We start from the raw sequence: 57,430 nt of genomic DNA on the forward strand, positions 1-57,430 counted from the left end.
GGAAATCGAAAAAAATCCGCTGCTGGACAGAATAGAGGCAGCAAATGATGATTTTTCCGGCGCTGACGCGGCGCGGGATGATGACCGCTCTGCCGCAAGTGATGATGGAACGGATGATGGGGCCTTCGACGAAGCGCAGGCGGATTGGTTCAAGACCGACGCGCCGGACGCAGCTGAAAATCTCTCCACCACCTTCGACAGCTCGCTGGAGAATATCTTTCCCGATGATCCGGGGCGCTATGACGAGATCAATCCAGACCTCGCCGCCCAGTGGAAATCGTCGACCCTCGACGCCTATAGTGGCGGCAGCGGTGGCGGATATGATCTCGATCAGGTGACGGCGAGCCGGGTCTCGCTGGCTGACTTTGTGGGTGAACAGATTGCCCTGACTTTTCCGAAAACCTCCGACCGTTTCATCGCGATGGCTCTGGCCGATGCGCTGGACGAAAGCGGCTATCTGCGGGGCGATATTATCGGTCTGGCGCAAAATCTCGGCGTCGAGACCTCGGAGGTCGAACGGGTGCTGGCGATCCTGCAAAGCTTTGATCCGCCTGGAATTTTTGCACGCGATCTGCGCGAGTGCCTTGCGATTCAGCTGCGCCTGAAAGACCGTTTCGATCCGGCCATGGCAGCGCTGGTGGACAATCTCGACCTCCTGGCGCGACGGGATTTTGCGACGCTGAAAAAGCTCTGTGGGGTCGATCAGGCCGACATTCTCGACATGCTGTCTGAAATCCGTACGCTGGACCCGAAGCCCGGCGCTTTGTTCGAGGTCGCGGTGGCCGACGCCATCGTGCCGGATGCGGTGGTGACGCCTTCGCGTGACGGCGGCTGGGCGATTGAACTCAATCCGGCGGCCATGCCGAGGCTCATCGTCAACAATGAATATTATGCGGAAGTCAATGCTTCCGTGAAGGCTGAGGAAAAGACGTTTCTGGCCGATTGCATGCAGACGGCAAGCTGGCTGGTGCGCAGCCTCGATCAGCGCGCGCGAACCATATTGAAGGTGACGCAGGAAATTGTGCGCCAGCAGGACGGGTTTCTGCGCCACGGCGTGACCCATCTCAAGCCCTTGAACCTGCGCATGGTCGCCGATGCGGTGGGTATGCATGAATCCACCATCAGCCGCGTGACCGCCAACAAGTTCATGGAAACGCCGCGCGGCGTGTTCGAATTGCGCTATTTCTTCACGGCTTCCATCGCCTCTTCGGAGGGCGGTGACGCCCATTCTTCTGAAAGCGTGCGGCATCGTATTCGCCAGATGATCGACGCCGAAAAGCCCGATGATGTGCTGTCTGACGATGCAATTGTTGATGCCTTGAAGAAGGACGGTGTGGATATTGCGCGCAGAACGGTCGCAAAATATCGGGAATCGATGAATATTGCTTCATCGGTTCAGCGCAGGCGTGAAAAGAAAGCCAAGCTTTCTGTTTCTTAGAACGCATCCCGGAACGCGAAGCAGTTTTCGGAAAAGATGTGTGTCAAAACAACTGTTTAAACCACCGGTTCCCCGGTGGCCTGGAATAGACGATTGTACCTCCAGAGCGTTTTCGACCAGTTCAAGCCCCAGGAGAATGCTCTGAAATTTTGAACTTGAAGCACCGCACGATCAGAAAAAATCGATGATGATCGTGAGAACCGGCAGCGTTTCGAGTTGGCCTACTGGTAGGAGGACCAATTGACAAGCGCCATTTCAATCAATAGAAGCCCCGCTCGCGCTGCGACGCTGGCCCGAAAATGCCGGAATTCTTCGGTTTTGCGGGCTTATGCGTATGTGGCACGAAATATGCATCGGCTTTTTCTGAAAGAGAATGCGGATGTCCGATTGCTTAAAGGAAAGGCAGTTTAGCAGAAAGGGCAACGATCACGCGTTTGGGGCGTTGCATAAGACAAGGGATGTTCGGGGTGCCGTTTGACCGGTTTTAAACCGGAAAAGCGTGGATTTCGAAGGTGTTTCAAGGCTCTGACCGGCGATCCGGATCAAGGCTGAAAAACCCGTAGGATGAAAGCCATCTTTGATGACGGTTCGCTTTGCGCTTCGCTTGCCTTGTGATTAGACTAAGCCCTGTGGTGTAACGCAAATGAGGTGTGCCAATGACTCTGCGTGTATCTGGAAAGCATATGGACGTCGGTGAAGCTTTCACAACCCGGATCGTGGATCGGGTGAATGAAACGGTCGGCAAATATTTCGATCATGGCTTTTCCGGGCAGGTAACGGTCACGAAGTCCGGTTCACGATTCAGTGCGGATTGTACATTGCACCTCGACAGTGGTGCGACGCTACAAAGCACTGGCGATGCGCAGGATCCGCAGCTGGCTTTTGATGCGGCAGCGGACAAGATCGAAACCCGCCTTAGGCGCTACAAGCGCCGTCTGAAGTCGCGTACGGCTACCCAGCCAAATGCGATCTATGACGACGTGGCATATCGTGTTATGGCACCGCTGCCGGAGGAAGAGGAGGAGCTTCCGGCCGATTATGCGCCAACCATTGTGGCGGAAACGTCCGTCGCCCTGCGCACCATGTCGGTGGCTTCGGCGGTGGTCGAGCTTGATCTGATTGAAAATCCCGTTCTGGTTTTCCGGAACGCGGGCAATGATGAAGTAAACATCGTCTATCGTCGAGCGGACGGCAATATCGGCTGGGTTGACCCATCGACGGTTACCCGCCAGGCCGCGCCTCGCGTCTGACGGCAAACCCGAAGCGCACGTTACGCGTTATCGCCAGTGAAGGGCGAGCCCATTTATGGGTGGTTGCGTGCGCTTCCCAAAACCGGGCCGCAAACGGTCTGATTGAAGAAGGAACGGAGAGAATGGATCTTAGTGATCTGATTCAGCCGGGGGCGATTATCCCCGCGCTGAAAGCCAGCTCCAAAAAGCAGCTTTTGCAGATTTTGTCTGAAAAGGCTGCGGAACTGACCGGTCTCCCTGAGCGTGAAGTTTTCGAAACAATTCTCCAGCGTGAACGCCTCGGTTCAACCGGGGTGGGCAGCGGTGTGGCCATTCCACACGGCAAGCTGGCGAATATCGGCAAGATTGCCGGCATCTTCGCGCGCCTTGAAACGCCGGTTGATTTCGAGGCGCTGGACGATCAGCCTGTCGATCTCGTTTTCCTGCTGTTGGCTCCGGAAAATGCCGGGGCCGATCATCTGAAAGCCTTGTCGCGCATTGCGCGTATGCTCCGCGACCCGGATATGGTCGCCAAGCTGCGAGGCACCCATGATGCACAGGCGCTCTATTCATTTTTGACAGCCCAGCCGGCGTCCAACGCCGCCTGAGCCACTAAGCATAATCCGACCCGCATGAGATGACGGTCGGATTATGCTCCTAATAAGAGATTTTAGAGCGCCGGTCCGATGCAATCGGATTAAACGGCGCTCCACTATGCCGGATTTGTTTGTACCCGCGCTTTGAGAGTTGTTTTAAAAAAGCCGCCGCTCGGTCAGAGCGGTGGCCTTTCTGTTTCTGGCGGGGCAAAAAATACGTTTCAGTATTGATTGCTATGATGATCGCTTTGGGTGTCGTCTCCGCTGGAGAAACGGAAACACCTGTCTGGATCGCGTTTGCTGAATCCAAAGCCGTGCATGGCGCGGATTCCGGAATTTGGAGAGTAAAGCAACGTATAATGTTAGTTGTGCAATTGTTATTTTCGTTTATCTTCTTCAAGAAAGAGAACTAACAAAATATAGTATTTTCGAATCGGCGTATTTTTATATAGAATCAATCTCGTCAGAATATAAATTAGGAAGAATAAATTGAAGAAAGTCATTCTTGCATGGATTTCTTTGGCGTCTTTCACCAATGTTGCGCCGGCCGTCGACAATGAATTTTGTAAAGAACGGGCAAGAAGTGATTGTACAAATAAGCCAGAGCTCGTAAAAACTACTTTTGATGCGTGTTTTCAAAATAAATATAAGTGGTGCATGGCAGAAAAATTTCAGCCAGGCCATGTAAAGTAAATAAGAGTGCGGTGGTGGAGGATTTTGTCGCGACGATCTTCTATCGCTTACATCGAGAATTGAAGCATAATCCGACCGGAGTGAAACGAGGATCGATAAGATTAGAGCCTGAATCAAAAAGCGGCATGTCTGTGCGAAAATGGTGATTTTCGAGTACCGGAGCGGAGCGTACTATTGGTACGAGAGCACCGGAATGGAGAAAACTGCCATTTGCAGCCACACAGGGCGACTTTTGGAACAGGCTCTTATGTTTGAAATATAAAAGCTTAGAGCGCCGACCTGATTCATTCAGATCGAAACGCGCCCTAGCATTACAGTTGCGTTTTTGATTTTAGATGAGCCCGTCTTGTTATGGCTTGGTGGCCCCTGCGCCAGCAAGACCATGCGATGACGTATGCCGGGTTTATACGTCGTTGGGCAAGTTTGTTTGCGATGCGTCGAATTTCTTGAACAGACCACCAGATCAAATCGTGATAGTCGGCATCCGCCGTCTTTTTGGGGTGTCGCGTCATTGGCCCGGTATCGGATCACCGCCATCATGGCGAAGGCGAGCATGACCAGGGAGACGTGGCGATGCCAGCCATGCCATGACCGGGTTTCGTTGTGATCAAGGCCAAGCTGGTTCTTGGTAAGCGCGATTTTCGATGCGCCTGGACGGCCTCTTCAGGCGTAATCGCGCACGGGTTCTAGCGGTACGCAGCTTTATTGGGCATTTGCCTTGGAGAAGTTGAACGGCAGCAGGTCGCCAATGTCGGCCGTTTCTTCGCGCTGAGGTAGCTCAGTAAGCACGTGGCGTAGCCAGGTGAGCGGGTCGACACCACAGGCGCGGCAAGTCAGCATCAGACTGTAGATCACAGCACTGGCCTTGGCCCCGTCAGCGGTATCGCTGAACAGCCACGATTTTCTTCCAGTGGCAAAAACTCTGATCTCGCGTTCCAGAATGTTGTTATCGATCGGCATCCTGCCGTCGCTGGTGTAACGCGTCAGGTAACTTCATTGGTTCAGGGTGTAGGACACCGCATCGCCGAGCTTGGTATCCGGCACGATCTTTGGCGCGATATTGTCGAGCCACGCCTTTAGGGCGTTCAGGATAGGCAGACTGTGCTGCTGGGGGAAACGGCGAATGCAATCGGCGTTTGTCTCCCTCGGATCTGGGGTCTTGTCTCTCGCCTGCCTTTCGATCCGGTAGAGCTGTTCGAAGAACCGGAGAGCTTGCTCCGGCGGGCCGCCACCATTCTTTCTCGCCTTGAGAGCATCAACGAAGCGCCGCCTGGAGTGAGCCATGCATCCGACATGGGTTGCGCCATTCAATGTGCGCCAGGCGGTGTAGCCATCAGTGACGAGTATCCCACGGTAGTCACCAAGGAAGGTCTGCGGGTAAATCTGACCGCGGCCGGGCTGGTAGTCGAGAAGCACGATCGGCTCGTCACTGTTCTCGCTGCTGCGGTACGCCCATATGTACGACGTGCTGGTGGCTTCCTTGTCCTTTTCCTTCAGCACCTGAACCGTCGTCTCATCGCCATGGATGAGAGACTGCGATTGCAGCCGCAGCTTCAAAGCATCGTAGATGCGATGTAAATGCTTCTCGCTCGAGCCGATGACCCAATGCGCAAGAGCGCCACGGCTAATCGGAACGCCGGCACGCTCGAATGTCTGAGCCACGCGGTAGAGCGGCGTGCCATCTACGTATTTGTGGACGAGAGCAAAGGCGAGCGTCGACGCGGTGGCGATGCTGCCCGGCAGGGGTTGCGTGGGCATGGGCGCGATTACGACGGGCGTGTTTATCCCCTTTTGGTCACAGTGCCGGCAGGCGTATTTGAACCGTACGTTCTGCAGGACCTTTGCCTTGATCTCGATATGGAGCTGCTCGCTAACGGCTTCTCCCATGCGATGCATTTGGCTTTTGCAGCACGGGCAAGCCTTCTGATCGTCAGCAAGGTCGTATTCGACACGCTCGCGCGGCAGGTCTGCTGGTAGGGGCCTGCGCCCCCGTTTTTGCCCGTAGCGCCCCCGGCCGCAGGCAAGCCAGTATCCGGAAGCTCGACGTCATCGTCTTCCTCGCTACCACCTTCGACCGCAGCCTCTTCGGCCTCGTTGAAGAGACGATCAATGTGCTTTTCACTGCGGGGGGCAAAGCGGTGCAGCTTTGCCAGTGCCAGTTCTTCTTCAAGCTTGATGACCCGCTGCGAGAGCGCTTCCTTCTCGGCTTTGAGTGCGGCGATTTCGGCAGCATTGGCTGCCAATTGCGCCATCAGTTCTGCAATGCTCGGTTCGCCGGTGCGCGTCATCAGATTCTTGAATCTGAACCGCCCCTGCGCGTCAATCGCAATTTGTCATCCTCAGCCAGCAATCTGATACTGCCGCACGGGATGGCGGACCATCGCATCTATATCGATGCCATCGAGGATCCAGTGGAGTTGCTCTGTCGTCAGCGTCACCACCGCAGTTTCCCGGCGGGGCCACCTGAACCGATCTTCTGGTAGCTTCTTCAGGACCATAACAAACCCGGACCGATCAAAGAACAAGAGCTTCACCCGGTCACGCCTGCGATTGCAGAAGGCAAACACCGATGGAGCAAACGGGTCCAGCTCCATCACCTCTTGCACAAGGACCGCGAGGCTGTTGATGCCCGCGCGGAAGTCGATGGTTCCCGATGGAGGTAGACCTTCAGATCAGCGCCCAGTCTGAACATGGCTCAACGCTCCTATGATTGCCGCCAGACCATCGACATCGCTGCATTCCAGCGTCAGGCTGATACCGTTCGGCAGCACCACGCTCAGCTTGGATGCATGACATCGCTTGCCGACCGGCTCCACATTCGTCGGTGGACCGCTGGCAGATGACGACTGCATATCCGTAGCTATCTGAACCGGCACGAACGTAGATACCGCAGGTAAAGCACTATCTTCTTTGGCTCTCTTTACCCACTTGCGAACGAGATTGGCGTTGACGCCGTGCTCCAGAGTTAGACGCGAAACCGAAACGCCGGGCTCTAAACACGCTGCGACAAGCCGATCTCGGGAGGCAGGGTCATATCGACGGCGGCCGTCGCGGCCAACAAGCCGCACCTGCAGTTTAGGAGTATCGTCCATGATTTGGTGTCCACCTGTTTTGGTGGACACTTCATGCATCAGAGCACTGTGCTTCAGAAGGTGCACAGAAATTCGCGCTTACGGTTCTTGGCGGTCTCGAAGCTGTCTTCGATTGCCCAGCGATGGCCTTCAACGGAAACGAGCGTCTGGATGTCCGTCCCGGCCGGACAGCATGTGGTGAAGAAGGCAAGCTCACCGTCGCTGATATTGCGCCGGATCAGCAGGCCACGGGTCCAAAGCCCGGAAGCTGTCTCATTATATTCGTCAGCATCAAGATCGGCGAGTTCACAATAGGCCCAGTCATGAAGTCGTGGGCCTTTCGTGCCTTCGCCAGCGGACAGACGCTGCCATGCATCTGAAGCCAAATCACAAGCGATCTTCTGCGCGGTGCCAGCAACCTGAGGCTTGCCAGCCCAGGATCCGAAGTGATGATCGGATTTTACACCAAGAACATAGCCTTTACAGGCACGGCGCAGACAACCTTCAATTTCCCCGACGCCATACACCGCATCGCCAGCCACCCATGAAAATGGCACATCCGCTGCCAGTGCACGCTGTATCATATCGATAGCCAGCCCTGGTTTGGTAGTGAAGGCTACATTCTCAGGAACATGGGTTGCTGCAAGCCTTGACGGATCGCCGGTCCAGCTCTTCGGCAAGTACAGGGCCCGATCGATAAAGGCATGACCGCGAACGGACACATAGGCGGCGAATACACCGATCTGGCAGTTCGTTATCTTGCCAGCCGAACCTGTATACTGACGGGCAACACCACATGATGTCTTGCCCTGCTTGAGGAAGCCTGTTTCGTCGATGACCAGGACCGCATCATCCGTGGCGAGGTTTTCTACGACATACTCTCGTACGATGTTGCGCAGCTCATCTGCATCCCAGCGCCCGCGTCCCAGAATGGCTTGTGCCGCCACGGACCGGGATCACCGGCCGCCTTAGCACGCATCCAACCAGTCTTCCGCCGCTCGTCACCCAGCAAACCGTCCAGGAAAAGGTTCGCAGAGGCTGCAACGCGCTCCTGCGTAAACAGTCCGCGCATACGAGCCTTCACGTCGCGCAACGATGATGCCCAAAGCTCAAGCGTCGTCTCGATTGATGCACCTGACATCCATGACCTCCGATTCATGGAGACCCATAGATTCAGACATTGAATAAAATAGGCAACTGTAATGCTAATGCATTTTGCGTGTAGATGACCATAAAAATAAGAGCCTGTTCCAAAAGTCGTCCTGTGTGGCTGCAAAGGGCAATTTTCTGCGTTCCGGTGCTCACGTACTTTGAGTACGCTCCGCTCCGGTCCTCGAAAATCACCATTTTCGCACAGACATGCCGCTTTTTGATTCAGGCTCTAAGAAAAGTATTTTTACGCTGATTGTTCTTATTGCTGCTTCCGGTTCTGCTTTAGCGGATATCAAGGCCTATGAAGAATGTGTCAGGAATGAGCAGGCGGCGGCTACCGAGGCTTATCAGCAAGAAGTTCAGAATGGGCATGGCTCTTGGGTTTACACGACATATGTAAAGCGCTTTAAAAACGCTCCGTTGTTTTGCTCAAAGCAATAAATATTAGCGGGCAGATTCTCTGCAATAACCGCACAATAATGACGATAGCGACTCTGCATGGGGGAGCCGCTCAAAACATGCTTTAAAAAAGGCTCGCTCATTATTAGGCTTTCATAATCTAAATATTTATATAGAGATATTTATGTGACTGAAATATGAAAGGAAAAATATAAATGAATAAGTATGCCTATGTATTGGTTTCTTTGATTGCTTCTTTTGGTGCTATAGTTTCGCCTGCTTCTGCGGCGGACAATCGGTTGATGTGCTGGAATAAGGCTAAGGAAACTTGTAAGAACCATCCGGAAGGTTCTGGTGCTTATAGGATATGTTTCAATCGGGAATACAATAACTGCTTGAAAAATAACCAAGATTAATTCCATTGTTATGACATGATCTATAATAATATAGGTATTGTATCAAAATGCGAACGGTTTTATATCAAATTACACTCAGCGTAAAATTTATTTTTATTTGAATTGTGCGTCATTCAGTGTAAATATTGTGATTTATAAAAATAAATCACTTATTTTTATGTAGAATCCGTTTCTGATATAGTTGCACTATTAATCTTGAGATCAATATTTCGTATCTGTTTGGAGTGATGATTTTTAGGGAAATATAGGTGAATATATGAAGAAATATGCTTTATTACGAGTGCCTCTTTTTGCTGCTTCCGGTTCTGCTTTCGTGGATACCAAGTCCTTTTAAGGATGTGTCAGGAATGAGCATGCGGCGGCCACCGAGGCTTATCAGCGAGAAGTTCAAAACGGGCATGGATCTTGGGTTTACACGGCACATGTAACGCGTTTTTAAAACGCTCCGGCGTTTTGCTCAAAGCAGTGAAGATTAGCGGGTAGCCTCTCGCTCTAACCGCGCAATGAGGACGATAGCGGCTTCCTTACAAGGCGGGCCGCTATCGCTACATATTCGACAGGGCTGCCATTTTAGTTGAGCAGCACCGTGCGTAATTCGTGTTCATGGGCGCCTTGCAGCGCGGTGGCGCGGACATCGGAGAGCACGATAGGCTCGCCGCTTGCGCCAAAGAGGGCCCAGAGCTCAAGGCCCGGCTCGATTGGTGGGAGGGCAGGGAAGCTGCGAGCAAGGTCGTCGGAGCGAATCTTGCGCACGTAGGCAATTTCACCTTCGCCCAGATGAGCGAATTCATTTTCGGTGAGAACCTGTTGTCTGTTCATGGTCTTAGCCTCCATTTGAGCGGCACACCATTCACGGCTATGCCGCACCAGAGCTTCACGATAGTTATCATAGCCTTAATGACTGAACGAAACCTGAACGTTTTTCAGTCTTTCACAGCTATGTTGATTTTCTTGATCAGCCGTTCCGGTTCCGGTCGGTCGAGATCGACAGCGAGAAGACCGTTTTTCAACTCGCAACCCAGCACCCGCATACCATCGGCCAGCACGAACACACGCTGAAACTGACGCGCCGCGATGCCGCGGTGCAGATATTCGCGTTCGGTGTCGTCGGTCTGTCGACCGCGGATGACAAGCTGGTTGTCTTCCGTCATGACGTCGAGATCGTCGCTGGCAAAACCTGCCACGGCAAGCGTGATGCGCAAGCGCTCAGAGCCTGTTTCGCCGCGCAGGCGTTCGATATTATAGGGTGGGTAGCCATCGCCGGATTTTGCAATCCGTTCGAGTGTCTTTTCCATCGTGTCGAATCCGAGCAAGAGAGGGCTCGAAAACGGAGTCATTCTTGTCATTGCATCAGTCCTTGATGAGAAGCGACCGTTATGAAGAGAACCCGTTCGGCGTATCTCTTCGCTAACTGATATGGCTTGTGAAAAGCCCGACTTCAAGGGCCAATGCCGGAATCCCCCTTCGTTCTATCGTAAAACGACGATGGGGAGGGCGATACCCGCCACTGTTGCGGGGCGGGCAGTGTCAAACTTAGCATATCGAGAAATGTGTTCTACCGTCTTGCTTCGGCAAGCGCTGCGCGAAAAGCGGTGGCGAAATCCTCACGGTCGTCGGGGTTCAGAAAGCTGCCGATGGCGACATGCTTGTCGCGGCTTTCAACGCTCATATCCGTGATGCCGATGTCCGGCTTTCGCGCCACGCGAAAGCGTGTCCAGAACGGATTGAACTGATGTGCGGTCAGTTTGCCGGATGGTGCGTATTGGCGGATGTGCAGGGCTGCACGCGAAACGGAAATCTCTTCGCGGGCCTGCGCCGCGCGATAATTCCAGCGAAATGCCAGATAGATCAACAGCACGTCGAGGCCGAAAAAGCCGAAGATCGGCCAAGCGCCGATGGACCAAAACAGAATGCCGACAGAAATCCAGCAGGCGATGAGGGCTGCCATCAGAACGGTAAAGCCCGTGCGCCCCAGCGAGCGATAGGGTCTCAGCAAGGCTTCAAAAATAGGGGTCTCGAACCTGTCCGGTTCCGCGCCATCTGGATGGTGCATGGGTGTCTGAGCCTTTGAACGCCGCCTGCGTCAAGCTGCGGGTTGTCTTCCAGGAACAGACCTCAGTATAGAGACAGAATGCAAAAGGCCAAAATCAAATCGCCCGTGACTGTTTCCGCCGCCCCGCCAGCACGGCGTCCGCGCCGCGTGGCTGGTACGCTCTATACGGCTGATGAGATTCACGAAATCTTTCGCCGCTTCTCCGTGCAGCGCCCGGAACCGAAGGGCGAACTGGAGCATGTGAACGCCTTCACCCTGCTGGTCGCGGTGGTGCTGTCGGCGCAGGCGACGGATGCGGGCGTCAACAAGGCCACGCGCGGCCTGTTTGCGGTTGCCGATACGCCGCAGAAAATGCTGGCGCTGGGCGAGGAAAAGGTCGGCAGTCACATTCGCACCATCGGCCTTTGGCGCAACAAGGCGAAGAATGTCATCCTGCTTTCGGAAGCACTGATCCGCGACTATGGCGGCGAGGTGCCAGGCGACCGTGACGAGCTGGTCAAACTGCCGGGCGTCGGGCGCAAGACCGCCAATGTTGTGCTCAACATGTCGTTCGGCCAGCCGACCATGGCGGTGGACACGCATATATTGCGTATCGGCAACCGGATCGGTCTGGCGCCCGGCAAGACGCCGGAAGCGGTCGAGGCGATATTGGTGCGGGTGATACCGGCGGAATATATGTTGCACGCCCATCACTGGCTGATCTTGCACGGGCGCTATACCTGCAAGGCGCGCAGGCCCGAATGCGAACACTGCGTCATCGCCGATATCTGCAAGTCGCCGGAAAAGACCTGCGACGTGCCCGCCGCACTGGTTCCGCTTCCGCCTCAGGCTTAAGTTCTGACAGGCTTTGCGGCCTCGCGCTGCGATATGGCCTTGTGCAGATGCACCATCATGGTTGCCGCAAAAAGCGGGGTCAGAAGATTGACCAGCGGAATGGCCATGAAACCGGCGATCAGCAAGCCTGCCAGAAAGACCGTCACGCCATAATGCGAGCGTAGCGCCCTGGCTTCCGCTTCGGTGCGATGGCGCATGGCGGCGAATTCGAAAAATTCGCGTCCGAGCAGATAGGCGTTGATGACGAAAAAGGCGATCAGGTTGATCCCCGGTACGAAAAGCAGAGCTAGCGCCAGCAGGTTGCCAAGGATCACCACGCCGAGGAATTTCAGCGACGTCACAATTGAACGTCCAAGCGGCAGGGCATTGCCCGCAGGATCGTTCGGATAATCCGTGCGCTCGACCACTTCCGCCACATCGTCGAGGAACAGACCGGCCACAAGAGCGGTCACCGGCGCGATCATCAGCGCCAGCACAAGCGCAAGCCCCAGTCCCGCCGCGACAGCGGCGACGATTCCGAGCCAGCCTGCCCATGCGGGCATGCCCGGCAGCAATTGCTCCATCCACGGCCAGGCATAGGTAAAAAAGATTTGACGAATGCTGACCCAGAGACCGGCCAGCAGCAAAAGCGTCAGACCCAGCGTTTTCCAGAAAACCGAGCGAAACTCCGGCGTCAGCAGGCGGGAGAGGGCTTTCAAGGCAGCGTCTATGATCATTCTTTTTCCGTTTTGCGCCTGTTTTGGCTGTGGACGAACTGAAAATAGGAACGAGCCGTGGGCTGTGCAAGCCGGACTACCCACATCCCGGGATTGGCGCGGGGTAGCCAAAAGGGCGGCAAAAGGCTAAACCCGCACGCGCATATTTGCATAAGCGTATCAATTCCACGATACGCAGCTGGCGCCAAAGCCTCCTCCTGCCATATCGAGGGCGGGCTGGAGAACTGAAAAAAGGGGAGCTTCTCGCGCTCATGGCCACATTCGACGTTCTTTGCATCGGCAATGCCATTGTCGATATTCTGTCGCGTACGGACGACTCATTTCTCGAAACCAACGGTATCGTCAAAGGCGCAATGAACCTGATCGATGCCGATCGTGCAGAATTGCTCTATAGCCGCATTGCAGGTCCGGCGACTGAAATGTCGGGCGGCAGCGCGGGCAACACGGCGGCAGGCGTCGCCAGCCTGGGCGGACGCTCCGCCTATTTCGGCAAGGTAGCGACTGACCATCTCGGACGTGTCTTCGCGCATGATATCCGCGCGCAGGGCGTGGCCTTCGATACGCGTCCGCTGGAAAAGGGGTCGCCGACCGCCCGCTCGATGATTTTCGTGACGCCGGATGGCGAACGCTCGATGAACACGTTTCTCGGCGCTTGCGTCGAGCTTGGACCGGAAGACGTCGAGACCTCCAAGGTCGCCGATGCCAAAGTCACCTATTTTGAAGGCTATTTGTGGGACCCGCCGCGCGCCAAGGAAGCCATCGTGATGGCGTCAAAGATCGCGCATGAGGCGGGCCATGAAATGGCCATGACGCTCTCCGATCCGTTCTGCGTGGACCGCTATCGCGAAGAGTTTCTCGACCTGATGCGCCAGCGCACGGTCGATATCGTCTTCGCCAATGAAGACGAAGCCAAATCGCTCTATCAGACCAAGTCGCTCGAAACGGCGATTGCCTCAATGCGGATGGATTGCAAGCTGTCGATCATCACGCGCTCGGAAAAGGGCGCTGTCATTGTGACGCCTGATCAGACGCTCGAAGTTCCAGCCATCGAGATCGACGAACTGGTCGATACGACCGGTGCGGGCGATCTTTATGCGGCGGGTTTCCTCTATGGCTATACCAAGGACCGCTCGCTGGAAGATTGCGCACGGCTTGGCTCGCTTGCCGCCGGTCTCATCATCCAGCAGATGGGCCCGCGTCCGCTGCTCAGCCTTGAGGCTGCTGCAAGTCAGGCTGGCCTGATTTGATCTGATCCGGTTATTCGGACCGAATGATCCGGTCGCGCTGGAGTTCTTCTTCGGTGCGACCGGGACGGCTTTTATATACCGGCAGGTTCCAGCCGAAATAAAGCGCCCCGCCGCGCACGGTAAAACTGGTCAGCGCCGCGACCACTGCCGAGAAGAACGGATCGACACCAAGGCGCGCCAGCCCGACATAGAGGCAGGCTCCCGCCAGTGCCGCCGTGATATAGATTTCCCGCCGCATGATCACCGATGGCTCTCCGGCCACCATATCGCGCAGGATACCGCCCAGCGTGGCGGTGAAAATGCCCGTGACGATGGCAACCGGCGCGCTGACGTCAAGCGCAAGCCCCTTGGCGGCACCCATCACCGTGTAGGCCGACATGCCGATGGCATCGAGCCAGAGCAGCACGCGATAGCGTGATTCCACCCTATGGGCGGTGAAATAGACCGCGAAGGCGGCCAGTGTGCCCGCCAGCAGATAGATCGGTTCCTGAACCCAGAAAACCGGCGTGCTCAGCATCAGATCGCGCAGCGTTCCGCCGCCGATGCCGGTGATATTGGCAAGAAAGATAAAGCCCACAATATCGAGCTGCCGCCGCGAGGCGGCAAGCGCGCCTGTTGCCGCGAAGACGAAGACACCCGCAAAGTTCAGAAACTGCACGACGGTCACGCGGGCTCCCCCCAGCAAGATACATGAAGCGATTTTCTATTGCTCTGCGCGCCTTGGCAATATGTGTGTATGAGCGCAGGTCAGCAGATACAAAAAAGCGGCGGATAAACCGCCGCTCTGATCGTCTATCTCAGTAGATAGGCTTTATCAGCTGTTGGCTTCCGCGCCGCCATTTTCGGCAGCAGCCTTGGGGCCACCCTTGGATACGCCGACCATGGCCGGGCGCAGCACGCGGTCGCCAATGGCGTAACCAGCCTGCACAACCTGCACGACGGTATTGTTCGGCAGATCCGGGTTCGGTACCTCGAACATGGCCTGGTGGAAATTCGGGTCGAATTTCTGGCCTTCCGGCTCAAGCTTGGTGACGCCGTGGCGTTCCAGCGCCTGCAGCATGGCGCGTTCGGTCATTTCCACGCCTTCGGCCAGCGACTTCAGGCTGGCATCGGCTTCCAGCATTTCGGCTGGAATGGTGTCGATGGCGCGGCGCAGATTGTCGGAAACCGACAGCATGTCGCGGGCGAAATTGGTCACCGCATAGGTGCGGGCATCCTGCACGTCGCGCTGGGTGCGCTTGCGCAGATTTTCCATTTCGGCAGCAACGCGCAGAACCTGGTCCTTGAGTTCCTTGTTATCGGCTTCGAGCGCGAGAATACGGTTTGCGGTTTCATCGACCGCATTGTCCGCTTCGTCTTCCGCAACTTCGGCGCTGGCTTCCGCCTTGCGCGCTTTCAGGAAATCGGCGGCAGCCCGGTTCAGCGCCTCACGATCCCGTGGATTGTTGATGTCGCGCTGCTCAAGATCGGGGTTCTCGGTTTTGTTCTTTTCGTCAGACATAATGCTTCTTCCGTCTTGAATATCTTCTGGTGCGGATATCGAGTTTCAGGCCATTAAAATCAAGGCTTAATTTCTGCTGACCCGGTAAGATTGACACCTCACCGCAACAGCCGCGACACGATCTGTGCCGTATAGTCCACCATCGGCACGATACGCGCATAATTGAGGCGGGTCGGGCCGATGACGCCAAGAGCCCCGACCACGCGCTGTTCGCTGTCGCGATAGGGCGCAACCACCAGCGACGAGCCGGACAGTGAAAACAGCTTGTTTTCCGAGCCGATGAAAATGCGCACGCCCGAACCGGTTTCGGCCAGATCGAGAAGCTGGACCATGCCGTCCTTGGTTTCCAGATCGTCGAAGAGATGGCGCAGGCGCTCGATATCTTCCTGCGCGTGAATATTTTCGAGAAGATTGGCGCGCCCCCGCACGATCAGCCGTGACGGCTGGTCGGAACCGGTGCCGCCCCAGACGGCGAGGCCCTGTTCGACAAGTTCCTGCGAAAGCTGGTCGAGTTCCTGACGGGTTTCCTCCATCAGCACTTTCAACTCGGCCTTGGCTTCGGAAAGCGTATGGCCGTGAATATGCGCGTTGAGGAAATTGGACGCTTCGACCAGCTGCGAAGCGCTGATGCCGACCGGCAGATTGATGACGCGGTTTTCCACATCGCCATTCTGCATCACCAGCACGGCCAGCGCGCGGGTCGGCTCAAGCCGCACAAACTCGATATGTTTCAGCGCGCCTTCGGTCTTGGTGGCGAGCACGAGACCAGCCCCCCGCGACAGGCCCGACAGGACCTGACTTGCCTCGGTCAGCACGTTTTCAACCGAATTGCTGTTTCCGGCGGCGCGCACCTGCGCCTCGATGGACGAGCGCTCGCCGGGCGCCAGATCGCCGACTTCCATAAAGGCATCGACGAAAAAGCGCAGGCCGATCTGCGTCGGCAGACGGCCCGCCGACACATGCGGCGCATAGATCAGGCCCAGATGCTCCAGATCGCTCATCACATTGCGAATGGTGGCGGGCGAGAGCGAATGTGGCAGAAGACGGGACAGATTGCGCGAACCAACCGGGTCGCCGTCGTTGAGATAGCTCTCGACGACCAGCCGGAAAATTTCGCGCGACCGCTGGTCGAGCGAATTCAAAAGCTGATGTTCAGGCGATTTCATCATGATAGAGCGGCGAACCTGTTGATTGCTTGCCTTGAATATAAGGTTGCTGCGCCAAGCGTCAAAGGCTTTAGCCTCACACTGGCAATCCTCTCAACATATCTTTGGCCCCGGAACGATGTGAAATGCCTTTCTATTTGTGCCCGGGGGGCCTAAAAAGCCGCACGGAAAACTTTGAATCCCAAAAAACTCGATCAAGGAATTTACTATATGCGTCCATCCAAGCGTGCTGCCGACGAAATGCGCGCCGTCTCTTTCGAGCGCGGCATCTCCAAACATGCGGAAGGCTCCTGCCTGGTCAAATTCGGCGACACCCATGTTCTGTGCACGGCAAGCCTTGAGGAAAAGGTGCCGGGCTGGATGCGCAATACCGGCAAGGGCTGGGTTACGGCGGAATACGGCATGCTGCCGCGTTCGACCGGCGACCGCATGCGCCGTGAAGCAGCCACCGGTAAGCAGGGCGGACGTACGCAGGAAATCCAGCGTCTGATCGGACGCTCCTTGCGCGCTGTTGTCGATATGCAAGCGCTGGGCGAAGTGCAGATCACGGTGGACTGCGATGTCATTCAGGCCGATGGCGGCACGCGCACGGCAGCCATTACCGGCGGCTGGGTGGCCCTGCATGAATGCCTGCGCTGGATGGAAGCGCGCCAGATGGTACGGGTCGAGAAGGTGCTGAAGGACCACGTTGCGGCTATTTCCTGCGGCATCTATGAAGGCGCTCCTGTTCTCGATCTCGATTATGCGGAAGATTCCGTCGCCCAGACCGACAGCAATTTCGTCATGACCGGCGCAGGCGGCATTGTTGAAATTCAGGGCACCGCCGAGGGTGCGCCTTTCTCGGAAGAAGAGTTCCTGAACCTGATGAAGCTGGCGCGCAGCGGTGTGGATCGTCTTGTGTCGTTGCAGAAAATGGCGGTCGCTTAAGAGCCTCACTCAAAAAAGCGTATTTGCAGCCGCACAAGACGACTTTTGGAACAGGCTCTGCTAGGACAGTGTCTGCTCCATCTGAATAAGGAGACCTGATCCATGCGCGCTGCACGTATTCTTGAAACGGCTCTCTATGTTCGCGACGTCGCCGAGGCGGTAGAATTCTATCGCGACACGATGGGGCTGGAGCCGGTGGGCCAGCTTAGCGAGCGCAACGCTTTCTTCCGCTGCGGCGAGGGCATTTTGCTGCTTTTCAAGGCGGAAGAAACCTTGAAGCCGCCTTTGCCCGGCCATCTGCCTGTGCCACCACATGGCACGACGGGGCCGGGTCATGTATGTTTTGCCGCAAGTCGTGCCGAGATCGACGACTGGCGGGAACATCTGCAACAACATGGCGTCGCCATTGAGGCCGGTTTCGATTGGCCCAATGGCGCACATTCGATTTACTTCCGCGATCCATCCGGCAATTCGCTGGAGATCGCCGAACCCAAACTATGGAACTGAAAATGAGAACGCTGGAAAAGGGCAAGCTGATTGTCGCCTCGCACAATGCGGGCAAGCTGAAGGAATTCGACGGGCTGATCGGCCCGTTCGGCTTCGATGTCAGCTCGGTCGCGGCACTTGGCCTGCCGGAGCCGGACGAGACCGGCACCACGTTTGAGGAAAACGCCTATATCAAGGCGCTTGCTGCGGCTGAAGCCACCGGCTTGCCCGCTCTTTCCGATGATTCCGGCCTGATGGTCGATGCGCTGGACGGCGAGCCGGGCGTCTATACCGCCAACTGGGCCGAGACCGAAGACGGCACGCGTGATTTCAACATGGCGATGCGCAAGGTCGAAGATCTGTTGCAGGAAAAGGGTGCGACGAGCCCGGACAAGCGCGGCGCACGTTTCGTCTCCGTCATCTGCCTTGCATGGCCGGATGGCGAAGCGGAATATTTCCGCGGCGAAGTGGAAGGGGTGCTGATCTGGCCGCCACGCGGCACGACCGGCTTCGGCTATGACCCGGTGTTCTTGCCGGATGGCCATGAGAAAACCTTTGGTGAAATGTCCGCCGACGAGAAGCACGGCTGGAAGCCCGGCGACGCCGAGGCCCTGTCGCACCGCGCCCGCGCCTTCAAGCTTTTTGCCGAAAAGGCGCTCAATGTGGAACAGGCTTCCGTGAAATGAACAGGCTCTTTCCCCCTTTGCAGGCGAAAAATGCTGCCAGCGCGATCCCCATCGCGCGTGCGAATGGGGAAACCGCGTTCGGCGTTTATGTGCACTGGCCGTTCTGTCTGGCCAAATGCCCGTATTGTGACTTCAACAGCCATGTCCGTCATAAGCCGGTGGATCAGGCGCGGTTTTCTGAAGCGTTTCGCCGCGAGATGGAAACGCTGCGCGAGCGCACCGGCCCACGCACGGTCACCAGCATTTTTCTGGGCGGCGGCACACCCTCGCTGATGCAGCCCGAAACAGTGGGTGCGCTTCTGGATAATATTGCGTCGCATTGGTCTGTCGTGCCCGACATCGAAGTGACGCTGGAGGCCAATCCGACCAGTGTGGAAGCCGACCGTTTTCGCGGCTATCGCGCCGCAGGCGTCAATCGCGTGTCGCTCGGCATTCAGGCGCTGAACGATGCCGATCTGCGCCGTCTGGGGCGTATGCATTCGGTCGATGAGGCAAAGGCGGCCATTCGCTTAGCGCGTGAGATTTTCCCGCGCCTGTCCTTCGATCTGATCTATGCGCGTCCGAACCAGAGCATCGAGGCATGGCGCGAAGAGCTGAAGGAGGCCATCGGACTGGCTGCCGATCACCTCTCGCTCTATCAGCTGACCATTGAGGAAGGCACGCAGTTCTATAATCTCTGGAAGGCTGGGAAGCTGACCACGCCGGAGCCGGACCACGCCGCAGCGCTCTATGAAGAAACGCAGCGGGTGACGGCAGAGCATGGTCTCCCGGCCTATGAAATTTCCAATCACGCAGTGCCGGGGCGCGAGTCGCAGCACAATCTGGTCTATTGGCGCTATGGGCAATATGTCGGCATCGGCCCCGGTGCACATGGGCGTTTCGTGGAAAACGACGTGCGCACGGTTACGATTACCGAAAAGCATCCGGAAACCTGGCTCGATCACGTTGAACGGCGCGGCCACGGTATTGTCGAGGAGGAATATCTCGATGGCGGGCAGGAGGGTGACGAGTTCCTGATGATGGGGCTTCGTTTGCGCGAAGGCATTGATCTGGATCGCTACAAGCGGCTGTCGGGCCAGAGCGTTGACCAGAAGCGTCTGGCGAAACTGATTGCCGAGGGCATGATCGAGCCGATGGGCAGTAGCATCATTCGCGCAACACCGGACGGTGCGCTGGTGCTGGATGCGCTGGTGGCCGATCTGGCCGCATGAGGGGTAAGCAATGACTGAGGATATGGGCGACGCACGGCGCGATTATGTGGTGGGTGGCACAGCCATGCGCGCCCGTCCGCTGGAACCCGCGCTTTATATCGTCTCGACGCCGATCGGCAATCTTGGCGATATGACGCTGCGCGGCATCGAAACGCTCGCCGCAGCCGATGTTTTGGCCTGCGAGGATACGCGTGTGACCCGTGTTCTCCTCGACCGCTACGGCATTTCCCGCCGCCCGATCAGCTATCACGAGCACAATGCCGCCGAAGCCGGAGAAAAGCTGATTGCCGCGCTGTCAGCGGGCAAAAGCGTTGCGCTGGTGTCGGATGCGGGCACGCCGCTCGTTTCCGATCCGGGCTTTCGTCTGGTCGGCGAAGCACGCGAGGCGGGTATTCGTGTCGTTCCCATTCCGGGTGCTTCCGCCGTTCTGGCCGCACTCGCCGCTTCGGGCCTGCCGACCGACGCCTTCATGTTCTGCGGCTTCCTGCCATCCAAGCATGGGCAAAAGCAGACGAAGCTGGAAAGCCTCAAGGGCATCGACGCAACGCTGGTCTTCTACGAATCGCCAAACCGGACAGCGGCGACGCTGGCCGAAATGGCCGAAGTGTTCGGGTCGGATCGTCTGGGCGCGCTCTGCCGCGAACTGACCAAGGCCTATGAAACCATTCGCACTGCTCCGTTGGGCGAACTGGCGAAGGAATTCGACGGTGAGGATCGCATTCGCGGCGAAGTGGTTCTGCTGGTCGGCCCGCCGACAGGCAACACAATTCCGCAAAGCAAGGAAGACATCGACAAGCTGCTTCTGTCGCTTGCCGCCGAACTGCCGCCATCCAAGGCTGCAGGCGAGGCGGCGCGCATGACAGGCGGGCAGAAATCGGTTCTCTATCAGCGTCTTATGCAACTGAAATCGGATCAGCGATGACAGACCTCCGCGAGAAAAAGCGCGTTGCTTTCTTTCGCGGACATAGCGCCGAACGCTTTGCGGCGATGGTGCTTCTTTTGAAAGGTTTTCGCATTGTCGCGCGGCGCTATCGGACACGGCTCGGCGAAATCGATCTGATCGCCCGGCGGGGCAATCTGGTGCTGATCGTCGAGGTCAAGGCGCGCAGCAGTCTCGAAGCAGCGCAATTGGCCGTCACGCCGCAGGCGATGCGCCGTATCGAAGCTGCAGCTGATCTCTGGCTGCAACGCCAGCCCGACCTTGACCGTCTGTCTCTTCGTTTCGACCTGATTGCCGTGCTGCCGCGCCGCTGGCCAAAACACGTTCCGGCCTTCTTCTCGAGTGGCGCTTATCGATAAGCCTATGTAAATCCTATAAAAATTGTGGGATATATTTCCGGCCTTACGGGAAATTAAAATCCCGCAAACGGCTGTTTTGAGAAAAAGTGATGCTCGCCATCATTTTCGCGCGCAAGCCCGTTTCTTATAAATCTCCCGCTCTCCATGGATAATGGCGCCAACTTTCACAAGACGCATTTCCGCACGCGAAAACGGTATCCGCGTTCGCTGGAAATGCTCTCAAGGATGGCATCGTGTCTCTACCGCAAAAGCGTTTACTGGCTGATTTTCCTGCCTTCTTCCGGGTGTCGGAAGAGGTGGTTGTCGTCGTTGGCGGCGGCGAGGAAGCTTTGAACAAGGCGCGCCTTGTGGCGCAGACATCCGCACGCCTTCGCATCGTTGCCGAGGAAACGGAACATCATCTGGCCGAGTTCATCGCAAGCCATGGTGTGGAGCATGTGGCGGCACCTTTTGCGCCGGAACATGTCGCGGGCGCAAAGCTTGTTTTCGTGGCGACTGGCGATGAAGCGCAGGATCGCGCCATTGCCGCTGTGGTCAAGGCCGAGAAGGTTCCGGTCAATGTCGTTGACCGTCCTGCCCTTTGCGATTTCCTGACGCCTGCCATCGTCAACCGCGCGCCGCTGACGATTGCCATCGGCTCGGAAGGAAGCGCTCCGGTTCTGGCGCAGATGGTTCGTGCACGTATCGATGCCGCCTTTTCGCCGCGCCTTGGCGAGCTTGCGCATTTCGCCGAAAGCTGGCGTCCGCTGGTCGAGCGCGCATTGCCCAAGGGGCTGGCGCGCCGCAGTTTCTGGCGCGGTTTCTTTTCGGGCCGTGTTGCCAGCGCCATTGAAAATGGCGACCGCGCGGAAGCTTATAAGGCTGCGAGCGACCTGATCGAGCAGCGCGACAATGCCGCCGGTTATGTCTGGCTGGTTGGTGCCGGACCGGGTGCTGAAGACCTGCTGACCTTGCGCGCCCACCGCGCTTTGATGGAAGCCGATGTCATTGTGCATGATGCGCTGGTGCCGGAAGGCGTGATTGCCATGGGCCGCCGCGATGCCGAACGCCTTGCCGTCGGCAAGCGCAAGGGCTGCCATTCCAAAAGCCAGGAAGAGATCAATCGCCTGTTGGTTTCGCTGGGGCGACAAGGCAAGCGCGTTGTGCGGCTGAAATCCGGCGATCCGCTGGTGTTCGGACGCGCAGGCGAGGAAATGGCGGCGCTGCGTGCCGCTGGTATCGGTTTCGAAATCGTGCCCGGTATCACCTCGGCCTTTGCCGCCGCTGCCGATATGGAATTGCCGCTGACGCTGCGCGGTGTCGCCTCGTCGCTGGTGTTCACCACTGGTCACGATATGACGGGCGATGTGCTGCCGGGCTGGGCCAAGCTTGCCGTCTCCGGCGCAACGATTGCCGTCTATATGGGCTCGACGGTCGCGGCATCGGTTGCCGCACGCCTGATTGGTGCGGGCCTGCATGAAGATACCGCCGTGGCGGTGGTGGAAAATGCGAGCCGGCAGGACAAGCGCCTGTTCCACGGCACGCTGAAGGATTTGCCGGATCTGGAAAGCCGCAAGGAGCTTTCCGGCCCGGTCATGGTGATCATTGGCGATGCGGTCGCCGGTGCCGCAATCGACAAAGCCGAAGCGCTGGCCCTCAAGCCGGTTTCCGTCGCAGCCTAAACCCGCAGGATGCGCGGTCAACAAAAGTTTGGAGTTTGGAAATGGTCGTAAAAGTTCTCACTGCAAACCGGCTGATCGACGGGCAGGCTGTGTGGCTCGGTGCCGACGGTTCGTGGCAGGAGACCATCGAAGGCGCGCTGGTTGCGCGCCACGCCGAAGCCGTGACGGCGCTGGAAGACGCGGGCAAGGTTGCAGCGAAAGCCAATCTGGTTGTCGATGTGAATGTGATCGATGTCGAGGAGCGCGAGGAGGGGCTTTACCCGATCCGCCTGCGCGAGCGCATCCGCCTTTCCGGCCCGACCATCGTAACCTTTGGTGATCTGCCCCTCGACAAGCCTGCTTTGAAGCGCGCCTCGTAATATCTGTTGACGCATTTCCGGACCCAAAACCGGTTCGCACTTTTGCTGGAAATGCTCTGATCTGGATTTAGACTATGTATCGTTATGATGAATTCGACCGCGATTTCGTTGCGGCCCGCGTTGCCCAGTTCAAGGATCAGGTCGAGCGCCGCCTGACCGGAGAGCTGACGGAAGAACAGTTCCGTCCGCTGCGCCTGATGAATGGCCTTTACCTGCAATTGCACGCCTATATGCTGCGCGTGGCCGTTCCCTATGGCACGCTGTCGAGCCGCCAGTTGCGAAAGCTCGGCCACATTGCGCGCGTCTATGATCGCGGCTTTGGCCATTTCACCACGCGCCAGAACATCCAGTATAACTGGCCTGCGCTGAAGGACGTGCCGCGCATTCTGGAAGAGCTGGCGGAAGTCGAGATGCACGCCATCCAGACCTCCGGCAATTGCATTCGCAACGTGACTGCCGATCACTTCGCAGGCGCTGCCGCCGACGAAGTGGCCGATCCGCGCCCCTTCGCCGAAATCCTGCGCCAATGGTCGTCGCTGCATCCGGAATTTTCCTATCTGCCGCGCAAGTTCAAGATCGCCATTGTCGGCTCGGACCATGACCGCGCCGCCATTCAGGTACATGACATCGGCTTGCAGCTGAAGAAGAACGAGGCGGGCGATCTGGGCCTTTCTGTCTATATCGGCGGCGGTCAGGGCCGCACGCCGATGGTGGCGAAGAAGATTCGTGACTTCCTGCCCATCGAGGACATGCTGACCTATGTGACGGCCATCGTGCGCGTCTATAATCTGCATGGCCGTCGCGACAACAAATATAAGGCGCGCATCAAGATCCTCGTCCATGAAACGGGCGTTGAAGAACTGACCCGCGAGATCGATGCTGAATGGGAAGAAATCCGCAATGGCGAGCTGAAGCTGCCGCAGCGCGATATCGACTCGATTGAAAGCTATTTCCGCATGCCGAAGTTGCCGCAACGGCCGGAAGGCTGGGAAGTGCTGGCTGTTACCCAGAAGGCCGATGCGGAATTTGCAAGCTGGGTGGCGCGCAATGTCACGCCGCACAAGAACCCGGATTATGCGGTCGTCACCATTTCGCTGAAGCCCATCGGCGGTATTCCCGGCGATGCGAGCGCCGAGCAGATGGAACTGGTGGCGGATATTGCCGAAACCTATTCGTTCGATGAAATCCGCGTCAGCCACGAGCAGAATCTGGTCCTGCCGCATGTGGCTAAGGCCGATCTTGCAGCCGTCTATGATCTGCTGCAATCGGATGGGCTGGTGACGCCGAATGCCGGTCTCATCACCGATATCATCGCCTGCCCCGGTCTCGACTATTGCGCCCTTGCCAATGCGCGCTCCATTCCGGTGGCGCAGCGCATTTCGGAGCGCTTCGGCGACCAGCAGCGTCAGCTCGAAATCGGCGATCTCAAGATCAAGATTTCCGGCTGCATCAATGCCTGCGGCCATCACCATGTCGGTCATATCGGCATTCTGGGCGTAGAGAAAAAGGGTGAGGAACTCTATCAGATCACGCTTGGCGGTTCGGCGGACGAGCATTCGACCATAGGAGAAATCACCGGTCGCGGCTTTTCGTCGGAAGAAGTGGTGGATGCCATCGAAACGGTGGTCGATACCTATCTCGCCTTGCGTGAAAGCCCGGAGGAAAACTTTCTGGCCGCCTATCGCCGCGTTGGCATGGAACCGTTCAAACGCGCGCTTTATGGAGAAATAAGCCGTGCAGCTTGATGCTGAAGAAAGTGCTGCCGCCGAAGCCCGCCTTCTGGAGGCAAGCCACGGCGCGTCTACCCCGCAGGAAGTGATCGCGCTCGTCACGCGCGAACTCTATGACGGGCAGATCGCGGTTGTGTCTTCCTTCGGGGCGGAATCGGCTGTGCTTTTGCATATGATCTCGGAAATCGATCCGGCGATACCGGTACTATTTCTCGATACGGGCAAGCATTTCCGGGCCACGCTCGATTATCGTCACGATCTGGTGGACCGGCTGGGGCTGACCGATGTGCGGGATATCCTGCCGCTTGAGGACAGTCTTAAAAGCGATGATCCGTTCGGCGCGCTGTCGATGACCGATAAGGACCGCTGCTGCTTCATCCGCAAAGTTGAGCCGATGGCGCGCGCCGTCGCGCCCTATCGCGCCTGGATGACGGGCCGCAAGCAGTTTCAGGCATCGACACGCGAAAGCTTGCCGGTGTTTGAATCGGTCGGCCCGCGCATTCGTATCAATCCGCTGGCGCGTTTGCAGGCAGCAGACCTCAAGGCCTACGCTGAAAAGCACGATCTGCCGCCGCATCCTCTGACTGCGCAGGGCTATCGTTCCATCGGCTGCATGCCTTGCACGCGGCCCGTGAACGACGGCGAAGACCAGCGTGCCGGACGCTGGGCGGGATCAGAAAAGACAGAATGCGGCATCCATCTGACTGGCCTTGCCGACAGCCTTAAAACATTGGGAGCCACCGAGCGGAAATGAGCGATATCAACGAAACCAAACTCTGGTCCTCCGATGGCTTTCGCGAAGACGATTATGTCTTTGCCGACGATCTTGAAGCTGCGGGCGATGCCCCGGCGATCATCATTCCGCTCGCCGTCTGGCTCGGCCTAGATGAAGAGCGCCGCCGCGCCTCCAACCGCCGCATCGGCGTTTCGGTTGCGCCGGGCGAAGCGATTGAACCGCTGTTGAATGATCTGGGCAGCCTGCCGCTGATCGCCTTGCAGTTCCCGGCTTTCAACGATGGTCGCTCCTATTCCAAGGCCGAGATTCTGCGCCGCGAAGGTTTTGCGGGTGAGTTGCGCGCCGTCGGCGATGTGCTGATCGATCAGGCGGCGCTGATGCTGCGCACCGGCTTCGACAGTCTTCAGGTGACCAACAAGGTCGCCCAGAGCCGTCTTGGCGAAAACCGTCTGGTCGATACACCCGGTTACTATCAGCCGGGGCGCGGTTCCATTCCGGCGGAAGGTGGGTTCGCCTGGCGGCGGGTAAAGGCTAGTTAGACACATCGCTCAAACTTGCCATTTTTTTGGCTGTCTTGATGCGCTAGATACGCCTTGTCATTTACAGGGAGTCGATGCGTGATCCGGCACATTGTTTTCTTCAGCGTCAAGCAAGGTCAGGATATCGAGACAGTCAGAAAAGGGCTGGAGCAGCTTGCCACCATCCCGCATTCCGAAGTCTTCGAAGTTCTGCCGAATTCCAGGGTCGATCCGATGTGCGACCGCATCGATCTCGTCGTCTATGCCGAGTTCAAGGATGAAGAAGCGCTTTTCGCTTTCAAGAAACATCCGACCTATGACGCCACGACGCAACTCGTGCGCCCGATGCGCGAATTGCGTTTTTCCGCTGATGTTGTCACTGATAAAGAGTAGTTACCACTCCGCCTGTGGTCGTTCCTGAAGTGGCAGGCCGCCGAATAGATCTGGCTCGCTGGAGATTTTGGCGCGCTCGATATTGAGAAGCTTGAGCTTCGTCGCCGTACCGCCCGCCGCTGAAAACCCGCCGACCTTGCCGTTGGAACCGAGCACCCGGTGACAGGGCACGATGATCGGAAACGGGTTTTTGCCAAGTGCATAACCGACCGCTTGCGACAGGCTCACGTCACCAAGTCGTCTGGCAATCGCGCCATAGGTGGTGGTTTCGCCCGCCTTCAGTTCGAGAATAATCTCGTAAACCTGCCGGTTGAGGTCGGGGAGCGATTCGAACGCTAGCGGCGTTTGCGAGAAATCCGGCGATCCGCCGTCGAGAAGCGCGCGCACTTTTTCGATGGCTTGCGTTACAAAGGCTGGCACATCGGCCTGAGCATCGGAAAACTGTTCGCCCACCCGCTCACCAAGGCGGTAACGGGTTTCTTTCTCGTCCGTATCGCCGATTTCGACACCAATGACTTTTGCACCGCGCCAGGCAATGCCGCACGGGCCAATCGGCGTCTCAAAGATGGTGATTCCGGACGGTTCCATACGTATCAATATAGCACGGATTTCGCGACGAACGGCGACTGGAAACGATAAGTTGCAACATTTGCAGCGTATGGCGCTGCGAAATGGTTGAAGAACGTTCCGAATAATGATTGTGTGAGCGGGAAGGTCAGGATCGTGGCATGAGAGATTCCATGCCCTTAAATGGCCAAACGGGTCGATATAAGTTTCCGTCGCAGTTTTCGCGAGATCGGAACCGAGGAATTTAAATGGACGATTATGAGCGTTATGCCACGGGGTTAATGATCGTTTTCGGCGCGCTGATCATCGGCGGGCTGATGGCGGCAAACCTTTATCATGGCGACAAGCCGGGTTTTCTCTTCGCGCTTGGTGCTGCGGTCGTCGGCTGGTTTTCAGCTTTCGCCGTTCTTTTCGACAAGCCGCGCGTTTATGGCGTGATGATTGCCGTTGCAATCGGCCTTGTCGCGGCTTCTATCGGTGCCTACGTCACCTGAGAGCCATCAATATTTCGAAGCAGTTGAGAGAAAAGCCCCGCAATGCGGGGCTTTTTCGTTGGTCGCGGCCTTATAGATAAGGCGAATAGCACTGGCGGCGCGGACCGTAATTGGGTTGGAACGTATTGTCATAGGCGCGGTATGACCGATAGCGGCTGTAGCACCAGCGGGTATGCGGGTTGCGGCTGCGGTAAGTCGGTGCCGGACGGTAGGCAGGACCCGGACCCCAGTAACGCCGGTCATGTCTGTAATAGGGCCGGTAACGCGGACGGTCGTAGCGCCAATAGCGCCGGTCGTCGCGATAATCGTAATATTGCACCGTTTGCGCAGTAGGTGCCGATGCCTGAGCCGGTGCCGGGGTAGGGGCCGCCATCAGCGAGGGCTGCGCCGCATTGGCTGTTCCGGCAGCGGCGGACAGGCCCATGCCCAGCGACAGACACGCGGCAAAAACGGAATAACCAAACCTTTTCATAGGTCTCTCCTAATCAAAGCAATCGTTTATGTGCGTATTTTTGCTCGCCCATTGTGGCGGAGCGGTGGCTTTCACCAGTCACGATTTCTTCTGTGCTGCAACAGACCAGGGAGGGAACACAGAGCTGCCTGCAGCCCAAAGCGAGCAGTTTATAGCGGGTACATATAATGCTTCGAGAGCTGAACAATAATTGACATAAAGATATGTTTATGTCATTAAGCGACCTCCTGCGATTGTGCATATCAGAATACAGGCGGTACTCTTATGGCGTCTTCCCTCGACGATCTTTTCGGTGCAACGGCGGCTCAGCCGGATGGTTCGGAGGTGCTGGCCGCGCTGACCAAAGCGGCGCGCGAGCGTATTCTGATCCTCGACGGGGCGATGGGAACGCAGATTCAAGGGCTTGGCTTCCATGAAGAGCATTTCCGCGGTGAGCGTTTCGGCGCCTGTGATTGTCAGCTTCAGGGCAATAATGACCTTCTGACGCTGACGCAGCCAAAGGCCATTGAGGAAATCCACTACGCCTACGCCATTGCGGGCGCGGATATTCTCGAAACCAATACATTCTCCTCCACGACGATTGCCCAGGCCGATTACGGCATGGAAGAGCAGGTCTATGAGCTGAACCGCGACGGTGCGCGCCTTGCGCGTCGCGCTGCCCTGCGCGCCGAGCAGAAGGACGGTCGCCGCCGTTTCGTCGCAGGCGCTCTTGGACCGACAAACCGCACTGCATCGCTGTCGCCGGATGTCAATAATCCCGGCTTCCGCGCCGTCACCTTCGACGATCTGCGTGTTGCCTATGCCGAGCAGATCCGGGGGCTGATCGACGGCGGTTCCGACATCGTCCTGATTGAAACCATCTTCGACACGCTGAATGCGAAGGCCGCCGTCTTCGCTTCGGAGCAAGTGTTCGAAGAGAAGGGCATTTTCCTGCCGGTGATGATTTCCGGCACGATCACCGATCTTTCCGGCCGCACCCTGTCCGGCCAGACGCCAACGGCATTCTGGCATTCGCTGCGTCACGCCAAGCCGTTCACCATCGGCCTCAACTGCGCACTCGGCGCCAATGCCATGCGCGCGCATCTGGACGAATTGTCGACCATCGCCGATACGTTCATCTGCGCCTATCCGAATGCCGGTCTGCCGAACGAGTTTGGCCAGTATGACGAAACGCCGGAGGCGATGGCTGCCCAGATCGAGGGCTTTGCCCGCGACGGCATGGTTAATGTGGTTGGCGGTTGCTGCGGCTCGACGCCGGATCATATCCGCGCTATTGCCGAGGCTGTTGCAAAGCACCCGCCGCGCAAACCTGCCAAGGTTGCGCCACTGATGCGCCTTTCCGGCCTCGAGCCTTTCACGCTGACCGAGGACATTCCCTTCGTCAATGTCGGGGAACGCACCAACGTGACCGGCTCCGCCCGGTTCCGTAAACTCATCAAGGCTGGTGACTTCGCCGCCGCCCTTGATGTGGCGCGCGATCAGGTCGCCAATGGCGCGCAGATCATCGACATCAATATGGATGAGGGCCTGATCGATTCCGAAAAGGCGATGGTCGAATTTCTCAATCTGATCGCCGCCGAGCCGGATATCGCCCGCGTGCCGATCATGATCGACAGCTCCAAATGGGAAGTGATTGAGGCTGGCCTGAAATGCGTTCAGGGCAAGCCGGTGGTCAACTCGATTTCGATGAAGGAAGGTGAGGAAGCCTTCATTCATCATGCGAAGCTCGTCCGTGCTTATGGTGCGGCGGTCGTGGTCATGGCGTTCGACGAAACCGGACAGGCCGATACCGAAGCGCGCAAGATCGAAATCTGTAGTCGGGCCTACAAGATTCTGACCGAGCAGGTTGGTTTTCCGCCGGAAGACATCATCTTCGATCCGAACATCTTCGCGGTGGCGACCGGCATCGACGAGCACAATAATTACGGCGTCGATTTCATCGAAGCGACCCGGAAAATCATGGCGACCCTGCCGCATGTCCATGTGTCGGGCGGCGTGTCGAACCTGTCCTTCTCGTTCCGCGGCAATGAGCCGGTGCGTGAGGCGATGCATGCCGTGTTCCTCTATCACGCCATTCAGGCGGGCATGGATATGGGCATCGTCAATGCGGGTCAGCTGGCGGTCTACGATGCCATTGATCCGGAACTGCGCGAAGCCTGCGAAGACGTGGTGCTGAACCGCCGTTCCGACGCGACCGAACGCCTGCTGGAGATTGCCGAACGTTTCCGCGATTCAGGCTCGAAGGAAGCCAAGGCACAGGATCTTGCCTGGCGCGAATGGCCGGTGGAAAAGCGTCTCGAACATGCGCTGGTCAACGGTATTACCGAATATATCGAAGCCGATACGGAAGAAGCGCGTCAGGCTGCCGAACGGCCGCTGCACGTCATCGAAGGCCCGCTGATGGCCGGTATGAATGTGGTTGGCGATCTGTTCGGCGCGGGTAAGATGTTTCTGCCGCAGGTGGTGAAATCCGCCCGCGTAATGAAACAGGCTGTGGCCGTCCTCCTGCCTTACATGGAAGAGGAAAAGCGCCGCAATGCCGAAAATGGCATTGAGGGCGGCGAGCGTCAGAGCGCTGGCAAGGTGCTGATGGCGACCGTGAAGGGCGATGTGCACGATATCGGGAAGAATATCGTCGGCGTCGTGCTGGCCTGCAACAATTACGAGATTATCGATCTCGGCGTCATGGTGCCTTCGCAAAAGATTTTGCAGGTGGCGCGCGACGAGAAGGTCGATGTCATCGGCCTTTCCGGCCTCATTACGCCATCGCTTGATGAAATGGCACATGTGGCCGCGGAAATGGAACGCGAAGGTTTCGACATTCCGCTTTTGATCGGCGGGGCGACCACGAGCCGCGTCCATACGGCGGTGAAAATTCATCCGCGTTACGAGCGCGGCCAGACGGTCTATGTGATCGATGCCAGCCGCGCGGTGGGTGTCGTGTCCAGCCTGCTGTCGCCGGAAGCCAAGGGCAATTATGTCGATGGCATCCGCGAGGAATATGCCAAGGTTGCAGCCGCCCATGCGCGCAGCGAAGCGGAAAAGCAGCGCCTGCCACTCGCCCGCGCCCGCGCCAATGCGCACAAGCTCGACTGGGACGCATTTGCACCGGTGAAGCCAAGCTTTACCGGCACGAAGACATTCGACGATTACGATCTGGCCGAAATTGCGCGCTATATCGACTGGACGCCATTCTTCCAGACCTGGGAGCTGAAAGGGCGCTATCCGGCAATCCTTGAGGACGAAAAGCAGGGCGAGGCCGCGCGCCAGCTCTGGTCTGATGCGCAGGCTATGCTGACGAAGATCATCGACGAAAAATGGTTCACGCCGAAAGCCGTGGTTGGTTTCTGGCCCGCCAATGCGGTCGGCGACGATATCCGGCTGTTCACCGACGAGAGCCGGAAAGAGGAGCTGGCCACCTTCTTCACGCTGCGTCAGCAGCTTGGTAAGCGCGATGGCCGCCCGAATGTCGCCATGTCCGACTTCGTGGCGCCCGTCGAGAGCGGAAAGCAGGATTATGTCGGCGGCTTCGTCGTCACGGCGGGCATCGGCGAGGTGGCGATTGCCGAGCGTTTCGAGCGGGCCAATGACGACTATTCCGCTATTCTTGTGAAGGCGCTGGCCGACCGTTTTGCCGAAGCCTTTGCGGAACTGATGCATGAGCGCGTGCGCAAGGAATTCTGGGCCTATGCGACCGAAGAAACCTATACGCCGGAAGAACTGATCGGCGAACCTTACAAGGGCATCCGCCCGGCTCCGGGTTACCCGTCACAACCCGACCACACCGAAAAGACCACCCTGTTCCGTCTGCTCGATGCAACGGCGGAGACGGGTGTGGAACTGACCGAAAGCTATGCCATGTGGCCGGGCTCGTCGGTTTCGGGTCTCTATATCGGCCACCCGGAAAGCTATTATTTCGGTGTCGCCAAGGTGGAGCGCGATCAGGTCGAGGATTATGCAAACCGCAAGGGTATGAGCGTCGCAGAGGTGGAGCGCTGGCTCGCGCCGATTCTCAATTACACCCCCGGCAATGTTACGGACGAAGCGGCATAGCCGACGCAGCTGTCACAACCACAAGAAGAAGGGCCTCGCACGTTGCGAGGCTTTTTTGTTTGCAATATTTCTTATCCCACGATGGCATAACTGTTTAAAAACAGAGGTTTTGCGAAATTCACGCTGCTTTTTGGAAGCAATCCTTCTGGAGAGAGTTACAGGAAAATGCTATTTAAGGCTGTGCGTTCGAAATTTTGTGAGCGTTAAAGTTGTATTGTGCGTAAGTTATTGAAAACAAAATATTAGGATGGCAGCAATGAAATGGGAATTGTTATGCGATGCCATGCAGTCCGCCGGTAATGCGGACAAATTGTTTGAATATGTAAAAAAATATGCCCGCGAAATCGGCTTTGACCATGTTTCTTATGTCATGTCGGTTCCGTCCTTGAATGGGGCGGTCAAATGGGTGCGTTACGAAGATATGCCGAAAGGCTGGACTGCACTCTATGCCAGCAAAAAATATGTTGAGATCGATCCCCTTGTCCGGCTCGGCCTGCACAGCATCGACCCGCTGGTCTGGTCGCCGAAGCTTTTTGCCGAAACGCCGCAATTATGGGCCGATCTGCAAGCATTTGGCCTGAAGGTCGGTATTTCACAACCATGCTGGGCGGCACAGGGCGTGTTTGGAATGTTGACATTCCTGCGCAGCGGCCAGCCGCTGACCGCAGCCGAAGTCACAGCCCTGCGGCGTCAATTGCAGATGGTGACCAATCTCCTGCATCTGTCGATGTTCGAACTGGTCAATGTGCCGCGCCTGAATTGCGCCGGTGAAGTCTGTCTGACGGCACGGGAGCGTGAAATCCTGCGTTGGACGAGTGAAGGAAAAACCGCTGAAATCATCGGGGCAATCCTCAATATTTCAACCCGTACCGTCAATTTTCATATCAGCAATGTACTGACGAAGCTTGTTGCAGTGAACAAGGTTCAGGCAGTCGCCAAGGCGCGTACCTTCGGCCTGCTCTGATCCACTCTAAGCCCCACGGCGGTTTGGCCCGTTGGGTGCTTTCAAAAATCTCCCTCCAAAAACCGTTCCATCCTTATCGCGCGCGGCAGAAGATGCCCGACGGTGGCCGCTCTTTTGAGCAAGAATTTGCCCGGCGTGAACGCTCCAAAACTGCTAAATATCACAATTTTAGTAGGATTTTCCGACATTTACGCCAAATTTCACTTTTTGCCGGCGGCGCAAGTTTGTTCCGGCCTTGTGCGAAAGACTGCAAGTTTTTGGCGCAGGCAATCGCGAATACGCGAAAGCATTCTTTCACTTTTCGGCTTCTTTTCACGACAATGCGCGCAACTTAGCCAGGGTGCCGATTTCGCTCCGTCAGAACCGTAATCCTGCTTTCTCGTCTCTATCCGGTTTCCGGGAGTTAATGTCGTGCATCATGCATCCCTGACCAAGAATTTGACGCATCTGCAACGTCTCGAAGCAGAAGCGATCCATATCTTTCGCGAAGTCGCAGCAACCTTCTCCAATCCGGTGATGCTCTATTCGGTGGGCAAGGATTCGTCGGTCATGATGCATCTGGCGATGAAGGCGTTTTATCCCGCACCACCGCCCTTTCCCTTTCTCCATGTCGATACGACCTGGAAATTCCGCGAGATGATCGAATTCCGCGACGCACAGGCGCGCGAAAAGGGTTTCGAGCTTCTGGTGCATATCAATGAGGATGGCGTACGAGACGGTGTCGGCCCGTTCACCCATGGTTCGAATGTCCATACCCATGTCATGAAGACAGTCGGTCTGCGGCAGGCGCTCGACAAGTACAAGTTCGATGCGGCTTTTGGCGGCGCGCGTCGCGATGAGGAAAAATCCCGCGCCAAGGAGCGCATTTTCTCATTCCGCAATGCGCAGCATGGCTGGGACCCGAAGAACCAGCGGCCTGAAATGTGGAAGATTTACAATACGCGCGTTGCGGCGGGTGAATCGATCCGCGTCTTCCCGCTCTCCAACTGGACCGAGCTCGATATCTGGCAATATATCCTGCAGGAAAACATCCCCATCGTGCCGCTCTATTTCGCCGCCCGCCGTCCGGTGGTGGAGCGCGACGGCATGCTGATCATGGTCGATGACGACCGCATGAAGCTGCGCGATGGTGAAAAGGTGGAAGACCGGCTGGTGCGTTTCCGCACGCTTGGCTGCTATCCCCTGACCGGGGCGATTGAATCCAGCGCCTCCAGCCTTTCGGATATTGTCGAGGAAATGCTGATCGCCCGCACGTCGGAACGTCAGGGCCGTGCCATCGACCGCGATGAAGCCGGTTCCATGGAAAAGAAGAAGCGCGAGGGCTATTTCTGATGAATGCCGTGTTGAAGCCTTCCGTAACCAGCGCAGCGGTGACCGAGTTTCTGGCCGATCAGGAGCGCAAGACGCTCTTGCGGTTTCTCACCTGTGGCTCCGTTGATGACGGTAAATCGACGCTGATCGGGCGTCTGCTCTATGACACCAAGCTGATCTTCGAAGACCAGCTTGCAGCGCTTAAGAATGACAGCCGCAAATTCGGCACGACAGATGACGATTTCGACTTCGCGCTTCTGGTTGACGGTCTGGAGGCCGAGCGCGAACAGGGCATCACCATCGATGTCGCCTATCGGTTCTTTTCCACGCCGCGCCGCAAGTTCATCGTCGCCGATACGCCGGGCCATGCGCAATATACGCGCAACATGGCGACCGGCGCTTCGACCGCCGATCTGGCCGTGGTGCTGATCGATGCCCGGCAGGGCGTGCTGACGCAAACGCGCCGCCATTCCTTCATTGCCTCGGCGCTCGGCATTCGCAATATCGTGCTCGCGGTCAACAAGATCGACCTTGTCGATTTCTCGCAAGAGGCCTTCGACCGCATCGTTGCCGATTATATGAGCTTCGCCAAAGATCTCGGTTTTGCCAGTATCCAGCCGATCCCGCTTTCGGCCCGCTATGGCGACAATGTCACCAGCCTGTCGCCGCGTATCGACTGGTATGACGGCCCGCATCTGCTCGAACATCTGGAGACCGTGCGCATCGATACGGAAACAGCAGCCAGGCCATTCCGCTTTCCGGTGCAATATGTGAACCGGCCCAATCTCGATTTTCGCGGTTTTTCCGGCACGGTAGCTTCCGGCTCGATTGCGGCAGGCGACACGGTCGTCGTGGCTAAATCCGGCAAGCAGTCGCGGGTAAAGCGCATCGCGACCTATGATGGCGATCTGCCCCGCGCCTCGGAAGGACAGGCCGTCACGCTGGTGCTGGAAGACGAGATCGAAGTTTCACGCGGCAATATGCTGGTCGGCGCGGAAGCACGGCCGGAAGTGGCGGATCGTTTCGCAGCCAATATCGTCTGGTTCGGCGAGGACGCCTTGCAGCCCGGACGGTCCTATCTCCTGCGCACCGAAACCGACCAGACGCCGGTGACGGTCAGCGAGATCAAATATCGGACCGATGTGAACACATTCGCCCGTGAGGATGCGGCCCATCTGGACCTCAACGAGATCGGCTTGTGCCACCTCCAGACGGCCGACCCGATTGTGTTCGACGCTTACGCCGAGAACCGCGTCACCGGCGCTTTCGTGCTGATCGACCGGGTGTCCAACGCGACCGTTGGTGCCGGAATGATCGACAGCGCGCTGCGTCAGGCAACCAATGTGCATTTGCAGGCTTTCGCCCTCGACGGAAAGGCGCGGGCCGCGCAGAAATTCCAGAAGCCAGCGGTGCTGTGGTTCACCGGCCTTTCGGGATCGGGCAAGTCCACCATCGCCAACCGGCTGGAACAGCGCCTGCACGCGCTGGGCAAGCACACCTATCTGCTCGATGGCGACAATGTCCGCCATGGCCTCAACAGCGATCTTGGTTTCTCCGATGCGGATCGGGCGGAAAACATCCGTCGCGTCGGCGAAGTGGCGCGGCTGATGGCCGATGCCGGGTTGATCACGCTGGTTTCGTTCATTTCCCCGTTCCGCTCGGAGCGCGACACGGTTCGCGCGCGGCTGCCGGAAGGGGAGTTCATTGAAATCTTCGTCGATACGCCGATTGAGGAATGCATTGCGCGTGACCCAAAGGGTCTTTATGCGCAGGCGCTGCGTGGCGAAATCAAGTCCTTCACGGGCATCGATTCGCCTTATGAAGCGCCAGCCTCGCCGGAACTGCGCCTCGATACGACGGGGCGCAATGTTGACGAACTGGTCGCGGAAGTAGAAAAGTATCTGGCCGAGCGTGGTATCATCGGCAGTTATGGTAGCGATTCCTGGTCGATCTGAGCGATGAACATTCCAGCCTCTCCCAAAGCAGACCCGAATGGCGCAGCCCTGCTGGCCGTTTTTGAACAAGCAGCGCTTGAGGCTGGCCGGGTCATCATGAAGCATTATGTCGATGGCTGCGCCGTCGAACATAAAAAGGATGAATCGCCCGTCACGGAAGCAGACCGCGCCGCCGAGGCGATCATCCTTGCCGCACTTTCGTCGGTCGCGCCCGATATTCCGGTCGTGGCCGAGGAGGAGGTTTCCGCGGGCCGCCTTCCAGCCCATATCGGACGGCGCTTTCTGCTGGTCGATCCTCTGGATGGCACGCGGGAGTTTCTGCTGCGCAACGGCGATTTCACAGTCAATATCGGCCTGATCGAAGATGGCGTGCCGGTCACGGGCATCGTCTATGCCCCGGCGCGCAATCTGCTTTTTACCGGCACGGGCAACCGCGCCGAGGAAGCGGAAACCACTGCGGATCACAAGATTGCCCGCCGGCGTGCAATCCGAGCGCGGGAAGGTGCCGCGGAACGCATTGCCGTGTGCAGCCGTTCGCACAACACGCCCGAAACCCAGCGCTTTTTGCAGGCAAATCAGATTTCCGGCCATGTTTCGGTCGGTTCGTCGTTGAAGTTCTGTCTGATCGCGCGCGGTGAGGCGGATATCTATCCGCGCTTTGCCCCGACCATGGAATGGGACACGGCGGCTGGCGACGCTGTGCTGCGTGCCGCAGGCGGCATGACCGCCACCCTTGACGGCAAGCCGTTCGCTTATGGCCAGCGCGCCGGACAGGGCGTGAAGGGCTTCGCCAACCCGCATTTCGTCGCCTATGGCGCGGGCTTTACGCCCGTCTTTCCGGCGGAAGTGCTCTGATCCTGTGACATTTATGAGCAGGTTTGAGTGTGGCGGCAAAAAAACTGCGTCATGCACTTGCGGCATCAAAAATGCAGCGTTATAAGCCGCCTCAACGGTTGCGCCACTGGCTGCGACCGACTGGTTCGGAGTGTAGCGCAGCCTGGTAGCGCACCTCGTTCGGGACGAGGGGGTCGGAGGTTCGAATCCTCTCACTCCGACCATTCAGATGCTGGAAGCTGTTCCCGATTTTTCCAGAAACTCTTCCCTTCGCACATATTTTTCTATTGCTGGCGACCGAAAACCGACATGCGCATGAATTCGCCGTCATATTCGGCAAGCGCCACCAGACGCGCGCGATCCAGAATCTCGACCCGGTTGGAACGGAACAGCACAAGCCCTTCCTCGCGCAGATCCCGCAACATGCGATTGAGGTGGATCGGCGTCAGGCCAAGCGCATCGGCCAGCTGATATTGCGTCAGCGGACAATAATAGGAATCGGGATCATCGACGCAGCTGGCCTTGACCCGGTCAGACAGTTCCAGGAGCAGATGCGCGGTGCGGACATAGGCGCTGCGGCGTCCGACATTGGTGAGATGCTCGATCAGCATGGCGCGCTGTCGTGACAAAAGCTCAATGAAGATCATCGCCAGACGTGGCACGCGCCGAATGGCGCTTTCAAGCGAAGCCACTGGAATTTCAATGACTTTCATCGGCGTAATGGCCGATATCGTATTGTAGCTATAGCCGTCGGCGGTGCGAAGGCCGATGAAATCGCACCGCATCGGAAAGTCGATGATCTGCCTTTGCCCGCCGGACAGGTCGCGATAGACACAGCCCCAGCCGGACACGACCATATGCACGTTTCTGACGCGCTCGCCCTGTTCGATGATGATGGTATCGGTGGTAAAACTGTTCTCGGTGACGACAAGCGAAGCCAAAGCACCAATGGCATGTGCGTCGAGGTCCGCCAGAATCGGCGAAGATTCCAACAAGTCGATCAGCGCCCCCACGGAAGGTGCCGCGATGCCTCTACCACTATGCATAACACTTCCGCACTAAACGAAAGATATAGTTTTATATCTTCCTATTTTTTAAGTCGCTCTTACGGACAAGATAAATTTTCGTACTTGCTAACATAAATTAATGACACGATTGCTGCGAGGTAGCAATATTGGGCCATTGGATGGGGGAATTTCGTTAATATAAGTCATAAGCATAATTTAAATACCGAACCTGTGACGGCGGGAACGGCGGATCACTGTGTAGGAGTAAGTAACCTTCGTGCCGGGGAGACGCGCCGATGTTGGATGCAAGGGGTGCCAGCCTGTGGGCTGTACCGGAAGATAGAGATAATGGAGCGGTCGGTGTCGGCGTTCTGCCGAACAGTGATCGCCATCTGCTGCTTGTGTGCAAGAGCAATCTGGAGCGGGAGTGCCTTTTCAACGGGCTCCTGATGAATGGGCTGAAAATGCCGGTGACGTGCTATGCGTCCATCGAGCAGGCAAAGCTTTTCAGCGGAAGCGCCGTCATTCTGCTGCATATCGGGGCCAAGCGGCTTGCCGATCCGTTCTTTTCCGAAGAAATTCGATCTCTCGTGGAGATGTGGGCGCCATCGCCGATTGTGCTTCTCGCCGAGCGGGAGGAATGGGCGCAGGTCGTGCGGGCCATGGAAATTGGCGCGAGGGGGTATATTCCAACCTCCGTCGATGTCAGGGTCTGCGTCGAGGCGATCCATCTGGCGAGCGCGGGCGGCATGTATATTCCAGCCTCCATGGCTGTCAAAGCGCCGCCGCCCGATATTGACGAGGATGCGCTGGGCGAATTGCTGACGGCGCGCGAAATCGAGGTGGTTCATGCGATTCGTATCGGTCGCTCCAACAAGGTGATCGCTTTCGAACTCGGCATGAGCGAAGGCACCGTGAAAGCGCATGTTCATAACATCATGCGCAAGATCGGCGCCGCCAACCGGACCGAAGTGGCCTGCAAGCTGCACAATATGTACAATAACGGCCTGGGAGACGATTGAGCGGTTTCAGACGTCCAGCATATGTGCAAGGCGGTTGCTTTCTCTTCGAAAACAGAGACATTACAGGCTCGCAATTCTAACAAACTCAGCGCGGGCAAAAAATGCAGCTTACCCCTCGTCACAATGCAATTCTGGAACTCGCCCGCCGACAGGGGCAGGTTCTGGTGGACGATCTGGCCGCGGCTTTTGACGTGACGCCGCAGACCGTGCGCAAGGATCTCAACGATCTGTGTCGCGCACGGCTGCTGCGCCGCATCCATGGCGGCGCGCTCTATCCGTCCGGCGTGGAAAATATGGAATATGAGGCGCGCCGCCGGATCGCCGCCCGCGAGAAGGAATCGATCGGCAAGGCCGCAGCCGATATCATTCCGGATGGCGCATCGCTGTTCATCAATATCGGCACTACGACCGAAGCGGTCAGCCATGCCCTGATCGATCACAGCGAGCTGATGGTCATCACCAACAATATCAACGTGGCCAACACGCTGCGCGTGCACACCTCTATCGAAGTGGTCATCGCCGGCGGCGTGGTCCGCTCGTCCGACGGCGGTATTGTGGGCGAGGCGGCGGTCGATTTCATCCGCCAGTTCAAGGTCGATTACGCCATCATCGGTGCGTCGGCGATGGATGAGGACGGCGCGCTGCTCGACTTCGATTTCCGCGAAGTGAAAGTCGCACAAGCGATTATCGCCAATGCGCGCCACGTCATTCTGGTGTCCGATTCCACCAAGCTGGAACGCACCGCACCGGTGCGCATCGGCCATATTTCGCAGATCAATACCTTCATCACCGACCGTTGCACCTCGCAGCAGCTGCGCGATCTTTGTTCAGAACATGAGGTTGAGCTGATCGAAACGCTCCCTGTCTGATCCAAAAGCCGCCATGCCGGGCTGCAAATGGCAATTTCTGCGCTTCCGGTGCTCACGTACAAAAAAGTACGCTGCGCTCCGGTTCTCGAAATCACCATTTTCGCCACGGCCTGCCGTTTTTTGATTCAGACAGTCAGCGAGAGAAGTCAAAGCACGGCGGTTTCGTTTATTTTCGCTTTGCTTTCATATTAAATAGTTTTATATTCGCTTTGGTGTTTCTGAGGCGCGTGCTGTCACGCGCCCTAAAATGAATGTTCGAGCGTCTGTCTGCTGCAAGCGCTCTGAAACCGCTTTTAAGGTTTGCCATGGCGCAGGAAGACATATTCGACATTTTCGTTATTGGTGGCGGCATCAATGGATGCGGCATTGCGCGTGATGCGGTTGGGCGCGGCTTTTCCGTCTTCCTGGCGGAAATGAACGATCTGGCGAGCGGCACCTCATCCCGTGCCACCAAGCTGATCCATGGCGGCCTGCGTTATCTGGAGCATTACGAGTTTCGTCTGGTGCGCGAGGCGCTGATGGAACGCGAGGTGCTGTGGGCGAATGCGCCGCATATCATCCATCCGATGCGCTTTGTGCTGCCCTATCACAAGGGCGGCGTGCGGCCCGCGTGGCTGTTGCGGCTGGGCCTGTTCCTCTACGATCATCTGGGCGGGCGCAAGAAACTTCCGGCGACACGCACATTGAATATGCGCACCGACGCCGCCGCCAAACCGCTGAAGCCGCTTTTCACCAAGGCATTTGAATATTCCGACTGCTGGGTCGATGATGCCCGTTTCGTGGCACTGACTGCGCGCGATGCTTCCGACCGTGGCGCGTCGATCCGTACGCGGACCAGAGTTGTGGCGGCGCGCCGCGACAGCCAGGGCTGGACGGTGACAGTCGAGGACACGGAGACTGGGCGTCGCGAAGAAATTCGCGCCCGCCTGCTGGTCAATGCCGCCGGTCCTTGGGCCGACAAGGTTTTGCAGGGCGTCGAGGGCGATCGCCAACTGCACAATGTCCGTCTCGTGCAGGGCAGCCATATCGTGGTGCGCAAGAAATTTGCCGATCCACGCTCCTATTTTTTCCAGAACAATGATGGGCGCATCATATTTGCAATCCCGTATGAAGATGATTTTACCCTGATCGGCACCACCGATCAGGATTACAAGGGTGACCCCGCCAAGGTGGCGATCACCGAGGCTGAAACCGATTATCTCTGCGCGGCGGCAAGCGAATATTTCGCGGAGCCGGTGCGGCGCGAAGATGTGGTCTGGACCTATTCCGGCGTGCGCCCGCTCTATGATGACGGCGCCAGCAAGGCGCAGGAAGCAACGCGCGACTATGTTCTGAAGGATGATGCGCCAGCCGGTCTTGCGCCGCTGATCAATGTCTTTGGCGGCAAGCTGACGACTGCGCGCAAACTTGCCGAGCACATGATGGAAAAAATCGAACATCATCTGGGCAAAAAGGGCGCGCCGTGGACCCATGGGGCAGCGCTGCCGGGCGGGGATTTTCAGGAAGTTGCTTTCGAAAGCGAGTTACGGAAAATACAGTCGGCTTATCCATTTCTGTCGCCAGACCATGCGCGTCGCCTGTTCCGGCTCTACGGAACGCGCGTCCATCACCTGCTTGGCAAGGCCGCATCACTTGCCGATCTTGGTCGCCATTTCGGCGCCGATCTCTATGAGGCGGAAGTCACCTATCTCATTGAAAATGAATGGGCTTGCACGGCAGAGGATATCCTTTGGCGGCGCACAAAACTCGGCCTTCGTCTGAATGCGGCAGAAGTAGAGGGACTGAATAATTACCTGCAAGACGAAGAAAAAATGCAATCCCGATTTGTTGCTGGCGCTTAATCGCAATCAAATGTTTGTAATTTTCAATTATTCTTTGACGTGATAGTTTACTAATGTACTTAAAGACTTTTTATACTTGAAAATTTTAAAACAGTAATTTATGAATGCGGTGCGGATGCTGATCGTTTCCTCCCGATACCACTCGGACTGGTGTATTTTTGTCCGGGTGTCATCACTTAGATTGGTTCCGCACCGTTCATGCAATCGTCTCTCACGAGGCGCATACCCCTGACAATACAGACCTCCCATCAGTTGACCTTGCGGCCCGGCGGCTATCTCCGCCGGGCCGTTTTTTCGTCGTTTCGATGATGCGCTTGCCAGTTGTGGGGGAAAAAGCCATTATTCATTGACGAGCATTCCGGCAAGACTGCGCAGCGGTGCTGCATTCGGGCATGTTCAAGACGAATTCAGCGGTTCCAGCCTTCCTGGGAGGAGAAAGATGGGTGCACCGCAAGAAAGGGTTCATGCGGACCGTATTCTGTCCGCAATCCACACCGGCGGGTCGGCCCGCTCGGCGCTGGTGGCGTCGTGGCAGCGTTCTGCCGAATTGCACAAGCTCGATCCTGCCGCCCCCGGTGCGGTGCGCACACTTTCCGAAGGCGAATTCCGCACCGCGCATGAGCGGGTGGAGCGGCTGGTCAGCGTGGCGCAGGCCAGCATGGATCGCCTTTACCTGGCGGTCGGCGGTGTCGGCTGCTGCGTGCTTCTGGCCGATAGCGAAGGCGTGCCGGTCGAGCGGCGCGGGGCGGCCAGCGATGACGACACCTTCTATCGCTGGGGCCTCTGGACGGGCGCGGTATGGAGCGAGGAAAGCGAAGGCACAAACGGTATCGGCACCTGTATTGTCGAACAGCGCGCGCTGACCATTCACCGCGACCAGCACTTTCATTCGCGCAATGTCGGACTGTCCTGCACGGTGGCCCCGATCCACGATCATCAGGGTCGCCTCATGGCCGCGCTCGATGTTTCATCCTGCCGCTCCGATCTGACGGAAGCCTTTGCGCAGCTCATTTCGGTGGCGGTGATCGACGCGGCGCGCCGGATAGAGGCGGAAAATTTCCGGCAGGCTTTTCCAAAGGCGCGCATCATGCTTGCGCCCAGTGTGGACCGCAGCGGCGGCGCCTTGATCGCGGTCGACAAGGACGATCTGGTAATCGGCGCGACACGAGCTGCGCGTCTGGCGCTCGGCCTTGACGATGCGGCGCTGGCGGGCCCGCTGCCTGCTGCCGATATTCTCGGCTGGAATGCCGATCCGCGCGAGGATATGGCGGAGTCGGAACGCGGCGTCATCCTGCGGGCGCTGGCCCGCGCGGAAGGGAATATTTCCGCCGCCGCAGGGCTTCTGGGCATCAGCCGGGCGACGCTGCATCGCAAGCTGAACCGTCTCAAGATCATTCGCCCTCATTGAACTGCTGGCAAAATCATCTGACGCAACTGTCTCAATATTGCGACACATGATCTTGCGAGCATGGAATGGCGGGATGACTCTTCCCCGCTATCGCGCGATCCTCCCTGTTGAAGCGCTGTAGGAGCGGCGTTAACTCGGGAGGAAGTCATGAATAAGGTTGAATTCAGCCGGACGGTGAAGCCGGCTTTTGCCAAACGTTATGGCAATTTCATCGGCGGCAAATGGGTCGAACCCAAGTCGGGTCGCTATTTTGAAAATACCTCACCGGTCAATGGCCAGGTTCTGTGCGAAGTCGCGCGTTCCGACGCGGCGGATGTTGAAGCCGCGCTCGATGCCGCTCATGCCGCCAAGGAAGCATGGGGTCGCACAAGCGTTGCCGAACGCGCGCTGATCCTCAACCGCATTGCTGATCGCATCGAGGAAAACCTGCCTGCGCTCGCTGCCGCCGAAACATGGGACAACGGCAAGCCGATCCGCGAAACCACCGCTGCCGATCTTCCGCTGGCCGTCGATCACTTCCGCTATTTCGCCGGTGTCATTCGCGCGCAGGAAGGCGGCATTTCGGAAATCGACCACGACACGGTCGCCTACCACTTCCATGAACCGCTGGGCGTTGTCGGCCAGATCATTCCGTGGAACTTCCCGATCCTGATGGCGGTGTGGAAACTGGCCCCGGCGCTGGCCGCTGGCAATTGCGTGGTGCTTAAGCCCGCAGAACAGACCCCGGCCTCTATCCTCGTCCTGATGGAACTGATCGGCGATCTGCTGCCCGCAGGCGTGGTCAATGTGGTCAATGGTTTCGGTCTCGAAGCAGGCAAGCCGCTGGCATCCAGCCCGCGCATTGCCAAGATCGCTTTCACCGGCGAAACCACGACTGGCCGCCTCATCATGCAATATGCCAGCCAGAACCTCATCCCGGTCACGCTGGAACTTGGTGGCAAGTCGCCCAACATCTTCTTCAAGGACGTCGCAGCCGAAGATGACGACTTCCTCGACAAGGCCATCGAAGGTTTTGTCATGTTCGCGCTCAATCAGGGTGAAGTCTGCACCTGTCCGAGCCGTGCGCTGGTTCATGAATCGATCTACGACAAGTTCATGGAAAAGGCGCTGAAGCGTGTGGAAGCCATCGTGCAGGGCGATCCGCTCGACCCGGCAACGATGATCGGCGCGCAGGCATCGAGCGAGCAGCTTGAGAAGATCCTCAGCTATCTCGATATCGGCCGTCAGGAAGGCGCCGAAGTGCTGACCGGCGGCGAGCGCAATGTCCTGCCGGGCGATCTGGCGGGCGGCTATTACGTCAAGCCGACCGTGTTCAAGGGCAACAACAAGATGCGCATCTTCCAGGAAGAAATTTTTGGACCGGTCGTGTCTGTTGCAACCTTCAAGGACGATGCGGAAGCGCTGTCGATTGCCAATGACACGCTCTATGGTCTGGGTGCCGGTATCTGGACCCGTGACGGTACACGCGCCTATCGCTTCGGTCGCGCCATTCAGGCGGGCCGCGTGTGGACCAACTGCTACCACGCCTATCCGGCCCATGCGGCCTTTGGCGGCTACAAGCAGTCGGGCATCGGTCGCGAAAATCACCTGAAGATGCTGGAGCATTATCAGAACACCAAGAACATGCTCGTCAGCTACAGCCCGAAAAAGCTTGGTTTTTTCTGAGGTCTGAATATCGCGCGTTTCAATGCGGAGAAGATGTCTCCGCATTGCGTCTAATCAAAGAGCATTCCCGTCTTCCATGTCAGTATTGCGTTGGAAGAACGGTATCAGTTCACCCTCCCAAGGGGACTGTCGAAGGGGCCTGGGCGAAAATGCCCGGGCGACCCTTTCGGCCCATAAGTGTCACGCGGCTGGCTGGACGCGGCAACAGGGTGCACCATATTTCCGACTACATTTCTTCCGTCCCGCATCGGGGAACAGCTTGAAAGAAACTCAATTCGATAACGAAGGAGAGACTTTATGGCCAAGACAATGAAAGCGGCAGTGGTACGAGAATTTGGCAAGCCGTTGACAATCGACGAAGTGCCGATACCTGAGCCGGGACCGGGTCAGATTCAGGTTGCCATTCAGGCTTCCGGCGTCTGCCATACCGATCTTCATGCCGCCGAAGGCGACTGGCCGGTGAAGCCCAATCCACCATTTATCCCGGGTCATGAAGGCGTTGGTTTCGTGTCGGGCGTGGGGGCTGGCGTCAAGCATGTGAAGGAAGGCGACCGCGTTGGCGTTCCATGGCTTTACACGGCCTGCGGTCATTGCCGCCACTGTCTCGGCGGCTGGGAAACACTCTGCGAGGAACAGCTCAATACGGGCTATTCGGTCAATGGCGGCTTTGGGCAATATGTGGTGGCCGATCCGAATTTCGTCGGCCATTTGCCAAAAAATATCGATTTCAACGAGATCGCCCCGGTGCTCTGTGCCGGTGTCACGGTCTATAAGGGCCTCAAGGTGACCGACACCAAACCGGGCGACTGGGTGGTGATTTCCGGTGTCGGCGGTCTTGGCCATATGGCGGTGCAATATGCCAAGGCCATGGGGATGAATGTTGCGGCCGTCGATATCGACGACAAGAAACTCGACCTTGCCCGCAAGCTTGGTGCGACGGTGACGGTCAATGCCAAGACGCACAATGATCCGGCAGCCTATATCAAGAAGGAAACCGATGGCGGCGCGCAAGGCGTACTGGTGACGGCAGTTTCGCCGATCGCCTTTGAACAGGCGCTCGGCATGGTGGCGCGCGGTGGCACGGTATCGCTGAACGGCCTGCCGCCGGGCGATTTTCCGCTGTCGATTTTCAACATGGTGCTGAACGGCGTCACCGTGCGCGGGTCCATCGTCGGCACTCGCCTTGATCTTCAGGAATCGCTCGACTTCGCCGCCGACGGCAAGGTCAAGGCAACCATCCGCACCGAGAAACTGGAAGATATCAACTCCATCTTCGATGACATGCGCAAGGGCAATATTGAAGGCCGTGTCGTGATGGATCTGACGCAATAAAGCGTGCAGGATCGACTCTGTAAGTTCCGAGCGGGCGGACCTGTTTCGCCCGCTTGCATGCGAGGGAGGAGAAAATGTTGCAAGAAAACCCGCAAAGGGGCGAGCAGGACAACGGCAAGGGGCAAGTCAGCGCCACCCCCGACGCTCTCAAGCTTATTCGTGAATTGCAGGCCGAATATGGGCCGATCATGTTCCATCAGTCGGGCGGCTGCTGCGATGGTTCTTCGCCAATGTGCTATCCGCAGGGCGAATTCGTCATTGGCGATACGGATGTGAAGCTGGGCGAGATTGGCGGCGCGCCGGTCTATATCAGCGGCCCGCAATATGAAGTTTGGAAGCACACCGAACTCATCATCGATGTTGTTCCGGGGCGCGGGGGCATGTTCTCGCTCGATAATGGGCGGGAGGTGCGTTTTCTGACGCGATCCCGCATATGTTCCGTTCCCTGAAAGCTTTGGCCTTTTCGTTATCCGGCGAACAAGATATCCAAAGCACATCCCGAAAAGTGTGAAACGGTTTTCGGATCAGATGTGCGCAGTAAAAATGTGCACATCCCGAAAAGTGTGAAGCGGTTTTCGGGCAAGATGTGCGTAAAATAAAAGCAGGCTCTTCGGGGAGGAAGTCGATTCTACATGGCCGCAACGGGTAAGAGAGCGACGATACACGATGTGGCGCGTCTGGCGGGCGTGTCGATCAAGACCGTTTCACGCGTTTATAACGACGAACCGAATGTGCGCGAGGCGATCCGCGAAAAGGTGCGCGAAGTGGGGCAGGAGCTGCGCTATCGGCCCAATGCGGCGGCGCGCAATCTGGTGGAACGCCGCTCGCATCTGATTGGTCTTTTCTTCGAAAATCCCAGTTCCAGCTATGTCGCCGAATTGCAGATGGGCGCGCTGGAACGCCTGCGCGGAACGCGCTATCGCCTGCTGATTTTTCCGGTCGAGAACCGCGCCGATATTCGCGGTGCACTGATAGAAACCGCCCATGCATCGGGCCTCGACGGCATCATCGTGACGCCGCCCATGTCGGACGATCCGGAAATTTTGCAGGAACTTTCCGCTTCGGCCATGCCCTTTGCGCGCGTGGCGGGCGATGTCAATGTACATCCAACCGACAGTATTTCAATCGATGACGAGGCCGCAGCCGTCGATTTGGTGAACTATCTTCTGAAACTCGGTCATCGGAAGATCGCCATCATCATCGGCGACCCGACCCACCGCTCCGCCGAATTGCGGCTTGCCGGATACCGGAAGGCGCTGGACGCGGCGGGGATCGAGCGCAATCCGGATTATGAGGCGCAGGGCGGGTTCAGCTTCGCCAGCGGTTTGGTCGCCGGAAAGAAGCTTCTGTCACTCGAAAATCGTCCAACGGCGATCTTCGCATCCAATGATGATATGGCGGCAGCCGTGGTGCAGATGGCGCATGACCACAAACTGTCTGTTCCGGGCGATATTACCGTGGTCGGTTTCGACGACAGTTCGATTGCCAGCATGGTATCGCCGCAGATCACCACCGTGCGCCAGCCGATTTTCGAAATGGCGCGCGGGGCGGCGGATATGCTGTTGAACCATATCGAAAATGGCCAGATTTCGCCTGCCCGGAAGATCGATTACAAGTTGATCATTCGTCAGTCAGCCGGCAAGGCCCCTGTATAGCTTTCAGCTTTGGGATGGCACGGGGAAAAACCGGTCTCGCGCGTAACTACTGCCGAAGATCATGTCATATTGCAGCATCTGGTAATCGCGCAGCAGGGGCGCAAAAGGCGGGCGCTGTTGCCAGCCTTCATCGGCATTTTCATCGCTATCGAACACGGCATGCGCATCGACGACGCGATACTGGTCATGCAGCTGGCGCAGGAAACCGGTGTAATAGGGATGCTGCATCCCGGCCATTTCGAGTATCTGCATTGGCAGGAATGCCGGGCTGATCGTGCCCGTACCGCGTTCCGCGCCGCGCTTGTTCGACCACAGCACCAGCGGCGTTTCATGCTGGAGAAGCATGTCGCGAGCAGGCGCGATGCGGCTTGCAACACGTTCCTGCATGAAGCCGGTTTCCGTATAGACGGGGCCGAGTGGCGGCAGGTGATCGCCGAAGAATACCAGAATGGTCTCGCGTTCGCGCTTTGACGCCCAGTCCATCAGGCGTGAGAGGCTGGCGTCGGCATCCATCGCGCCTTGTGAATAGGTGCGGATCGACTGGCGCACAGCGTCGCTGGCGTCGGCCTGCACGTCGAGCTTCGAATCCGGATAGCGGTTGGCCTCATAGGGACCGTGGCCTTGCAGCGAAACAGCAAAGAAGAAGAACGGATCTTCCTGCGCATCCGCCTCGCGAATGATCTCGCTGGTCAGCGCGTCGTCCGAGGCGAGCATGCCGCGCTTTTCCAGCGGCGGCATGTTTTCTTCGGACATGAACTTGTCAAAGCCCATATTTTCATAGACGGGACCGCGGTTCCAGAACCACTGGCGATAGGGGTGGATCGCCCGGGTTGCATAGCCCTGTTCCTTGAAGAAGCTCGCGAGCGAAGGCAGCGGACGCCGGACATATTGCTGATAGGGAATGCTGCCGGAAGGCAGGAATGCCTTGGAAAAACCGGTCAGCGCTTCGAACTCGACATTGGCGGTCATGCCGCCAAATTCCGGCGAGAACACATGGCCGGATTGTTCAGCGCGCACGGTCGGGATCGGATCAGCACTGAACGCCACGCCCGGCAGGCGGGTCGGGTCCCAGAAGGACTCGCTCATGATCATGATGACGTCGGGTTTGCCGGTTTCAAGTGCTGCGGGAATGAGCTGCGCGGGCGGCTCGATCGAGGCAATTGCTTCCGGCGAATAGCCTTCCGGCGCAAACACGGTTGCCATCGGCACATTCAGGATGAAGGCCATGGTGAAACCATTATGCGCGTAATTTTCCTTCTGATCCCACATGATGGGCAGAACGCGCAGGCGGTCACGCGCCAGCGAAAAGCTGGAATAATCGGAAATGAAGGCGAACCACGCCAGCAGCGGCAGCGCGAAGGCCAGACGAAGCACGCGGCCTTTCCACGGAATGCGGTCGAAACGACGCCACCAGAAAAGGCTCGCGGCAATCAAAAGTGCTGCGCTGGCAAGCAGGAGAAGGGCGATGCCGACAGCGCTCCACGGGCGTTCACGCACCAGAAGCGGCAGCAGATCGACGATCTGGCGGGCATAGAGAAAATCGCTCGGATAAAGCGGGTCGCCGAGATAAAGGCTTTTCTCCCGCGCAGTGGCGGCGGCGATCAGCGCCAGCGGCCCCACCACGAAAAGCCCGTAATGGATGCGCCCGAAAATCGCGTCGCTGGCGGTCAGCACCACAACGAAGAAGGCAACTGTCGTCCATGCAGGCTTGTGCGGCGTGCGGAAAAACGCAATCGTTTCGGCAAAGGAACCGCGAAAAATCCATTCAACGGAGAAAACCAGAAGAACGGACAGGACAATGGAAGCAAGAGCAACCCAGGCAACACGCGCAGGCCAGGAAACATGCGAAGCGCCGAAAATGGCAGCATCGCTCCAGCGACGTTCGCCCGCGTTTTCCACTACTCCAGACATGCCTTACTCGCTACCATTTCTTCCTGTGAGAAATTTCGTGTCACATTTCTGTCATGGAAATGTCAAGCCACGGTTGAGCGGCGGGTGATACCGGACGTGATCTGAACGCACAATGAATGGAAAAAGCCCAACAAAAATAGGGCCGGAATTGCTTCCGGCCCTATTCTTCAAGTGCTGACGATAATCGTCGTTTAAATGACGTCCTCAAGCCCCTTGGTCAGTTCCAGCGCCTGCCGTTCGAACAGACGGCGGTAGATGCCGCCCGGCTTGCGGATCAGCGCGTCGTGGTCGCCTTCCTCGATGATGCGACCCTTGTCGAAGACCAGCAGCCTGTCGAGTGCACGCACCGTCGAAAGTCGGTGCGCGATGACGAGCGTGGTGCGCCCGACCATCAGGCGTTCCATCGCCTGCTGGATCAGCACTTCCGATTCCGAATCGAGGCTGGACGTTGCCTCGTCGAGGATCAGAACCGGCGCATTGGCGAGAAACGCCCGGGCGATGGCCACGCGCTGGCGTTCGCCGCCCGACAATTTTACGCCGCGCTCACCCACCAGTGTCGCATAGCCCTTCGGCAGCCGCATGATGAAGTCATGCGCGCTGGCAAGGCGTGCCGCTTCCTCGATCTGACTTTGCGTCGCGCCGGGGCGGGCATAGGCGATGTTCTCGGCCAGCGTGCGGTGAAACAGGATCGGCTCCTGCTGCACGATGGCGATCTGCGAGCGCAGTGACGCCTGTGTCACGTCGGCGATGGTCTGGCCGTCAATGCGGATGGCGCCGTCATTAACGTCGTAAAGCCGCTGGATCAGCTTGACGAAGGTGGTCTTGCCGGAGCCGGAATGGCCGACAAGGCCAACCCGCTCGCCCGCATCGATCTTGACCGAGAAGTCGCGGTAAAGCGCGGCTTCATGGTTGCCATAATGGAAGGTGACGTGATCGAAGGTGATCTCGCCAGCGCCGATCCTGATAGCGGGCGCGCCAGACCTGTCGGCAATGCCATAGGTCTGTGCTTCGATCTCGACCAGTTCCTCCATGTCGTTGACCGACCGTTGCAGGTTGCGGATATGCATGCCGACATCGCGCAGATAGCCCTGCAGCATGAAGAACGCCGTCAGAACGAAGGTGATATCGCCTGCAGTGGCCTTGCCCTGGCTCCACAGATAGAGCGCAAAGGCAATAACAACGCCGCGCATAACCAAAAGGTTCGCGCCCTGGATGAAGCCGTTCAGCGTGCCGATCAGCCACGTGCGGCGCGTGCGACTGCGCCACTTGGTAACGACCTTCGAGAGACGAAGATCTTCGCGGCTTTCCGCGCCGAATGCCTTCACGACAGCGTTGCAGGAGATGGCATCGGCCAGCGAGCCGCCCATGCGCGTGTCCCAGCTATTGGCCAATGTTGCGGCAGGCGCAACGAAGCCGAGCGAAATCACAATCGTGCAGACGATGAATAGCACAGAGCCGATTGCAACCAGCAAGCCCATCAACGGCCAATACCACGACAGCAACGCAACCGAGCCAAGCAGCATCAGCAAGGATGGCAGCAGGGCGATGATCAGCGTGTCATTGAGCAGATCGAGCGCCCACATGGCACGCGAAACCTTGCGCACCGTCGATCCAGCAAAGGCATTGGCGTGCCAGTCGGTCGAAAACCGCTGCAACTTGTGGAACGAACTTGCCGCCATGTCGCTCATGATCTTCAAGGTAAAGTCGGTGATGACATAGAAGGTCAGCTGGCGGGTGATCAGCGCCAGCGCGCCGAGTGCAAGCAAGATCACCAGTGCTTCGATTGCACTGTTCCAGGCGCTGTCGCCGCTTAGCGAAAGCGCATCCACCAGCCGTCCGGAATAGAGCGGGGTCAAGACATCTGCGGCTGTTGCAAGCAGCATGCCGATTATCATCAGCGCCAGCCGCAAGGGCTGACTTCGCCAATGGCTGAAAGTGTAGCCGAGGACATTGCGGAACGCAGGCCCCCGGAAATCGAGACGAAACCGAGTCATATCCATATTACCAGCCTGTGCTCGCGCGCAGAAACTGGCCCTTGATTGAGAAAAACAAAACGATCGGCACCCGGAGGAGCCGCGAACAGCGATGGTTTGGAAAGATGCTCCGAAGGAGCGGACAGGTCAGCCTGCCGGGTGGGCCGCGGACCTAGCGGTTAGAAGCGCCCGCGAAAACACTGGGCACCATTGGGAACGGGTAATGGACACGCATCTCATACCTCTTGCCAGTGTTTCAGATGGTTGCACAATAAATGAGCAAACCCATTTGCCAAGGCCCAAAATGCAATTTCTAGTCTGCAAGGGGCGGGGTGTGGCAATTTTGCAAGTTTTCGAATTTCTGAATTTTAAAAGTAATACTTTTCAATTTTTCTGTTACAAGCGCTTGCGCCCTTGCATTCGCCTGTTCGCTGCGCGAATGGAGGTCAGATATATCAGTGCCGCACGGCCGATATCGGGAATTCACGGGAGAGTTACATGACAATTCATCAGAATCTGATCGCTGGCGAGTGGGTTGGCGGCGACGGCATTGCCAATATCAATCCGTCTGACACCAACGATGTGGTGGGCACCTATGCCCGGGCCACCGCCGACGACACCAAAGCTGCGATTGCCGCTGCAAAGGCCGCTTTCCCGGCCTGGTCGCGTTCCGGCATTCTGGAGCGCCACGCAATTTTGCGTAAGGCTGCCGACGAAATTCTGGCGCGCAAGGACGAGCTTGGCCGTCTCCTGTCGCGCGAAGAGGGCAAGACGCTGGCCGAAGGCATTGGTGAGACCATCCGCGCCAGCCAGATTTTCGATTTCTTCGCAGGTGAAGCCTTGCGCCTTGCCGGTGAAACGCTGCCTTCGGCGCGTCCGGGCATCGGTGTTGAAGTCACCCGTGAACCGGTCGGCGTCGTCGGCATCATCACGCCGTGGAATTTTCCGATCGCCATTCCGACCTGGAAGATTGCGCCCGCGCTCTGCTATGGCAACACCATTGTTTTCAAGCCAGCCGACCTCGTGCCGGGCTGCTCTTGGGCGATTGTCGATATCCTGCACCGCGCCGGACTGCCGAAGGGCGTTCTCAACCTCGTCATGGGCAAGGGCTCGGTTGTCGGTCAGACCATTCTGGACAGCGCCGATGTTCAGGCCGTGACCTTCACCGGCTCGACCGGCACGGGCAAGCGCGTTGCTGCCGCCTCCATCGAGCATAACCGCCGTTTCCAGCTGGAAATGGGCGGCAAGAACCCGGTCGTTGTTCTGGATGATGCCGATCTCAATGTCGCGGTCGAATCCGTCGTCAATTCAGCCTTCTTCTCGACCGGCCAGCGCTGCACGGCATCCTCGCGCATCATCGTGACGGAAGGCATCCACGACAAGTTCGTCGCCGCCGCCATCGAAAGGCTGAAGGGCGTCGTGGTCGATAATGCCCTGAAGCAGGGCACGCATATCGGCCCGGTCGTGGATGAAAGCCAGCTTCAGCAGGACATGGATTATATCGAGATCGGCCGCAAGGAAGGCGCGAAGCTTGCCTTTGGCGGCGAACGCCTCAACCGCGAAACGCCGGGCTTCTATCTCCAGCCAGCGCTCTTCACCGAGGCCACCAACCAGATGCGCATCAGCCGCGAGGAAATCTTTGGCCCGGTCGCTTCGGTCATCCGCGTCAAGGATTATGAAGAAGCGCTTGCCACCGCCAACGATACGAGCTTCGGCCTGTCGTCGGGCATCTGCACGACGAGCCTGAAATATGCGACCCATTTCAAGCGCAATTCGGAAGCGGGCATGGTGATGGTCAATCTGCCCACCGCCGGCGTCGATTTCCACGTGCCATTCGGCGGGCGCAAGGGTTCGAGCTACGGTCCGCGGGAGCAGGGCCGCTATGCCGCCGAGTTCTACACGACGGTCAAGACGGCCTATACGCTGGCCTGATAAAGCATGTCTCCCGAAAGTGGGAACCGGTTTCGGGATAAAGACATGCGTAAAAACAAAAGCTTTAGCGGTCTGAGAGAATGCGAAAACCGGCGGTTTCCCCGCCGGTTTTTTATGCGGCTTTTTTAGGCCATGCGGCCAACTTGCGGGCGAAATGCGATACCGTGCCATGCAGCAGCATGGTGAAAGCCGCCAGCACGAACAAACAGGCGAACATCAGATCCACCTTGGCGCGACCATTGGCGAGCAGCATCAGATAGCCGAGACCTTTCGATGCGCCGACCCATTCGCCCACCACCGCGCCGATGGGCGCATAGACGGCGGCAAGACTGAGGCCCGACGCCAGCGATGGAAAGGCGGACGGGATGCGGATGCGAAACAGGATCGCCATGCGTCCGGCCCCCAGAATTTCCGCTGCGTCGATCAGGCTCGTTTCGGTGCGCCGCATGCCGTCGAAGAAGGTCGAAACGATGGGGAAGAAAATCATCAGCACGGTGACCGCTATCTTCGATGCGGGACCATAGCCGAGCCACAAGGTCAAAATGGGGGCGAGTGCGAAGATCGGGATCGCCTGACTGAACACCATGGCGGGGATGACAAGCCGCTGCGCCAGCGGCGACATCATCAGGCAGATCGCGGTGGCAATGCCGACCGCACTGCCGAGGACAAGGCCGCCCAGCACTTCGCCGATGGTGGTGGTGGCGTTCTCAGCAATCAGCCCGGCATTGCCGATCAGCGCCTGCACCACATCGAGCGGGCCGGGCAGGATGAAGCGCGGCATTTGGCCAATGCTCACCACCGCCTGCCAGATGGCCAGCGCCACCGCCGCCGACAGCAAGCCGTCGGCGATGCGCCTTGTGCGGGAACGAGTCGAAATCGTGGCGTCCAACTAAGCCACTTTTCCTGAAACCGCTTTCAACCCCATCGACCAGAACTCGGCTTCGAGCCTGCTTGCGGTTGCAAAAATCTGGCAGAGTCTTGCCCAACGCGGGCTTTTCTCGAAGTCGTCGCCGATGCGGTCTTTGGCGGCCTGATCGAACAGCTTGCCGACCGTGTGGCACATGTCCTGATATTCAGGCCCCGCATAGGTGTCGATCCACTCCTGATAGGGTGTGCCGGGCAGGGCGGTCACGGCGAGGTTGAGGCCGATTTCACCATAGCCATGCGCGCAGGGCACAAGCGCGGTGAGAAGATCGAGGAAGTCGCCGGCCTGCCCGCAGTCGAGCACATAGCGCGTATAAGCGAGGTTTTCCGGCTCTTCCTCGGTCGCGTAAAGCTCGTCTTCGCTGATCCCCTCGCGGGCGCAGATGCTGACATGCAGCGGCAGTTCCATATGGGCAAGGCCGTGCATGATATCGGCGCAGAGCCGGGTTTCCTGCAATGTGTTGGCCTTGACCACGCCGAGCGCAAAAGCGCGGGCATAGTGGTGCAGATAGACATAATCCTGACGCAGATAATGCAGGAAGGCGGCTTTCGGCAGCGTGCCGTCGCCCAATCCCCGCACGAATTCATGCTCGATATAGGGCTTCCAGTCGGCAAGGGTCGCGGCGCGAAGCCGCGTGAACAGTTCGGATGAATAATGCGGCTGTGGCTGGCTCATGACTTGCTCCCTTCGGCGTTGACGTCGATGGCGAATTTCTCGACCGGCAGGATGGAAGGAACCAGATTGTTCTCCTTGAGATAGGCCTCGTAACGCTGCCAGCGACCATAATCGAGGCTTGCAGGCGCGCGGGAAAAGCGCGCTACGGTGTCTTTCCAGGCGCGCTGGTTCAGCTCGTCGTTGAGTTCGGTGCTGTAGGATGAAAACAGCTCAAAGCCCTTTTCCGGGTGATTGACGATATATTGCGCTGCCTTTTCGGTGGCTGCGAGGAAGCGCGAAATCTTACCCTTTTCCGCTGCATCCAGTTTGTCGGAAGCAGCGACATAGACCAGCTCGTCATAAACCGGCACGCCTTCTTCCTCGACGAAAAAGCATTTGCCGGGCACGCCTTCGACAGCCATCTGGTTCAGCTCGACATTGCGATAGGCACCCATCACCGCCTCGACCTGCTTCGACATAAGCGATGGCGCCAGCGAGAAATTCACATTGATGAGTTCAACGTCGGAGAGTTTGACGCCATGCTGGCCGAGAATGGTGCCAAGCAAGGTTTCTTCGGTTCCGGCGACCGAATAGCCGATCTTCTTGCCCTTGAGATCGGCAATGGCATTCACCGATCCGTCATCGCGGGTCATCAGGCAGTTGAGCGGCGAGTCGATCAGTGTCCCGACGCGGATCAGCGGAAGGCCTTCATGCACCTGAAGATGCACCTGCTGCTGATAGGAAATGGCAAGATCGGCCTGTCCTGCCGCCACCATTTTGGTGGGCGTCGACGCGTCGGCAGGCGCGACGATTTCCAGGTCCAGCCCGGCATCCTTGAAATAACCGAGCTTGTCAGCAACGATGATCGGGCCGTGATCGGGGTTCACATACCAGTCGAGAATGAGCTTCAGCTTGTCGTCAGCATGAGCCGAAGTGGCAGCCGTGAGGGCGAGGCCGAACAGGGCGGCGAAGACGGTCTTTTTCATAATGTCTGCTCCAGAGCATGGTCAGCATAAGCGCGCGTGGTTTCGATCCACTGGCGCAGGCGGCTTTCGGGGTCGGCATTAAGGGTGATGTCGGTGACGACGGACACGATATCGGCTCCCGCTTCGAATACGCCCGGTGCGCGTTCGACGCTCATGCCGCCGATGCCGACCAGCGGAATGTCGCCGATCCGTGCTTTCCATTGGCCAAGACGGGGCAGGCCCTGTTCGTGCCATTTCATCTTTTTCAAAATGGTCGGGTAGATGGGGCCAAGCGCGATATAGTCAGGCTTTACCGACAAAGCGCGGTCGAGTTCGGCCTCATCATGGCTCGAAACACCCAGTTTCAAACCACAGGCGCGAATGGCGTCGAGATCGGCATCGTCAAGGTCTTCCTGCCCCAGATGGATGAAGTCGCAGCCTTCCTCCAGCGCCAGCTTCCAGTAGTCGTTGACGATCAGCTGACAGTCATGGGCAAGGCAGATTTCTCGTGCGGCGCGGATTTCACTGCGCAGCTCCGCCTCGGTCTTGTCCTTGACGCGCAGTTGCACCAGCCTGACGCCGAGCGGCACCATGCGCTCAAGCCATTTGGCGCTGTCGAAGATCGGGTAGAACGGATCGAGGGCCATTACAAAAATGCCTTTCCGAGAAGAGGGGTGGATGGCGCGGCCATGTCTCGCGCTTCGATGGCGTCTGCCTCGAAAGCGAGCCGCCCGGCTTCAACCGCTAGCGCGAAACCGCGCGCCATGGCGACGGGATCGCCAGCCTTGGCTACAGCGGTGTTGATGAGCACGGCGTCATAGCCCAGCTCCATCGCCGCCGCCGCGTGGGACGGCACGCCGATGCCAGCATCGACCACCAGCGGAATATCGGGGAAATGCGCCCGCATGGTTTTCAGCGCGTAAGGATTGTTGAGGCCACGGCCCGAGCCGATGGGCGCGCCCCAGGGCATCAGCACCTTGCAGCCAGCCTCGATCAGCTTTTCCGCGACGACGAGATCGTCATTCATATAGGGAAAGACCTCAAAGCCATCGTCGCAGAGAATGCGCGCGGCTTCCACCAAGCCGAACGGGTCGGGCTGCAATG

The 57,430-nt window shown here is 57.8% G+C and carries 53 protein-coding genes, 1 tRNA gene and 3 pseudogenes (2 of these 57 only partly in view); 35 read left to right on the plus strand and 22 right to left on the minus strand.

All coding sequences use genetic code 11. From position 1 onward, the window contains the following. The 3 genes from rpoN to ptsN form a co-directional block, all read left to right on the plus strand. Positions 1-1,438, plus strand: partial view of an RNA polymerase factor sigma-54 gene (rpoN, locus tag D8666_RS07820; protein ID WP_121537122.1) — the 3' portion only. 122 nt of this gene lie to the left of the window's left edge; 1,438 of the gene's 1,560 nt are visible here — the last part of the coding sequence; its start codon lies off the left edge, out of view; it ends in the stop codon at positions 1,436-1,438. Positions 1,439-2,094: 656 nt separating this feature from the next. Beyond that, on the plus strand, positions 2,095-2,688 hold the full coding sequence (gene hpf / locus D8666_RS07825; RefSeq protein ID WP_109368185.1) for a ribosome hibernation-promoting factor, HPF/YfiA family: 594 nt from the start codon (positions 2,095-2,097) through the stop codon (positions 2,686-2,688). Between the two features lie 122 nt (positions 2,689-2,810). Continuing rightward, the gene (gene ptsN / locus D8666_RS07830; protein ID WP_078339638.1) at positions 2,811-3,275 is read left to right on the plus strand and encodes a PTS IIA-like nitrogen regulatory protein PtsN; all 465 of its coding nucleotides are present in this window, start codon (positions 2,811-2,813) and stop codon (positions 3,273-3,275) included. Positions 3,276-4,451: 1,176 nt separating this feature from the next. Here the strand turns inward: ptsN and D8666_RS24675 are convergent. The 5 genes and pseudogenes from D8666_RS24675 to D8666_RS07860 form a co-directional block, all read right to left on the minus strand. Then, positions 4,452-4,583: pseudogene (locus tag D8666_RS24675) on the minus strand (IS701 family transposase); the annotation flags it as partial. Positions 4,584-4,658: 75 nt separating this feature from the next. Beyond that, positions 4,659-6,244, minus strand: a pseudogene (tnpC, locus tag D8666_RS07845) (IS66 family transposase). Between the two features lie 51 nt (positions 6,245-6,295). Beyond that, on the minus strand, positions 6,296-6,601 hold the full coding sequence (tnpB, locus tag D8666_RS07850) for an IS66 family insertion sequence element accessory protein TnpB (protein WP_121537126.1): 306 nt from the start codon (positions 6,599-6,601) through the stop codon (positions 6,296-6,298). Between the two features lie 27 nt (positions 6,602-6,628). Then, entirely contained in the window at positions 6,629-7,048 is a 420-nt protein-coding gene (gene tnpA, locus D8666_RS07855) for an IS66-like element accessory protein TnpA (RefSeq protein WP_371830794.1), read from the minus strand. 86 nt (positions 7,049-7,134) lie between these two features. Next, positions 7,135-8,186 (minus strand): annotated as a pseudogene (locus tag D8666_RS07860) (IS701 family transposase); the annotation flags it as partial. A 200-nt stretch (positions 8,187-8,386) separates the two neighbouring features. Here D8666_RS07860 and D8666_RS24180 point away from each other — a divergent pair. Further along, on the plus strand, positions 8,387-8,620 hold the full coding sequence (locus tag D8666_RS24180) for a hypothetical protein (RefSeq protein ID WP_167836044.1): 234 nt from the start codon (positions 8,387-8,389) through the stop codon (positions 8,618-8,620). 173 nt (positions 8,621-8,793) lie between these two features. Further along, the gene (locus D8666_RS23960; protein WP_147437990.1) at positions 8,794-8,994 is read left to right on the plus strand and encodes a hypothetical protein; all 201 of its coding nucleotides are present in this window, start codon (positions 8,794-8,796) and stop codon (positions 8,992-8,994) included. A 570-nt stretch (positions 8,995-9,564) separates the two neighbouring features. Here D8666_RS23960 and D8666_RS07870 read toward each other — a convergent pair. From D8666_RS07870 to D8666_RS07880, 3 genes are all read right to left on the minus strand, one after another. Next, the gene (locus D8666_RS07870; protein WP_371830795.1) at positions 9,565-9,828 is read right to left on the minus strand and encodes a BQ00720 family protein; all 264 of its coding nucleotides are present in this window, start codon (positions 9,826-9,828) and stop codon (positions 9,565-9,567) included. An 89-nt stretch (positions 9,829-9,917) separates the two neighbouring features. Then, entirely contained in the window at positions 9,918-10,340 is a 423-nt protein-coding gene (locus D8666_RS07875) for an Hsp20 family protein (protein ID WP_109368187.1), read from the minus strand. 209 nt (positions 10,341-10,549) lie between these two features. Next, positions 10,550-11,047: a DUF2244 domain-containing protein gene (locus D8666_RS07880; protein ID WP_121537130.1), complete on the minus strand. Its 498-nt coding sequence runs from the start codon at positions 11,045-11,047 to the stop codon at positions 10,550-10,552. A 78-nt stretch (positions 11,048-11,125) separates the two neighbouring features. On the opposite strand from D8666_RS07880, the gene nth reads away from it, so the two are divergent. Then, positions 11,126-11,881: an endonuclease III gene (nth, locus tag D8666_RS07885; RefSeq protein WP_109368189.1), complete on the plus strand. Its 756-nt coding sequence runs from the start codon at positions 11,126-11,128 to the stop codon at positions 11,879-11,881. On the opposite strand, the gene D8666_RS07890 is transcribed toward nth, so the two are convergent. Beyond that, positions 11,878-12,597: a sulfate transporter family protein gene (locus D8666_RS07890; protein WP_109368190.1), complete on the minus strand. Its 720-nt coding sequence runs from the start codon at positions 12,595-12,597 to the stop codon at positions 11,878-11,880. The genes nth and D8666_RS07890 overlap by 4 nt on opposite strands. Positions 12,598-12,848: 251 nt before the next feature. Here D8666_RS07890 and D8666_RS07895 point away from each other — a divergent pair, with 251 nt between their 5' ends. Beyond that, positions 12,849-13,844 (plus strand): adenosine kinase, encoded by a 996-nt coding sequence (locus D8666_RS07895; protein WP_109368191.1) that lies wholly within the window; start codon positions 12,849-12,851, stop codon positions 13,842-13,844. Between the two features lie 10 nt (positions 13,845-13,854). Here the strand turns inward: D8666_RS07895 and D8666_RS07900 are convergent, their stop codons facing one another. From D8666_RS07900 to hrcA, 3 genes are all read right to left on the minus strand, one after another. After that, a complete protein-coding gene (locus D8666_RS07900; RefSeq protein WP_121537132.1) occupies positions 13,855-14,511 on the minus strand; it encodes a trimeric intracellular cation channel family protein in 657 nt (218 codons plus the stop codon). A gap of 147 nt (positions 14,512-14,658) precedes the next feature. Then, complete coding sequence (gene grpE, locus D8666_RS07905; protein ID WP_109368193.1) at positions 14,659-15,345, minus strand: nucleotide exchange factor GrpE; 687 nt, start codon at positions 15,343-15,345, stop codon at positions 14,659-14,661. Positions 15,346-15,443: 98 nt separating this feature from the next. Further along, entirely contained in the window at positions 15,444-16,514 is a 1,071-nt protein-coding gene (hrcA, locus tag D8666_RS07910) for a heat-inducible transcriptional repressor HrcA (protein WP_109368194.1), read from the minus strand. A 207-nt stretch (positions 16,515-16,721) separates the two neighbouring features. On the opposite strand from hrcA, the gene rph reads away from it, so the two are divergent. The 12 genes from rph (at position 16,722) to D8666_RS07970 (ending at position 26,517) form a co-directional block, all read left to right on the plus strand. Then, a complete protein-coding gene (gene rph / locus D8666_RS07915) occupies positions 16,722-17,438 on the plus strand; it encodes a ribonuclease PH (protein WP_078339626.1) in 717 nt (238 codons plus the stop codon). A gap of 102 nt (positions 17,439-17,540) precedes the next feature. Next, entirely contained in the window at positions 17,541-17,945 is a 405-nt protein-coding gene (locus D8666_RS07920) for a VOC family protein (protein ID WP_109368195.1), read from the plus strand. Positions 17,946-17,947: 2 nt separating this feature from the next. Further along, positions 17,948-18,610 (plus strand): RdgB/HAM1 family non-canonical purine NTP pyrophosphatase, encoded by a 663-nt coding sequence (gene rdgB, locus D8666_RS07925; protein WP_121537446.1) that lies wholly within the window; start codon positions 17,948-17,950, stop codon positions 18,608-18,610. Further along, the gene (gene hemW / locus D8666_RS07930; RefSeq protein ID WP_121537134.1) at positions 18,607-19,821 is read left to right on the plus strand and encodes a radical SAM family heme chaperone HemW; all 1,215 of its coding nucleotides are present in this window, start codon (positions 18,607-18,609) and stop codon (positions 19,819-19,821) included. Before rdgB ends, hemW begins: the two co-directional genes overlap by 4 nt. Before the next feature lie 10 nt (positions 19,822-19,831). Then, positions 19,832-20,743 carry a 16S rRNA (cytidine(1402)-2'-O)-methyltransferase gene (rsmI, locus tag D8666_RS07935; RefSeq protein WP_121537136.1) on the plus strand — a complete coding sequence of 304 codons (912 nt, stop codon included), beginning with the start codon at positions 19,832-19,834 and terminating at the stop codon, positions 20,741-20,743. After that, positions 20,740-21,120 (plus strand): YraN family protein, encoded by a 381-nt coding sequence (locus tag D8666_RS07940; protein WP_109368198.1) that lies wholly within the window; start codon positions 20,740-20,742, stop codon positions 21,118-21,120. The genes rsmI and D8666_RS07940 overlap by 4 nt, the downstream gene beginning before the upstream one ends. A 233-nt stretch (positions 21,121-21,353) precedes the next feature. Further along, complete coding sequence (gene cysG / locus D8666_RS07945) at positions 21,354-22,781, plus strand: siroheme synthase CysG (protein ID WP_121537138.1); 1,428 nt, start codon at positions 21,354-21,356, stop codon at positions 22,779-22,781. Between the two features lie 41 nt (positions 22,782-22,822). After that, the gene (locus D8666_RS07950) at positions 22,823-23,140 is read left to right on the plus strand and encodes a DUF2849 domain-containing protein (RefSeq protein ID WP_121537140.1); all 318 of its coding nucleotides are present in this window, start codon (positions 22,823-22,825) and stop codon (positions 23,138-23,140) included. A gap of 74 nt (positions 23,141-23,214) precedes the next feature. Next, positions 23,215-24,885 (plus strand): nitrite/sulfite reductase, encoded by a 1,671-nt coding sequence (locus D8666_RS07955; RefSeq protein WP_121537142.1) that lies wholly within the window; start codon positions 23,215-23,217, stop codon positions 24,883-24,885. Then, on the plus strand, positions 24,875-25,624 hold the full coding sequence (locus D8666_RS07960) for a phosphoadenylyl-sulfate reductase (protein ID WP_121537144.1): 750 nt from the start codon (positions 24,875-24,877) through the stop codon (positions 25,622-25,624). Before D8666_RS07955 ends, D8666_RS07960 begins: the two co-directional genes overlap by 11 nt. Then, entirely contained in the window at positions 25,621-26,145 is a 525-nt protein-coding gene (locus tag D8666_RS07965) for a DUF934 domain-containing protein (protein WP_109368203.1), read from the plus strand. The genes D8666_RS07960 and D8666_RS07965 overlap by 4 nt, the downstream gene beginning before the upstream one ends. Positions 26,146-26,223: 78 nt before the next feature. Further along, positions 26,224-26,517 carry a Dabb family protein gene (locus D8666_RS07970; RefSeq protein WP_109368204.1) on the plus strand — a complete coding sequence of 98 codons (294 nt, stop codon included), beginning with the start codon at positions 26,224-26,226 and terminating at the stop codon, positions 26,515-26,517. Here D8666_RS07970 and D8666_RS07975 read toward each other — a convergent pair whose 3' ends face one another. Further along, positions 26,518-27,105, minus strand: a complete 588-nt coding sequence (locus D8666_RS07975) for a methylated-DNA--[protein]-cysteine S-methyltransferase (RefSeq protein ID WP_109368205.1) — start codon at positions 27,103-27,105, stop codon at positions 26,518-26,520. A gap of 227 nt (positions 27,106-27,332) precedes the next feature. On the opposite strand from D8666_RS07975, the gene D8666_RS07980 reads away from it, so the two are divergent. Then, positions 27,333-27,578 (plus strand): hypothetical protein, encoded by a 246-nt coding sequence (locus tag D8666_RS07980; RefSeq protein ID WP_006465911.1) that lies wholly within the window; start codon positions 27,333-27,335, stop codon positions 27,576-27,578. A 70-nt stretch (positions 27,579-27,648) separates the two neighbouring features. Here the strand turns inward: D8666_RS07980 and D8666_RS07985 are convergent, their stop codons facing one another. Next, entirely contained in the window at positions 27,649-28,050 is a 402-nt protein-coding gene (locus tag D8666_RS07985; protein WP_121537146.1) for a BA14K family protein, read from the minus strand. Positions 28,051-28,314: 264 nt separating this feature from the next. On the opposite strand from D8666_RS07985, the gene metH reads away from it, so the two are divergent. The 6 genes from metH to D8666_RS08015 all read left to right on the plus strand — a co-directional run bounded on the left by metH (position 28,315) and on the right by D8666_RS08015 (position 37,391). Continuing rightward, on the plus strand, positions 28,315-32,103 hold the full coding sequence (gene metH, locus D8666_RS07990; RefSeq protein WP_121537148.1) for a methionine synthase: 3,789 nt from the start codon (positions 28,315-28,317) through the stop codon (positions 32,101-32,103). A 256-nt stretch (positions 32,104-32,359) separates the two neighbouring features. Continuing rightward, complete coding sequence (locus D8666_RS07995; RefSeq protein WP_121537448.1) at positions 32,360-33,067, plus strand: LuxR family transcriptional regulator; 708 nt, start codon at positions 32,360-32,362, stop codon at positions 33,065-33,067. 411 nt (positions 33,068-33,478) lie between these two features. Next, positions 33,479-34,399 (plus strand): sulfate adenylyltransferase subunit CysD, encoded by a 921-nt coding sequence (gene cysD / locus D8666_RS08000; RefSeq protein ID WP_121537150.1) that lies wholly within the window; start codon positions 33,479-33,481, stop codon positions 34,397-34,399. Next, positions 34,399-36,333: a sulfate adenylyltransferase subunit CysN gene (gene cysN, locus D8666_RS08005; protein ID WP_121537152.1), complete on the plus strand. Its 1,935-nt coding sequence runs from the start codon at positions 34,399-34,401 to the stop codon at positions 36,331-36,333. The genes cysD and cysN overlap by 1 nt, the downstream gene beginning before the upstream one ends. 3 nt (positions 36,334-36,336) lie before the next feature. Beyond that, the gene (gene cysQ, locus D8666_RS08010; RefSeq protein WP_121537154.1) at positions 36,337-37,188 is read left to right on the plus strand and encodes a 3'(2'),5'-bisphosphate nucleotidase CysQ; all 852 of its coding nucleotides are present in this window, start codon (positions 36,337-36,339) and stop codon (positions 37,186-37,188) included. Between the two features lie 126 nt (positions 37,189-37,314). Beyond that, positions 37,315-37,391: transfer RNA gene (locus D8666_RS08015), tRNA-Pro, on the plus strand. A 60-nt stretch (positions 37,392-37,451) separates the two neighbouring features. Here the strand turns inward: D8666_RS08015 and D8666_RS08020 are convergent. Then, complete coding sequence (locus D8666_RS08020) at positions 37,452-38,213, minus strand: Crp/Fnr family transcriptional regulator (RefSeq protein WP_121537156.1); 762 nt, start codon at positions 38,211-38,213, stop codon at positions 37,452-37,454. Between the two features lie 257 nt (positions 38,214-38,470). Here D8666_RS08020 and D8666_RS08025 point away from each other — a divergent pair, with 257 nt between their 5' ends. The 8 genes from D8666_RS08025 (at position 38,471) to D8666_RS08060 (ending at position 47,966) form a co-directional block, all read left to right on the plus strand. Further along, complete coding sequence (locus tag D8666_RS08025; protein ID WP_109368211.1) at positions 38,471-39,196, plus strand: response regulator transcription factor; 726 nt, start codon at positions 38,471-38,473, stop codon at positions 39,194-39,196. Between the two features lie 101 nt (positions 39,197-39,297). After that, on the plus strand, positions 39,298-40,065 hold the full coding sequence (locus D8666_RS08030) for a DeoR/GlpR family DNA-binding transcription regulator (protein ID WP_109368212.1): 768 nt from the start codon (positions 39,298-39,300) through the stop codon (positions 40,063-40,065). A 305-nt stretch (positions 40,066-40,370) separates the two neighbouring features. Next, positions 40,371-41,906 (plus strand): glycerol-3-phosphate dehydrogenase, encoded by a 1,536-nt coding sequence (glpD, locus tag D8666_RS08035; protein WP_121537450.1) that lies wholly within the window; start codon positions 40,371-40,373, stop codon positions 41,904-41,906. 439 nt (positions 41,907-42,345) lie between these two features. Then, positions 42,346-43,314, plus strand: a complete 969-nt coding sequence (locus tag D8666_RS08040) for a GAF domain-containing protein (RefSeq protein ID WP_109368213.1) — start codon at positions 42,346-42,348, stop codon at positions 43,312-43,314. Between the two features lie 147 nt (positions 43,315-43,461). Beyond that, positions 43,462-44,979 carry an aldehyde dehydrogenase gene (adh, locus tag D8666_RS08045; protein ID WP_109368214.1) on the plus strand — a complete coding sequence of 506 codons (1,518 nt, stop codon included), beginning with the start codon at positions 43,462-43,464 and terminating at the stop codon, positions 44,977-44,979. 297 nt (positions 44,980-45,276) lie between these two features. After that, on the plus strand, positions 45,277-46,311 hold the full coding sequence (gene adhP / locus D8666_RS08050) for an alcohol dehydrogenase AdhP (RefSeq protein WP_121537158.1): 1,035 nt from the start codon (positions 45,277-45,279) through the stop codon (positions 46,309-46,311). A gap of 74 nt (positions 46,312-46,385) precedes the next feature. Next, positions 46,386-46,760: a DUF779 domain-containing protein gene (locus tag D8666_RS08055; RefSeq protein WP_109368216.1), complete on the plus strand. Its 375-nt coding sequence runs from the start codon at positions 46,386-46,388 to the stop codon at positions 46,758-46,760. Between the two features lie 183 nt (positions 46,761-46,943). Continuing rightward, on the plus strand, positions 46,944-47,966 hold the full coding sequence (locus tag D8666_RS08060; RefSeq protein WP_109368217.1) for a LacI family DNA-binding transcriptional regulator: 1,023 nt from the start codon (positions 46,944-46,946) through the stop codon (positions 47,964-47,966). Between the two features lie 3 nt (positions 47,967-47,969). Here the strand turns inward: D8666_RS08060 and D8666_RS08065 are convergent, their stop codons facing one another. After that, positions 47,970-49,877 (minus strand): LTA synthase family protein, encoded by a 1,908-nt coding sequence (locus tag D8666_RS08065; RefSeq protein ID WP_121537160.1) that lies wholly within the window; start codon positions 49,875-49,877, stop codon positions 47,970-47,972. Between the two features lie 191 nt (positions 49,878-50,068). Next, on the minus strand, positions 50,069-51,871 hold the full coding sequence (locus tag D8666_RS08070) for an ABC transporter ATP-binding protein (RefSeq protein WP_121537452.1): 1,803 nt from the start codon (positions 51,869-51,871) through the stop codon (positions 50,069-50,071). 477 nt (positions 51,872-52,348) lie between these two features. Between D8666_RS08070 and D8666_RS08080 the strand changes: the two genes are divergently transcribed. Continuing rightward, positions 52,349-53,782, plus strand: coding sequence for an aldehyde dehydrogenase family protein (locus D8666_RS08080; protein ID WP_121537164.1), 1,434 nt, complete (start codon positions 52,349-52,351; stop codon positions 53,780-53,782). Positions 53,783-53,894: 112 nt separating this feature from the next. Here D8666_RS08080 and D8666_RS08085 read toward each other — a convergent pair whose 3' ends face one another. The 5 genes in view from D8666_RS08085 to D8666_RS08105 are tightly spaced (each overlapping or abutting the next) and all read right to left on the minus strand, a layout consistent with a single transcriptional unit that may run on beyond the window. After that, entirely contained in the window at positions 53,895-54,671 is a 777-nt protein-coding gene (locus D8666_RS08085) for an ABC transporter permease (protein ID WP_121537166.1), read from the minus strand. Beyond that, a complete protein-coding gene (tenA, locus tag D8666_RS08090) occupies positions 54,672-55,382 on the minus strand; it encodes a thiaminase II (protein ID WP_121537168.1) in 711 nt (236 codons plus the stop codon). Beyond that, complete coding sequence (locus D8666_RS08095) at positions 55,379-56,347, minus strand: ABC transporter substrate-binding protein (protein WP_121537170.1); 969 nt, start codon at positions 56,345-56,347, stop codon at positions 55,379-55,381. Before D8666_RS08095 ends, tenA begins: the two co-directional genes overlap by 4 nt. Then, the gene (locus D8666_RS08100) at positions 56,344-56,973 is read right to left on the minus strand and encodes a thiamine phosphate synthase (RefSeq protein WP_121537172.1); all 630 of its coding nucleotides are present in this window, start codon (positions 56,971-56,973) and stop codon (positions 56,344-56,346) included. Before D8666_RS08100 ends, D8666_RS08095 begins: the two co-directional genes overlap by 4 nt. Beyond that, on the minus strand, positions 56,973-57,430 hold the 3' portion of the coding sequence (locus D8666_RS08105) for a thiazole synthase (RefSeq protein ID WP_121537174.1). The gene runs 313 nt beyond the window's last position; 458 of the gene's 771 nt are visible here — the last part of the coding sequence; its start codon lies beyond the right edge, outside the window — the gene reads right to left on this strand; the stop codon is at positions 56,973-56,975. The genes D8666_RS08100 and D8666_RS08105 overlap by 1 nt, the downstream gene beginning before the upstream one ends.

Origin of the sequence: Ochrobactrum soli (genome assembly GCF_003664555.1) — a bacterium.
In the GTDB taxonomy this organism is placed as follows: Bacteria; Pseudomonadota; Alphaproteobacteria; order Rhizobiales; family Rhizobiaceae; genus Brucella; species Brucella teleogrylli.

Coding starts and splice junctions, on each gene's coding strand:
- D8666_RS07985 (WP_121537146.1), bottom strand. CDS start 28,050: ATGAAAAGGTTTGGTTATTCCGTTTTTGCCGCGTGTCTGTCGCTGGGC.
- metH (WP_121537148.1), top strand. CDS start 28,315: ATGGCGTCTTCCCTCGACGATCTTTTCGGTGCAACGGCGGCTCAGCCG.
- hemW (WP_121537134.1), top strand. CDS start 18,607: ATGAACAGGCTCTTTCCCCCTTTGCAGGCGAAAAATGCTGCCAGCGCG.
- adhP (WP_121537158.1), top strand. CDS start 45,277: ATGGCCAAGACAATGAAAGCGGCAGTGGTACGAGAATTTGGCAAGCCG.
- adh (WP_109368214.1), top strand. CDS start 43,462: ATGAATAAGGTTGAATTCAGCCGGACGGTGAAGCCGGCTTTTGCCAAA.
- D8666_RS07920 (WP_109368195.1), top strand. CDS start 17,541: ATGCGCGCTGCACGTATTCTTGAAACGGCTCTCTATGTTCGCGACGTC.
- rph (WP_078339626.1), top strand. CDS start 16,722: ATGCGTCCATCCAAGCGTGCTGCCGACGAAATGCGCGCCGTCTCTTTC.
- D8666_RS08095 (WP_121537170.1), bottom strand. CDS start 56,347: ATGAAAAAGACCGTCTTCGCCGCCCTGTTCGGCCTCGCCCTCACGGCT.
- D8666_RS07940 (WP_109368198.1), top strand. CDS start 20,740: ATGACAGACCTCCGCGAGAAAAAGCGCGTTGCTTTCTTTCGCGGACAT.
- D8666_RS08055 (WP_109368216.1), top strand. CDS start 46,386: ATGTTGCAAGAAAACCCGCAAAGGGGCGAGCAGGACAACGGCAAGGGG.
- rsmI (WP_121537136.1), top strand. CDS start 19,832: ATGACTGAGGATATGGGCGACGCACGGCGCGATTATGTGGTGGGTGGC.
- hpf (WP_109368185.1), top strand. CDS start 2,095: ATGACTCTGCGTGTATCTGGAAAGCATATGGACGTCGGTGAAGCTTTC.
- glpD (WP_121537450.1), top strand. CDS start 40,371: ATGGCGCAGGAAGACATATTCGACATTTTCGTTATTGGTGGCGGCATC.
- cysQ (WP_121537154.1), top strand. CDS start 36,337: ATGAACATTCCAGCCTCTCCCAAAGCAGACCCGAATGGCGCAGCCCTG.
- D8666_RS07870 (WP_371830795.1), bottom strand. CDS start 9,828: ATGGAGGCTAAGACCATGAACAGACAACAGGTTCTCACCGAAAATGAA.
- D8666_RS08060 (WP_109368217.1), top strand. CDS start 46,944: ATGGCCGCAACGGGTAAGAGAGCGACGATACACGATGTGGCGCGTCTG.
- D8666_RS07995 (WP_121537448.1), top strand. CDS start 32,360: ATGAAATGGGAATTGTTATGCGATGCCATGCAGTCCGCCGGTAATGCG.
- tnpA (WP_371830794.1), bottom strand. CDS start 7,048: ATGGACGATACTCCTAAACTGCAGGTGCGGCTTGTTGGCCGCGACGGC.
- D8666_RS08025 (WP_109368211.1), top strand. CDS start 38,471: ATGTTGGATGCAAGGGGTGCCAGCCTGTGGGCTGTACCGGAAGATAGA.
- D8666_RS07890 (WP_109368190.1), bottom strand. CDS start 12,597: ATGATCATAGACGCTGCCTTGAAAGCCCTCTCCCGCCTGCTGACGCCG.
- D8666_RS07895 (WP_109368191.1), top strand. CDS start 12,849: ATGGCCACATTCGACGTTCTTTGCATCGGCAATGCCATTGTCGATATT.
- D8666_RS08040 (WP_109368213.1), top strand. CDS start 42,346: ATGGGTGCACCGCAAGAAAGGGTTCATGCGGACCGTATTCTGTCCGCA.
- rdgB (WP_121537446.1), top strand. CDS start 17,948: ATGAGAACGCTGGAAAAGGGCAAGCTGATTGTCGCCTCGCACAATGCG.
- hrcA (WP_109368194.1), bottom strand. CDS start 16,514: ATGATGAAATCGCCTGAACATCAGCTTTTGAATTCGCTCGACCAGCGG.
- D8666_RS08080 (WP_121537164.1), top strand. CDS start 52,349: ATGACAATTCATCAGAATCTGATCGCTGGCGAGTGGGTTGGCGGCGAC.
- D8666_RS08070 (WP_121537452.1), bottom strand. CDS start 51,871: ATGACTCGGTTTCGTCTCGATTTCCGGGGGCCTGCGTTCCGCAATGTC.
- D8666_RS07880 (WP_121537130.1), bottom strand. CDS start 11,047: ATGCACCATCCAGATGGCGCGGAACCGGACAGGTTCGAGACCCCTATT.
- ptsN (WP_078339638.1), top strand. CDS start 2,811: ATGGATCTTAGTGATCTGATTCAGCCGGGGGCGATTATCCCCGCGCTG.
- D8666_RS24180 (WP_167836044.1), top strand. CDS start 8,387: ATGCCGCTTTTTGATTCAGGCTCTAAGAAAAGTATTTTTACGCTGATT.
- cysN (WP_121537152.1), top strand. CDS start 34,399: ATGAATGCCGTGTTGAAGCCTTCCGTAACCAGCGCAGCGGTGACCGAG.
- D8666_RS07955 (WP_121537142.1), top strand. CDS start 23,215: ATGTATCGTTATGATGAATTCGACCGCGATTTCGTTGCGGCCCGCGTT.
- tenA (WP_121537168.1), bottom strand. CDS start 55,382: ATGAGCCAGCCACAGCCGCATTATTCATCCGAACTGTTCACGCGGCTT.
- nth (WP_109368189.1), top strand. CDS start 11,126: ATGCAAAAGGCCAAAATCAAATCGCCCGTGACTGTTTCCGCCGCCCCG.
- D8666_RS08100 (WP_121537172.1), bottom strand. CDS start 56,973: ATGGCCCTCGATCCGTTCTACCCGATCTTCGACAGCGCCAAATGGCTT.
- D8666_RS07980 (WP_006465911.1), top strand. CDS start 27,333: ATGGACGATTATGAGCGTTATGCCACGGGGTTAATGATCGTTTTCGGC.
- D8666_RS08065 (WP_121537160.1), bottom strand. CDS start 49,877: ATGTCTGGAGTAGTGGAAAACGCGGGCGAACGTCGCTGGAGCGATGCT.
- grpE (WP_109368193.1), bottom strand. CDS start 15,345: ATGTCTGACGAAAAGAACAAAACCGAGAACCCCGATCTTGAGCAGCGC.
- D8666_RS08020 (WP_121537156.1), bottom strand. CDS start 38,213: ATGCATAGTGGTAGAGGCATCGCGGCACCTTCCGTGGGGGCGCTGATC.
- D8666_RS08030 (WP_109368212.1), top strand. CDS start 39,298: ATGCAGCTTACCCCTCGTCACAATGCAATTCTGGAACTCGCCCGCCGA.
- D8666_RS07975 (WP_109368205.1), bottom strand. CDS start 27,105: ATGGAACCGTCCGGAATCACCATCTTTGAGACGCCGATTGGCCCGTGC.
- D8666_RS07875 (WP_109368187.1), bottom strand. CDS start 10,340: ATGACAAGAATGACTCCGTTTTCGAGCCCTCTCTTGCTCGGATTCGAC.
- D8666_RS23960 (WP_147437990.1), top strand. CDS start 8,794: ATGAATAAGTATGCCTATGTATTGGTTTCTTTGATTGCTTCTTTTGGT.
- D8666_RS07950 (WP_121537140.1), top strand. CDS start 22,823: ATGGTCGTAAAAGTTCTCACTGCAAACCGGCTGATCGACGGGCAGGCT.
- D8666_RS07965 (WP_109368203.1), top strand. CDS start 25,621: ATGAGCGATATCAACGAAACCAAACTCTGGTCCTCCGATGGCTTTCGC.